General features: G+C 72.9%; 47 protein-coding genes (1 of these 47 only partly in view). 15 read left to right on the forward strand and 32 right to left on the reverse strand.

The window, feature by feature from the left end; translation table 11 throughout:
• Nucleotides 1–207: 207 nt before the first annotated feature.
• A complete protein-coding gene (locus ACZ3ZE_RS26275; protein WP_361177815.1) occupies nucleotides 208–834 on the forward strand; it encodes a hypothetical protein in 627 nt (208 codons plus the stop codon).
• 155 nt (nucleotides 835–989) lie between these two features.
• Here ACZ3ZE_RS26275 and ACZ3ZE_RS26280 read toward each other — a convergent pair whose 3' ends face one another.
• From ACZ3ZE_RS26280 to ACZ3ZE_RS26305, 6 genes are all read right to left on the reverse strand, one after another.
• Nucleotides 990–1,622: a hypothetical protein gene (locus tag ACZ3ZE_RS26280; protein WP_361177813.1), complete on the reverse strand. Its 633-nt coding sequence runs from the start codon at nucleotides 1,620–1,622 to the stop codon at nucleotides 990–992.
• Nucleotides 1,623–1,755: 133 nt separating this feature from the next.
• Nucleotides 1,756–2,466: a ribonuclease HII gene (locus ACZ3ZE_RS26285; RefSeq protein WP_361627710.1), complete on the reverse strand. Its 711-nt coding sequence runs from the start codon at nucleotides 2,464–2,466 to the stop codon at nucleotides 1,756–1,758.
• 404 nt (nucleotides 2,467–2,870) lie between these two features.
• Nucleotides 2,871–4,691, reverse strand: a complete 1,821-nt coding sequence (locus ACZ3ZE_RS26290) for a DUF4153 domain-containing protein (protein ID WP_467260930.1) — start codon at nucleotides 4,689–4,691, stop codon at nucleotides 2,871–2,873.
• Between the two features lie 215 nt (nucleotides 4,692–4,906).
• A complete protein-coding gene (locus tag ACZ3ZE_RS26295; RefSeq protein WP_361627716.1) occupies nucleotides 4,907–5,818 on the reverse strand; it encodes an ADP-ribosylglycohydrolase family protein in 912 nt (303 codons plus the stop codon).
• 12 nt (nucleotides 5,819–5,830) lie between these two features.
• Entirely contained in the window at nucleotides 5,831–6,490 is a 660-nt protein-coding gene (locus ACZ3ZE_RS26300) for a histidine phosphatase family protein (protein WP_361177803.1), read from the reverse strand.
• Between the two features lie 33 nt (nucleotides 6,491–6,523).
• On the reverse strand, nucleotides 6,524–8,134 hold the full coding sequence (locus ACZ3ZE_RS26305; protein ID WP_467260932.1) for an ABC-F family ATP-binding cassette domain-containing protein: 1,611 nt from the start codon (nucleotides 8,132–8,134) through the stop codon (nucleotides 6,524–6,526).
• A 103-nt stretch (nucleotides 8,135–8,237) separates the two neighbouring features.
• Between ACZ3ZE_RS26305 and ACZ3ZE_RS26310 the strand changes: the two genes are divergently transcribed.
• A complete protein-coding gene (locus ACZ3ZE_RS26310) occupies nucleotides 8,238–8,951 on the forward strand; it encodes a TetR/AcrR family transcriptional regulator (RefSeq protein ID WP_467260934.1) in 714 nt (237 codons plus the stop codon).
• Nucleotides 8,952–9,149: 198 nt separating this feature from the next.
• Here ACZ3ZE_RS26310 and ACZ3ZE_RS26315 read toward each other — a convergent pair whose 3' ends face one another.
• Entirely contained in the window at nucleotides 9,150–9,755 is a 606-nt protein-coding gene (locus tag ACZ3ZE_RS26315) for a YdbC family protein (protein WP_361177798.1), read from the reverse strand.
• Between the two features lie 32 nt (nucleotides 9,756–9,787).
• On the reverse strand, nucleotides 9,788–10,606 hold the full coding sequence (locus ACZ3ZE_RS26320; RefSeq protein ID WP_467260936.1) for an arylamine N-acetyltransferase family protein: 819 nt from the start codon (nucleotides 10,604–10,606) through the stop codon (nucleotides 9,788–9,790).
• 87 nt (nucleotides 10,607–10,693) lie between these two features.
• On the opposite strand from ACZ3ZE_RS26320, the gene ACZ3ZE_RS26325 reads away from it, so the two are divergent.
• On the forward strand, nucleotides 10,694–11,224 hold the full coding sequence (locus tag ACZ3ZE_RS26325) for a TerD family protein (protein ID WP_361177888.1): 531 nt from the start codon (nucleotides 10,694–10,696) through the stop codon (nucleotides 11,222–11,224).
• Between the two features lie 43 nt (nucleotides 11,225–11,267).
• On the opposite strand, the gene ACZ3ZE_RS26330 is transcribed toward ACZ3ZE_RS26325, so the two are convergent.
• The 3 genes from ACZ3ZE_RS26330 to nrdR all read right to left on the reverse strand — a co-directional run bounded on the left by ACZ3ZE_RS26330 (nucleotide 11,268) and on the right by nrdR (nucleotide 15,840).
• A complete protein-coding gene (locus ACZ3ZE_RS26330) occupies nucleotides 11,268–12,005 on the reverse strand; it encodes a DUF6215 domain-containing protein (protein ID WP_361177794.1) in 738 nt (245 codons plus the stop codon).
• Between the two features lie 261 nt (nucleotides 12,006–12,266).
• Nucleotides 12,267–15,155, reverse strand: coding sequence for a vitamin B12-dependent ribonucleotide reductase (locus ACZ3ZE_RS26335; RefSeq protein ID WP_361177792.1), 2,889 nt, complete (start codon nucleotides 15,153–15,155; stop codon nucleotides 12,267–12,269).
• Nucleotides 15,156–15,330: 175 nt separating this feature from the next.
• A complete protein-coding gene (gene nrdR / locus ACZ3ZE_RS26340; protein ID WP_361177790.1) occupies nucleotides 15,331–15,840 on the reverse strand; it encodes a transcriptional regulator NrdR in 510 nt (169 codons plus the stop codon).
• A gap of 509 nt (nucleotides 15,841–16,349) precedes the next feature.
• Here nrdR and lexA point away from each other — a divergent pair.
• Nucleotides 16,350–17,138: a transcriptional repressor LexA gene (lexA, locus tag ACZ3ZE_RS26345; protein ID WP_361177788.1), complete on the forward strand. Its 789-nt coding sequence runs from the start codon at nucleotides 16,350–16,352 to the stop codon at nucleotides 17,136–17,138.
• Nucleotides 17,139–17,234: 96 nt separating this feature from the next.
• On the opposite strand, the gene ACZ3ZE_RS26350 is transcribed toward lexA, so the two are convergent.
• The 5 genes from ACZ3ZE_RS26350 to ACZ3ZE_RS26370 form a co-directional block, all read right to left on the reverse strand.
• A complete protein-coding gene (locus ACZ3ZE_RS26350) occupies nucleotides 17,235–19,217 on the reverse strand; it encodes an ATP-dependent DNA helicase (RefSeq protein WP_467260938.1) in 1,983 nt (660 codons plus the stop codon).
• Between the two features lie 49 nt (nucleotides 19,218–19,266).
• Nucleotides 19,267–21,087, reverse strand: a complete 1,821-nt coding sequence (locus ACZ3ZE_RS26355; RefSeq protein WP_361627731.1) for an IucA/IucC family protein — start codon at nucleotides 21,085–21,087, stop codon at nucleotides 19,267–19,269.
• A 59-nt stretch (nucleotides 21,088–21,146) separates the two neighbouring features.
• Nucleotides 21,147–21,872 (reverse strand): GNAT family N-acetyltransferase, encoded by a 726-nt coding sequence (locus tag ACZ3ZE_RS26360; RefSeq protein ID WP_363292208.1) that lies wholly within the window; start codon nucleotides 21,870–21,872, stop codon nucleotides 21,147–21,149.
• Nucleotides 21,873–21,964: 92 nt separating this feature from the next.
• On the reverse strand, nucleotides 21,965–23,740 hold the full coding sequence (locus ACZ3ZE_RS26365; protein ID WP_467260940.1) for an IucA/IucC family protein: 1,776 nt from the start codon (nucleotides 23,738–23,740) through the stop codon (nucleotides 21,965–21,967).
• 491 nt (nucleotides 23,741–24,231) lie between these two features.
• Entirely contained in the window at nucleotides 24,232–25,554 is a 1,323-nt protein-coding gene (locus tag ACZ3ZE_RS26370; RefSeq protein WP_467260969.1) for a diaminobutyrate--2-oxoglutarate transaminase family protein, read from the reverse strand.
• Nucleotides 25,555–26,029: 475 nt separating this feature from the next.
• On the opposite strand from ACZ3ZE_RS26370, the gene ACZ3ZE_RS26375 reads away from it, so the two are divergent.
• Both ACZ3ZE_RS26375 and ACZ3ZE_RS26380 read left to right on the forward strand, forming a co-directional pair.
• Nucleotides 26,030–27,208 carry a trypsin-like serine peptidase gene (locus ACZ3ZE_RS26375; protein WP_361177778.1) on the forward strand — a complete coding sequence of 393 codons (1,179 nt, stop codon included), beginning with the start codon at nucleotides 26,030–26,032 and terminating at the stop codon, nucleotides 27,206–27,208.
• A gap of 196 nt (nucleotides 27,209–27,404) precedes the next feature.
• On the forward strand, nucleotides 27,405–28,577 hold the full coding sequence (locus tag ACZ3ZE_RS26380) for a trypsin-like serine peptidase (protein WP_361627734.1): 1,173 nt from the start codon (nucleotides 27,405–27,407) through the stop codon (nucleotides 28,575–28,577).
• A 165-nt stretch (nucleotides 28,578–28,742) separates the two neighbouring features.
• On the opposite strand, the gene hflX is transcribed toward ACZ3ZE_RS26380, so the two are convergent.
• From hflX to miaA, 6 genes are all read right to left on the reverse strand, one after another.
• On the reverse strand, nucleotides 28,743–30,236 hold the full coding sequence (gene hflX, locus ACZ3ZE_RS26385; protein WP_361177775.1) for a GTPase HflX: 1,494 nt from the start codon (nucleotides 30,234–30,236) through the stop codon (nucleotides 28,743–28,745).
• A 32-nt stretch (nucleotides 30,237–30,268) separates the two neighbouring features.
• A complete protein-coding gene (locus ACZ3ZE_RS26390; protein WP_467260942.1) occupies nucleotides 30,269–31,903 on the reverse strand; it encodes a M1 family metallopeptidase in 1,635 nt (544 codons plus the stop codon).
• A 65-nt stretch (nucleotides 31,904–31,968) separates the two neighbouring features.
• On the reverse strand, nucleotides 31,969–34,134 hold the full coding sequence (locus tag ACZ3ZE_RS26395) for a RelA/SpoT family protein (protein ID WP_361627737.1): 2,166 nt from the start codon (nucleotides 34,132–34,134) through the stop codon (nucleotides 31,969–31,971).
• 190 nt (nucleotides 34,135–34,324) lie between these two features.
• Complete coding sequence (gene dapF / locus ACZ3ZE_RS26400) at nucleotides 34,325–35,230, reverse strand: diaminopimelate epimerase (RefSeq protein WP_467260944.1); 906 nt, start codon at nucleotides 35,228–35,230, stop codon at nucleotides 34,325–34,327.
• A gap of 87 nt (nucleotides 35,231–35,317) precedes the next feature.
• Nucleotides 35,318–35,782, reverse strand: coding sequence for a hypothetical protein (locus tag ACZ3ZE_RS26405; RefSeq protein WP_467260971.1), 465 nt, complete (start codon nucleotides 35,780–35,782; stop codon nucleotides 35,318–35,320).
• A gap of 108 nt (nucleotides 35,783–35,890) precedes the next feature.
• Entirely contained in the window at nucleotides 35,891–36,829 is a 939-nt protein-coding gene (gene miaA, locus ACZ3ZE_RS26410; protein ID WP_361177767.1) for a tRNA (adenosine(37)-N6)-dimethylallyltransferase MiaA, read from the reverse strand.
• Nucleotides 36,830–36,941: 112 nt separating this feature from the next.
• Here miaA and ACZ3ZE_RS26415 point away from each other — a divergent pair, with 112 nt between their 5' ends.
• A complete protein-coding gene (locus ACZ3ZE_RS26415) occupies nucleotides 36,942–37,214 on the forward strand; it encodes a hypothetical protein (RefSeq protein WP_361177765.1) in 273 nt (90 codons plus the stop codon).
• Nucleotides 37,215–37,289: 75 nt separating this feature from the next.
• The gene (locus tag ACZ3ZE_RS26420) at nucleotides 37,290–37,550 is read left to right on the forward strand and encodes an antitoxin (RefSeq protein WP_361177763.1); all 261 of its coding nucleotides are present in this window, start codon (nucleotides 37,290–37,292) and stop codon (nucleotides 37,548–37,550) included.
• Nucleotides 37,551–37,672: 122 nt separating this feature from the next.
• On the opposite strand, the gene ACZ3ZE_RS26425 is transcribed toward ACZ3ZE_RS26420, so the two are convergent.
• The 5 genes from ACZ3ZE_RS26425 to ACZ3ZE_RS26445 all read right to left on the reverse strand — a co-directional run bounded on the left by ACZ3ZE_RS26425 (nucleotide 37,673) and on the right by ACZ3ZE_RS26445 (nucleotide 43,000).
• Nucleotides 37,673–38,380: a class III extradiol dioxygenase subunit B-like domain-containing protein gene (locus tag ACZ3ZE_RS26425; protein ID WP_363292203.1), complete on the reverse strand. Its 708-nt coding sequence runs from the start codon at nucleotides 38,378–38,380 to the stop codon at nucleotides 37,673–37,675.
• A 132-nt stretch (nucleotides 38,381–38,512) separates the two neighbouring features.
• On the reverse strand, nucleotides 38,513–40,045 hold the full coding sequence (miaB, locus tag ACZ3ZE_RS26430) for a tRNA (N6-isopentenyl adenosine(37)-C2)-methylthiotransferase MiaB (protein WP_361177759.1): 1,533 nt from the start codon (nucleotides 40,043–40,045) through the stop codon (nucleotides 38,513–38,515).
• A gap of 34 nt (nucleotides 40,046–40,079) precedes the next feature.
• Nucleotides 40,080–40,754 carry a HisA/HisF-related TIM barrel protein gene (locus ACZ3ZE_RS26435; protein ID WP_361177757.1) on the reverse strand — a complete coding sequence of 225 codons (675 nt, stop codon included), beginning with the start codon at nucleotides 40,752–40,754 and terminating at the stop codon, nucleotides 40,080–40,082.
• A 9-nt stretch (nucleotides 40,755–40,763) separates the two neighbouring features.
• Nucleotides 40,764–41,789, reverse strand: coding sequence for a 4-hydroxythreonine-4-phosphate dehydrogenase PdxA (gene pdxA / locus ACZ3ZE_RS26440; RefSeq protein ID WP_363292200.1), 1,026 nt, complete (start codon nucleotides 41,787–41,789; stop codon nucleotides 40,764–40,766).
• Nucleotides 41,786–43,000 carry a four-carbon acid sugar kinase family protein gene (locus ACZ3ZE_RS26445; RefSeq protein WP_361177753.1) on the reverse strand — a complete coding sequence of 405 codons (1,215 nt, stop codon included), beginning with the start codon at nucleotides 42,998–43,000 and terminating at the stop codon, nucleotides 41,786–41,788. Before ACZ3ZE_RS26445 ends, pdxA begins: the two co-directional genes overlap by 4 nt.
• 109 nt (nucleotides 43,001–43,109) lie before the next feature.
• Between ACZ3ZE_RS26445 and ACZ3ZE_RS26450 the strand changes: the two genes are divergently transcribed.
• Nucleotides 43,110–44,012: a LysR substrate-binding domain-containing protein gene (locus ACZ3ZE_RS26450; RefSeq protein WP_361177751.1), complete on the forward strand. Its 903-nt coding sequence runs from the start codon at nucleotides 43,110–43,112 to the stop codon at nucleotides 44,010–44,012.
• A 34-nt stretch (nucleotides 44,013–44,046) separates the two neighbouring features.
• Here the strand turns inward: ACZ3ZE_RS26450 and ACZ3ZE_RS26455 are convergent, their stop codons facing one another.
• The 3 genes from ACZ3ZE_RS26455 to ACZ3ZE_RS26465 form a co-directional block, all read right to left on the reverse strand.
• Nucleotides 44,047–45,441 carry a hypothetical protein gene (locus tag ACZ3ZE_RS26455; protein ID WP_361177749.1) on the reverse strand — a complete coding sequence of 465 codons (1,395 nt, stop codon included), beginning with the start codon at nucleotides 45,439–45,441 and terminating at the stop codon, nucleotides 44,047–44,049.
• Nucleotides 45,442–45,613: 172 nt separating this feature from the next.
• The gene (locus ACZ3ZE_RS26460; RefSeq protein WP_361630195.1) at nucleotides 45,614–46,561 is read right to left on the reverse strand and encodes a hypothetical protein; all 948 of its coding nucleotides are present in this window, start codon (nucleotides 46,559–46,561) and stop codon (nucleotides 45,614–45,616) included.
• Nucleotides 46,562–46,761: 200 nt separating this feature from the next.
• The gene (locus tag ACZ3ZE_RS26465; protein WP_361177745.1) at nucleotides 46,762–47,259 is read right to left on the reverse strand and encodes a hypothetical protein; all 498 of its coding nucleotides are present in this window, start codon (nucleotides 47,257–47,259) and stop codon (nucleotides 46,762–46,764) included.
• Between the two features lie 588 nt (nucleotides 47,260–47,847).
• Between ACZ3ZE_RS26465 and ACZ3ZE_RS26470 the strand changes: the two genes are divergently transcribed.
• From ACZ3ZE_RS26470 to ACZ3ZE_RS26485, 4 genes are all read left to right on the forward strand, one after another.
• Complete coding sequence (locus ACZ3ZE_RS26470; protein ID WP_467260946.1) at nucleotides 47,848–49,062, forward strand: RCC1-like domain-containing protein; 1,215 nt, start codon at nucleotides 47,848–47,850, stop codon at nucleotides 49,060–49,062.
• Nucleotides 49,063–49,078: 16 nt separating this feature from the next.
• A complete protein-coding gene (locus tag ACZ3ZE_RS26475) occupies nucleotides 49,079–50,245 on the forward strand; it encodes an RCC1 domain-containing protein (protein WP_467260948.1) in 1,167 nt (388 codons plus the stop codon).
• Nucleotides 50,246–50,284: 39 nt separating this feature from the next.
• Entirely contained in the window at nucleotides 50,285–51,469 is a 1,185-nt protein-coding gene (locus ACZ3ZE_RS26480; protein ID WP_361177739.1) for an RCC1 domain-containing protein, read from the forward strand.
• Nucleotides 51,470–51,571: 102 nt separating this feature from the next.
• On the forward strand, nucleotides 51,572–52,570 hold the full coding sequence (locus ACZ3ZE_RS26485; protein WP_361177737.1) for a TAXI family TRAP transporter solute-binding subunit: 999 nt from the start codon (nucleotides 51,572–51,574) through the stop codon (nucleotides 52,568–52,570).
• Here the strand turns inward: ACZ3ZE_RS26485 and ACZ3ZE_RS26490 are convergent.
• Together ACZ3ZE_RS26490 and ACZ3ZE_RS26495 are read right to left on the reverse strand one after the other, a co-directional pair.
• Entirely contained in the window at nucleotides 52,549–54,009 is a 1,461-nt protein-coding gene (locus ACZ3ZE_RS26490; protein WP_467260950.1) for a sensor histidine kinase, read from the reverse strand. The two genes, ACZ3ZE_RS26485 and ACZ3ZE_RS26490, sit on opposite strands and share 22 nt — an antisense overlap.
• Nucleotides 54,010–54,027: 18 nt before the next feature.
• Nucleotides 54,028–54,732 (reverse strand): response regulator transcription factor, encoded by a 705-nt coding sequence (locus tag ACZ3ZE_RS26495; RefSeq protein WP_467260952.1) that lies wholly within the window; start codon nucleotides 54,730–54,732, stop codon nucleotides 54,028–54,030.
• A gap of 318 nt (nucleotides 54,733–55,050) precedes the next feature.
• Here ACZ3ZE_RS26495 and ACZ3ZE_RS26500 point away from each other — a divergent pair, with 318 nt between their 5' ends.
• Both ACZ3ZE_RS26500 and ACZ3ZE_RS26505 read left to right on the forward strand, forming a co-directional pair.
• Nucleotides 55,051–55,836, forward strand: coding sequence for an amino acid ABC transporter ATP-binding protein (locus tag ACZ3ZE_RS26500; protein ID WP_361630204.1), 786 nt, complete (start codon nucleotides 55,051–55,053; stop codon nucleotides 55,834–55,836).
• An 87-nt stretch (nucleotides 55,837–55,923) separates the two neighbouring features.
• Nucleotides 55,924–56,770: the 5' portion of a glutamate ABC transporter substrate-binding protein gene (locus ACZ3ZE_RS26505; RefSeq protein WP_361177729.1), read on the forward strand. 71 nt of this gene lie beyond the right edge of the window; only the first 847 of its 918 coding nucleotides appear in the window; the start codon lies at nucleotides 55,924–55,926; its stop codon lies off the right edge, out of view.

The raw sequence follows: 56,770 nt of genomic DNA on the forward strand, positions 1-56,770 counted from the left end.
AACAATGGGCAACTGGGCAGGGATATGAGAGGCATACCGGATCATTCCAGTCAGCGGCCTCAATTGCTCGTTGCCGCTCGCGCACGGGCCAGGAAGAATCGGAATCCACCCCGCACGGCCCGTACGCGGTCCGGTTGGACCGTGCCGTGGTGCGCCCTCACCACCCGACCCCGCCCGCGGAGCGGGCGCGTATCCGAAGGGAGGATCGTGACCCTCGGATTCGCTCCGGCCTCAGCTTCTTCCATCAGTTCGTCGTCCGGGTCGTCCAGCCGCCTCGCTCGGATGCTCGAACCGGCGGAGTGGGCCTCGGCCGGGATCCCGCTGCTGCGCAACCCCCGTGAGGTCGTCAGCGGCCTGCACTCCCGGCACCTGCCCACCCCCGCGACCGCGGTGGTCGCCGTCCTCGACCACGAGGAACGGCTCGCCGCCAGCGCCTCGTTCACCCGCCGGTCCAGCCCGGCGGACGGGTGGGAGTTCCGCAACGCGCTCCTCGCCCACCTGCGCCGCGTCCTCCCGCACGATCTGCGCCGCCGTACCCCCGTGCGCACCGCCGTCCTGCTCTACTGCCGCGAGGGCGACGAGCGCTGGACGGAGGAGGACGGGGCCTGGATGTGGGGACTGCGGGACGCCTGCACGCTCCACGGGCTGCGCTGCGGCGCGTACATCACGCTCACGCGAGGGGGCTGGCAGGTGCTCGGCGAGGGCCGGGGAGGCCGACGGCCCAGCTCCGACTCTCCCCCGGTGCCGCTGGGTGAGGAATCCGGTTTCGAGCGGCTCGTGCCCCGCATAGCGAGCGGGGCACCGGAGCCGCTGCGCCGGGCCGCCGCACGCTGAGGCGACGCCCACCGGAGAGCCGGCGGACTAACACCCTGGACGGCTCTCCGTACGAGCCGACCGGCCTCGGTACGAGCCGACCGCTCTCGGCCGGGGAACGCACCCACGCCCGGCCGCCCGCTCAGGGGCAGCCGGGTCGCGGGCAGAGGCGTCGGTCAGACGCCGGCGCCGAGCGCGGCGTTGACGCGCTCGGCGTCACCGCACACGATCAGCAGCGCGGTCGCCCGCGTCAGCGCCTCGGGCAGGGAGCGCGAGACGGCGTCGTCGGCACCGCCGTTGACCGCGACGACCACCACGGGACGGGCCGCGGCCCGCTCCACGGCGGCGGCGTCCGCGAAGAACACGTCCTCGCGGGCTTCCTGCTGCGCCCAGTAGGCGGTCTCACCGAAGGACAGCTCGTGCGCCGCCCAGGGGTGCTGCTCGCCGGTGGTGAGCACCAGCACGTCGCCGGGGGCGCGGCCGGACTCCAGCAGCAGATCCACGGCTTCCTCGGCGGCGTCGAGCGCGCCGTCGGCGGTGGCGGGGATCAGCTGGATCTGGGCACCGGACCGCAGGTCGGAACGATTCTCCGCAGCGGCGGGAGGGGTCGGTCCCGCAGCGGGCTGCGGGCGCGGCACCGGCGGCGTGGGCCGGGCCGGACCGGGGCCCGGGTGGCCGGGCCGCGGGGCGGCCGCGGTGCGCGGGCCGGGTACGGGTCGGGGGGTCGGCACGGGGCGGCCGGCGGCCGCGGTCGCGCGGGGACCCTGGGCACTCTCGTGAATCTGAGACTCCTCGGGGATGAGAGGCATGGGTGGATGTCTATCAAACGCCGTCGCGGGAAGCTCCGGCGGGTGGGCGCGCTGGGGCGCCCCGGCCACGGGAAGGGCTCCGCCGAGGGGATCCCGGCACGGGATCCCGCCGGAGGATTCCAGCGGCCGGAAGTCAGAAGTCGAAGCCGAGTTGGCCCCCGCTTTCCAAAGCGGCCGCCTCGGCGGAGACGCGGACCTTCTTCAGGTGCCGCCAGCGGGGCATCGCGTCGAGGTACGACCAGGAGAGCCGGTGGAACGGGGTGGGCCCCAGTTCCACCAGCGCGGCCTTGTGGACCGGCGAGGGGTACCCCGCGTTGGCCCCGAAGGCGTACGCGGCGTACTGCTCCGCCTCCGCCTCCAGCTCGCCCATCAGCGCGTCACGCCGCACCTTGGCGATCACGGAGGCAGCGGCGACGGCGATGCAGGACTGGTCGCCCTTGATCACCGTACGGACCTGCCAGGGGCTGCCGAGGTAGTCGTGCTTGCCGTCGAGGATCACCGCGTCGGGGCGTACCGGGAGGGCTTCCAGGGCGCGGACGGCGGCCAGCCGGAGCGCTGCGGTCATCCCGAGGGCGTCGATCTCCTCGGGCGAGGCGTCACCGAGCGCGTACGCCGTGACCCAGTCCTGGAGCTCGGCGGCGAGCGCGGTGCGTCGCTTGGGGGTGATCAACTTGGAGTCGGTGAGTCCGGCGGGGGCCCGGCGCAGGCCGGTGACGGCAGCGCACACGGTCACGGGACCGGCCCACGCCCCGCGTCCGACTTCGTCGACCCCGGCAACGATCTTGGCGCCGGTGGTGGCCCGGATCGATCGCTCGACACTGTGGGTGGGTGGTTCGTACGGCATGGCGCCAGACAGGTTACGCCGATCAATACCTCCACCGGTACCCGGATTCCATCTGGTGACCCGCACTCGACCGAATCCCGACCCGTTTCGGGTCCCGCTCAGGCCTCGTCCCAGCCCCGGCCGGCCCGCGCCCGGCCCCCTCCGGACCCGTTTCCTGTCCTCCGTCACGGCCCGGCCCCCGCCCCAGCTCCCCAGCAGCGGCACCATGACCCGGTCGATCATCTCGGCGATCCCGGCGACGCTCCATTCGCTGCCGCACACCTTGGCGCGGTACGTCATCATCGCCGGGATGACGGTCGTGGGCCAGGCCCCCGGGGGCGCCCGCGCGGGCCTCGGGTGGGCGGTTCGCTGGGCCTGTCGATCCTGGTCACGGTCTTCGGTACAGCGTGTGTCCGGGGTACCGGTCAGGGGGCGCCGTACGGGTCGGCGTCCGGGTCGTAGCCCTCCTCGCGGCTGGGTGGGTCGCATTCGTCGGCGGTACGGGTCAGGGGGCGCGCGTCCAGGATCTCCCGGGCCCTGGTCTCGGCCAGGCTGGTGGCGTACCAGCCTCCCTCGTCCTCGCGGAGCCGGGTGTCGATGTCGACGAGCGCGCAGGAGCGCAGGGGTTCGGGGAGCCGGTCGAGGGCGGGGACGGCGTCGGCCGAGAGCCCTTCGAGGTAGTCCACGTCGATCTTGCCGAGCCGCTCGTGGCGGTCGACGTTCTGCCGGGCGATGACGGCGTCCGGCTGGATCAGGCCGAAGACCAGGACGAACCCGGCCGCGCTGGCGGCCAGCGCGCGCGGCAGCAGGCGCGCTCCCCAGATCCCGGCGGCCATGATCAGCAGGAGGGCGACGCCCAGCCAGATCTCCATGGTGGCGACGGAGATCCGCAGCCGGGTCAGGCCGTACGCGTCCACGTACAGGTCCATCCTGCGCAGCGCGGAGGCGACGACGACGAGGGTGAGGACGCACAGGGTGCCGAGCACGCTGCGCACGAGCCGTCGGTCCCCCGCGTCGGTACGGGGTGCCCAGCGCATTGCCAGGCCGATCACCGCCAGGGTGAGGAGCGTCGCCGTGAGCAGTTGCCAGAAGCCCTGGCGCGCGTACTCCGCGTACGTCAGGCCGGTCTCGCTGAGCACCTTGTCGTAGCCGCCGAAGAGGACGGCGAGCTGTATCGCGTTGAAGGCGGCGAACAGCAGGTTCAGGACGACGAGCGGAAGGGCCCACTCCAGCCGGTTGCGGGGCTTGCCGGGGGTGAAGGCCAGGCGGTCCCAGCGGAGCGGGGCGGCGGCGGTGCGGGCGACGGCGATGGCGCCGAGCAGGCCGAGCAGGAAGCACAGGGTGCGCCAGGGGGCCTGTTCGATCGAGATGTCGGGCATGAGTGAGCCGAGCAGGTCGGCGAAGGCGGCGTCCGCGCCGGCGAACAGGGCGCCGAAGACGACCAGCAGGCCGAGGGCGATCAGGCCGGTGCGCAGGATGGGGCCCCATCGGCCGCGCGAGCCGTCCGCGCGGTCGCGGACCCCGTGCCAGACCCACATCAGGCCGCCGCCGACGGAGTCGAAGAGTCCGACGGGTCCGAGCAGCATGCTGGGCCAGCCGCGGCCGCCGTGCAGGGCGAAGCCGGTGAGGCCGATGGCGGCGACGACCGCGAGGAAGGTGGGCCAGCCGGCGTCGCTCAGTGCGGGGACGGCGAGCAGGGCCGCGCCGCCGAGGGCCCAGACGAGGGTCCAGGGGCGGAGTCGCCGGCCGGCGGCGCGGGCGGCGAAGGCCCCGGCGACGGTGGCGGGGACGGCCACGAGCAGCAGGTTCACCCCGGCCCCGTCGCCGAGGAGCAGGGCGGCGAGCAGGGCGGTGGCGACGATCGCCCAGAGCGTCGCCGCGGTCGCGGGCCCCGGTGCCGGGGGCCGCAGCTTGCTCACGGGGCGCGGCCTCCTCGGGGGCGCCCAGGGGTGCTGCGGCGGGTATCCGGGCGCGCCGCGCCACGGGGGCGGCGGTCCGCCGGGCCATCCCGGCGGCGGTCCGCCCGCGGGTGGCCCGCCGGGCTGCGTGGCCGCGACGGCCCGCGCGGGCGAGCCCGACGGACCGCCGGGGGTGGATCCGGCGGCCGGCGTGGCCGCGGGCGTCGGCCGCGCGGGCGGCGGAGCGTCCTGCGGTGTGCCGTCGCCCTTCCTCGGCGGGCCGTCCTGCGGCGGGCTGTCGTTCGGCCCGCTATCCTGCGGCGGCTGTGCGGACGGTGTGTCGGTCACGGGACCCCCTCCCGGCCCGGCGCCCGCCGGCGCGGCCGTGCGGCGGCGCCCGGTGGTTGCCGGGTGTCTCGTCGACGCGCTCTTGTCATGATCAGCGCTTCGGAGTGGCCGACTCTAACCGCGCCCCGCCCCCGCGAACCCGCTCGGTGGCCCCTGTGGCAGGACCGTGACACTCCGCCCCGGCGTGGGCCGTGGCGGTCGGGCGTCGGGGTCCGTTACGAGGAGACCTCGGTCGGCACCCAGGCGGGCAGCTGTTCGGTCTGGTCCAGCCATGCGGCCGGGGGCGCCCCAGCCGGGGTGGAGGCGACGACTCCGCCCGCGATGGCGCAGGTGGTGTCGACGTCGCCGCCCACGGCCGCCGTCGTCCAGAACATCCGCTCGAAGTCGCCGAGCGAGCGGGCCGCCGACCAGAGGGCGAACGGCACGGTGTCGTGCGCGCTGGTGCGCCGGCCGCTGCCCAGCACCGCCGCGACCGTCGCCGCGTCCCCGTAGTCGAGCATGTCGCGGGCCCGGCGCAGGCCGGCCCCCACGGCGCTGCGCGGGACCAGGGCGACGACGCCGTCGAGCAGCGCCTCGGGGGTGGGCGGCCCCGCGGGGTTCGCGGCGAGCGCGGCCGCCGCGGCGACGGCCATCGCTCCGACCACGGCCTCACGGTGCTGGTGTGTGGTGTAGGCGGAGATCTCGGCCTGGTGGGTCGCCTGTTCGGGGTCGTCGGCGTACCAGGCCCCGAGGGGGGCGATCCGCATGGCGGCGCCGTTACCCCAGGAGCCCTGGCCCTTGAAGAGGGCGGCTGCGAGTTCCCGCCAGTCGCCGCCTTCCCGGATCAGCCGGAGCATCCGGTTGACGGCGGGGCCGTAGCCGCGGTCGAAGTCGTGGTGGTGGGCGAAGGACGCGGCGAGGGCGTCCTGGTCGATCCGGTCGTGGGCGACGAGCACGGCGAGAACGGAGCAGGCCATCTCGGTGTCGTCGGTCCACTGCCAGGGACCGGCGGGCGGCTCGTGCCGCTTCAGCAGGGGATAGTGGGCGGGGACGAAGTACTGGGAGCCCAGTGCGTCCCCCACGGACAGCCCGCGCAGGCTGGCCAGGGCGCGGTCGAAGCGCCGGTCGGAAGAGGAATCAGCGGTCATCGCTCAGCCACTCTATCCGGTGGGGCCGTACGGTTCCGGGGTACGCCAGCGTGCGAAGGGCCGGTCCAGCCGGTACTTCCCGTCCTCGCCGAGCAGCAGCGTCCTGGTCTCCGCGTTTCCGGGGTTGGACAGCGACTCGAAGTCGGCGACCGTCCAGTGGAACCAGCGCATGCAGAACAGCCGCATGGTCAGCCCGTGGGTGACGAGCAGGACGTTGGGCGGATGATCGGGGGCCTCGAAGCTGCGGTAGAGGCTCTCCAGGAACGCCCCGACCCGGTCGTACACGTCGGCGCCCGACTCGCCCTGGGCGAAGCGGTAGAAGAAGTGTCCGTACGCGTCCCGGTAGGCCTTCTGGAGCCGTACGTCGTCCCGGTCCTGCCAGTTGCCCCAGTCCTGCTCGCGCAGGCGCGGCTCCTCCCTGACCCGCACGCTCCCCGGATCGAGCCGGAAGGCACGCAGGGTCTCGTGCGTCCGCCGGTACGGCGACACATAGACGCTGACCTGCTCCTCTCCGAAGAGTTCCCTCAGCCGTCCCCCTGTCTCCTCCGCCTGCCGCCATCCGGTCTCGGTGAGCCGGAGTGCGTGGTCGGGCTCCCGCTCGTACACCGTGTCATCGGCATTGCCCTCGGACTCTCCGTGCCGTACGAGGACGATGCGCCGCGGTCGTGCCATGGGTCGACCCTAGATCGCCCCGCCGTGGCGGGCTCAGTCGAGCAGGTGTCCGGAGTCCATCCGGCGTATCCGCCCGGTGAACCGGCGGCGCAGTTCGCGGTCGTGGGAGACGACGACCACGGCGCCGGGCCACTGCTCCAGCGCCTCCTCCAGTTCCTCGACGAGTCCGAGGGCCAGGTGGTTGGCCGGTTCGTCGAGCAGCAGGAGGTCGGCGGGACGGGCGAGCAGCCGGGCGAGTGCCAGGCGGCGGCGCTGCCCGGCGGAGAGGCTGCCGACCGGGACCCGCAGGTCGGCGGGGCGGAACAGCCCGTAGGAGAGGAGCAGTTCGGCCTGCTCGTCCTCGGTGAGCGGGAGTCCGCGGCCGAAGGCGGCGAGGACGCGCTCGGCCGGGCGGTGTGCCGGTATCTCCTGGGCCAGGAATCCGGTGCGTCCACGGCGGGTGACCCGGCCGGTGTCGGGCTCGACCAGGCCCGCCATGACGCGGAGCAGGGTGGACTTGCCCGCCCCGTTGTCCCCGTGGATGAGCAGCCGGTCGCCCGCGTCGACGGTCAGGGTGTCGATGCCGAGGCGGTCGGCGACCCGCACGCCGTCGAGGGCGAGCAGCTCGCCCTCGGCCCGGCCGGCGACCGGCCGTGCGGTGAACGCGAGAGGCTTCGGCGGCTCGGGGACGGGGTCCTGGTGGAGCCGGCGCAGGCGTTCCTGGGCGTTGCGCACGCGGCCGGAGACGGAGGCCTGGACGCGGCCGCCCGCGCGGTCGTAGGCCATCTTGTTGTTGTCCTTGATGGTCCGTCCGGGTGCCACGCCGAGCGCGGTCGTCGTCGTGTACGCGGCGAGTCGGGCGGTCTCGGCGCACCACTCGCTGTGGGCCTGCTCCCAGCGGCGTCTGGCGGCGGCCCGTTCGGCGCGGAAGCCCGCGTAGCCGTCGCCGTACCGCACGACGGTCCGGCGGTCGGCGTCGACCTCCAGGATCGCGGTGGTGACGCGCTCCAGGAAGACCCGGTCGTGGGAGACGGCCAGGACGGTGCCGCGGTGGGCGAGGAGGGAGTCCTCCAGCCAGTCGAGCGCCCCGGCGTCGAGGTGGTTGGTCGGCTCGTCGAGGAAGAGCACCTCGGGGGCGGCGGCGATCGCGCAGGCGATGCCGAGTCTGGCCTGCTCGCCGCCGGACAGGCTGCCGAGGCGGCGGTCCCGTCGGAGGCGGGCCAGGCCGAGGGCGTGCAGGGCCTTGTCGACGCGGGCGTCCGCCTCGTATCCGCCGCGCAGTTCGAAGGCGGTGAGCAGGTCGCCGTACTCGCCGAGGGTCCGTGTGTCGGCGGTGCCGAGTCCGGCCTCCAGGGTGCGCAGGCGGCGTTCCATGGCCCGCAGCTCGGCGAGGGCGGCGTCGATGGCCTCGCCGACGGTGGCTCCGGGCGGCAGCTCGGGGGTCTGGGCGAGCAGGCGGGTGCCGCCGTCGGCCGCGGTGACGGCTTCGCCGGAGTCGGGTGTGTCGAGCCCTCCGAGGATCCGCAGCAGGGTGGACTTGCCCGCGCCGTTCTCCCCCACGATCCCGATCCGCTCGCCGGGGCGCACGGTGAGCGAGACCTGGTCGAGCAGCAGCCGTTCGCCACGGGTCACGGTCACGTCGTGAAGGGAGATCTGAGTGGGCAAGGAGCACCTCCGTACGGGGCCACAGTGGATCGACAAACGCAACGGATGTCGCGTTATGGCGAGTGTGGCACACTCATAGCCACTAACGCAACGGGAGTAGCAATTGAACGAGCCGTCCGAGGACGAGAAGTCCCCCGCCCCCGGCAGCAGGCGGCCCGGCGGGCGTACCGCGCGGACCCGTGCAGCGGTCCGCGACGCCGTCCTGACCGGCCTGGCCGAGCATGGTTATCCGGCCCTCACCGTCGAGTACGTGGCCGAGCGTTCCGGGGTGCACAAGACGACGCTCTACCGGCGCTGGGGCGGCGTCGAGGGCATGGTCGCGGACGCGCTCGCGCTCGCCGGCGAGGACGCGTGGACGGCCCCGGACACCGGGAGCCTCGCCGGTGATCTGCGCGCGCTGGCCCGTGAGGTGGCCGACGCCTTCGCCGATCCCGCGGAGGCGGCCGCGCCGACGGCCTTCGTGGGCGCCGCGTTCCAGTCGGAGCGGGCCGCGGAGTCGCTGCGCGACTTCTACACGGAGCGCTTCCAGCGCTGCGAGCCCGTGGTGGACCGGGCCGTGGCGCGCGGCGAGGCTCCGGCCGGGACGGACGCGGGGGCGGTTGTCCGGGCGGTGTCGGCGCCCCTCTTCCTCCGCCTCTTCGTCACCCGCGAACCGGTGGACGCGCGCGTCGCCGACGGGGCCGCGCGGACGGTCCTCGCCGCGGTCGAGGCGGGCGCGTTCGTGCCTGAGGCGGGCGTCTTCGAGCGCGAGGCGGACGCGTTCGCCCACGAGGCCGACGCGCCGACACGGCAGACGCCCGACACCCCGGCCACCTGACTCCCGCGCGAACCCCCCGGGCGTCACACCGCCCGGCTCACACCGACGTCACACGGCCTGGCTCACACCGACGTCACACGGCCTGGCTCACACCGACGTCACACGGCCTGGCTCACACCGACGTCACACCGCCGGGCTCACACCGACGTCACACGGCCTGGCTCACACCGACGTCACACCGCCCGGAACACCCGCCCGTCACACCGCCCAAGTCGATTCGAGCTGCACCACATCGCCCGTCAGGGCCGCCACGTCGGCCGCGGTCTGCGCCCGCAGGCCGAGGCGCTCCACCCGCTCCACCCGGTACTTCCCGTGCTCGGCGGCCGAGTTCCACATCGAGAGCACCAGGAACTCGTGCCCCGGCGCCTCCCCGAACAGCCCCCGGAGCATGCCGGGGGACCCGGCCATCGCCGGGTTCCACACCTTCTCCTGCATGAGGGCGAAGTGCTCGGCCCGCTCCTCGTGGACGCGGCTGTGGGCCACCCGCGCCACGTCGGCGTCGGCGAAGCGCGGCTCGAAGCCGGTCTTCACGTCGAAGCGGTGGTCGAACAGCTTGACCTGCGCATTCTTGAAGGTGCCGGCCTGGGTGGCGGCGAGCCGATCGTGGGAGCGCGCCATGAACGAGTCGTAGAACGCCCGGCTCTCCCAGAACGCGAAGACATGGGCGACGTCGGGCCGTCGCCGGCTCCATCCGCCACCCTGCCCCCGGAAGCCCGGCTCACCGAGCAGCCCCGCCCATTTCCGCTGCCCCCGCTCGAACCCTCGACGGTCCACCACGGTGCAGCGAATCCACTTGACCAGCACCGCGCCATGGTACGGGGCGGAGCGACGCGCCGTCAGATCTCCGCGGACCGCAGTCGCACCAGACCCGCGGCCTCCTCGGCGTCCAGTTCGATTCCGAAGATCTCGGCCAGCGTCCCGGTCAACTCCTCCGGGGCGATCGTCCGTTCCTCAGTCGTGCCATCGACGCGCACGGACGTCATTCCGGACCGGACGAGGGACCTGCGCACCTCGGAGCCGGGCCGCAGGACCACCACCTGGCCGACGAAGCGCGACCGCGGATGACTGGAGCTGTAGTGGTTCATCAGCTCGAAGTCCACGGGGTACACGGAGTGCGGGGCGAACGCGTACAGGTCGGCCCACCCCTCCGGGCGAAGCGAGCGCAGCAGGTGGACGCCCTCGTCCTCCGCCACGATGCCGAAGACCCAGCCGTCCTGCTCGACCCGCGCGCCGTCGACCAGCGGGATCGGTTCCAGCGGGCCCTGCCAGCCGAACCCGGTGTCGGTGAGCCACTGTTCACCGTCGACCGTCACGACGAGCAGTGCGTGGGTGATCGGCGTCAGGGCGTCCCCGCGCGACCGGTTGCGGGCGCCGCGCCCCGCCACCTCGAAGCCGATCCTCTCCAGGGCGGCCGCGAAGAGCGAGTTCTGCTCGTAGCAGTAGCCGCCGCGCCGCCGGCCCACCAGCTTGGCCTGGACGCTCTTGAGATCGAGCGGGATCCGCCGCCCCAGCGCCACGTCGAGGTTCTCGAAGGGGATGGCCCGTACGTGCGCGCGGTGCAGGGCGCGCAGTGTCGGCAGGTCCGGCGCGGGCTCGCCCGCGTACCCGATCCGCGCCAGATATGCGTCCAGATCCAGCTCTTCCCCGCTCCACATGACGCATCCCCCGTCGACCGATGACATGTTGATCACATGACACCATGAACGAGTCGTCAGGATCCGTACAGGGAGAGGGGATTCATGGTGAGCGGACTCAACAAGGGGGTCGGCAAGGCCGAGGTGACGCTCAAGTGGGACCCGAGTCCGATGGGCACGCCTCCGCACGACCTGGACCTCGTCGCGGGGGTCTACACGGCGGACGCTCCCTACGGGCCGCCGGCCTATCTCGTGCACTTCGACAGCAGGTCCCCCGACGGCACGATCACCCTTCACCGCGACAGCCGTACGGGGCAGGGCTTCGGCTACGACGAGGCGATGACCCTGGAGCTGACCAGGCTCGCGCCGCGCTACGCGCGCGTGGTGGTGGGCGTGGCCCTGCAGCAGGGCGGCGGCCGGCTCACCTTCGGCCAGGTCGCGCACACGGGCGTCCTGGTGCGCGAGGGCTACACGGACCTGTTGGAGGACGATTTCGCGGCCGTGGCCGACGCGACCGCCGCGACGGTCGTCGAGTTCATCCGCGACGGCGCCGAGGTCTGGACCCTGCGGCCCCTGTCCGTCGGCTTCGACACCGATCCGCGCGACTTCGGCGCCCAGATGGGGGCGCGGCGCGCCTGACCCGGTGAGGGGGACCCGCCCGTAGGGCCGGTCCCCCGTTCCGTCACCGCGTGGTCCAGCCGGGAAGCGTGGGCAGCACCCGTTCGGCGACCCGCAGCAGCGCCGCGTCGTCGGGAACCGCCTCGTCCTGGCGCCAGATGACGATCTCGAAGGAGCCGCCGCCGTCCTTCGCGTCCTTGGCGACGAGCAGATGCCGGGCGATGCCTCCGGTGCCGGACTCGGCCTTGCTGCCGCCGCCGAGCGGGATCTTGAGCTCGATGGTCCGGTCCGAGTAGAAGACCGCCGTACGCCCCAGGACCCGCGTCGGCTCCGCCGTGCGCCCCAGCAGCTGTCCCAGTTGGGCGACCGGAAGGCGGTCGTAGGAGACCGAGAGGTTCACGGAGTACGTCGGGAAGCGGACGTCCCCCTCGGGCGACGCGATCTTGGGGCCCCGGGAGAGGCCGGTCCAGCCGTCGCTGCCCCAGGCGTTCTGCGCCTTCTCGCCGGGGGTGCCGAGGAGCGTCGGCAGGTCCGGCCGGTTCAGTGCCTCGCACAGCTTGTTCCCCGAGATGTACGCGGCCGGCCGCCGGCGCGGCGGAGGCGTCGGGTCGGCCGGGTCCGTCGCGGGCGTCACCGGCGCGCAGACGGCCGGCCCCTTCGCCGCTGCCTCCTCCATGCCGGTCTTGGCCATGTACCAGAAGCCGCCCGCCAGCACCGCCCCCAGGGCCAGCGCGGCGGCCACCTGTCCTCCCACGCTCGGCCCGTTCGCCGATCCGGCCGTGTTCCCGGTGTCCCCGCTCATGTTCCCCCCCGTGTCGTACGCGCGCGACGGCGCGGCGGCGAGCCTAACCGGTGATCGTTCCGAGGCGGACATGGATATCGGCGGTATCCACGGCCACGTGGGGGTGGATACGCGAAAGAGGGTGCCGACCGGTGGTCGGCACCCTCTCTCGGGCACTTCTCAAGCACTGCTCAAGCGGCTCAAGCACTGCTCAAGACTGCTCAAGCTGCTCAGCGACTGCTCACGCACGGCCCAGGCCTCGCCCGGGCACTCCGTGGACGGTCAGCTGCAGCCGCTGGTCGAGCCGCAGCCCTCGCAGATGTAGCACGAGCCGGCGCGCTGCATCTTCGTACCGCAGGAGAAGCAGAGCGGGGCGTCCGCGCTGATGCCCAGCTGCATCTCGACGAGCTCGGCGGAGGTGTGGACCTGCTTCGGCGCGGGCACCTCGGTGCGCACCGGGGCGACGACGGCCTGCGGCTCCAGGGCGCGGGGGGCGGACTGGGCCAGACCCTCGACGTCGACGTCGTCCTCGGACTGCTCGTACGAGCCGGTCTCCAGGTGACGCTGACGCTCCTCGGCGGAGTGGATGCCGAGCGCGGAGCGGGTCTCGAAGGGCAGGAAGTCCAGCGCCAGGCGGCGGAAGATGTAGTCGACGATCGACTGCGCCATCCGCACGTCCGGGTCGTCCGTCATGCCGGCCGGCTCGAAGCGCATGTTGGTGAACTTCGAGACGTACGTCTCCAGGGGGACGCCGTACTGCAGACCGACGGAGACGGCGATGGAGAAGGCGTCCATCATGCCGGCGAGCGTCGAGCCCTGCTTGGACATCTTCAGGAAGACCTCGCCGAGACCGTCGTCCGGGTAGGAGTTGGCGGTCATGTAGCCCTCGGCGCCACCCACGGTGAAGGAGGTGGTGATCCCCGGACGGCCCTTGGGGAGGCGCTTGCGCACCGGGCGGTACTCGACGACCTTCTCGACGGCCTCGCGGATCGTCGCCTCGGACTTCGCGGTGACCTCGGCCTTCTCCTCCTCCTTCTTCTTGGCGGAGAGGGGCTGGCCGACCTTGCAGTTGTCGCGGTAGATGGCGAGCGCCTTGACGCCCATCTTCCAGGCCTCGAAGTAGACCTCCTCGACGTCCTCGACCGTGGCCGTCTCCGGCAGGTTGACGGTCTTGGAGAGGGCGCCGGAGATCCACGGCTGGATGGCGGCCATCATGCGGACGTGGCCCATCGCGGAGATGGAACGCTCGCCCATGGCGCAGTCGAAGACCTCGTAGTGCTCGGTCTTCAGGCCGGGGGCGTCGATCACGTTGCCGTGCTCGGCGATGTGGGCGACGATCGCCTCGATCTGCTCCTCCTGGTAACCCAGGCGGCGCAGGGCCTGCGGGACGGTGCCGTTGACGATCTGCATCGAGCCGCCGCCGACCAGCTTCTTGAACTTGACCAGGGCGAGGTCGGGCTCGAGGCCGGTGGTGTCGCAGGACATCGCGAGACCGATGGTGCCGGTGGGGGCGATGACCGAGGCCTGCGCGTTGCGGAAGCCGTTCTTGGCGCCGAGGCGGATCACGTCCTGCCAGGCCTCCGTGGCGGCGGCCCAGATCGGCGAGTCGAGGTCGTCGAAGCGGACGGCCTTCGTGTTCTCGTCGGCGTGCTGCTGCATGACGCGCTGGTGCGGCTCGGCGTTGCGGGCGTAGCCGTCGTACGCGCCGACGACCGCGGCGAGCTCGGCGGAGCGCTTGTACGAGGTGCCGGTCATCAGCGAGCTGATGGCGCCGGCGAGGGCGCGGCCGCCGTCGGAGTCGTACGCGTGGCCGGTCGCCATCAGCAGGGCGCCGAGGTTGGCGTAGCCGATGCCGAGCTGGCGGAAGGCGCGGGTGTTCTCGCCGATCTTCTGGGTGGGGAAGTCGGCGAAGCAGATGGAGATGTCCATCGCGGTGATGACGAGCTCGACGACCTTGGCGAAGCGCTCGACGTCGAAGGACTGGCTGCCCTTGCCGTCGTCCTTGAGGAACTTCATGAGGTTCAGCGAGGCGAGGTTGCAGGACGTGTTGTCCAGGTGCATGTACTCGCTGCACGGGTTCGAGCCGTTGATGCGGCCGGACTCGGGGCAGGTGTGCCAGTGGTTGATCGTGTCGTCGTACTGGATGCCCGGGTCGGCACAGGCCCACGCGGCCTCGGCCATCTTGCGGAAGAGCGCCTTGGCGTCGACCTCCTCGATGACCTCGCCGGTCATCCGGGAGGTGAGGCCGAACTTCCCGCCGGACTCGACGGCCTTCATGAACGTGTCGTTCACGCGGACGGAGTTGTTGGCGTTCTGGTACTGGACGGACGTGATGTCGTCGCCGCCCAGGTCCATGTCGAAGCCCGCGTCACGGAGGGCGCGGATCTTCTCCTCCTCCTTGACCTTGGTCTCGATGAAGTTCTCGATGTCGGGGTGGTCGACATCGAGGATGACCATCTTGGCCGCGCGACGGGTCGCGCCGCCCGACTTGATCGTTCCCGCGGAGGCGTCGGCGCCGCGCATGAAGGAGACCGGGCCGGAGGCGTTGCCGCCGGAGGAGAGCAGCTCCTTGGAGGAGCGGATCCGGGAGAGGTTCAGGCCGGCGCCGGAGCCGCCCTTGAAGATCATGCCCTCTTCCTTGTACCAGTCGAGGATCGACTCCATGGAGTCGTCGACGGACAGGATGAAGCAGGCGGAGACCTGCTGGGGCTGCGGCGTGCCGACGTTGAACCACACCGGGGAGTTGAAGCTGAAGATCTGGTGCAGGAGGGCGTACGCCAGCTCGTGCTCGAAGATCTCGGCGTCGGCGGGCGAGGCGAAGTAGTCGTTCTCCTCGCCGGCCTTCGTGTAGGTCTTCACGATCCGGTCGATGAGCTGCTTGAGACCGGTCTCGCGCTGCGGGGTGCCGACGGCCCCGCGGAAGTACTTGCTGGTGACGATGTTGACCGCGTTCACCGACCAGAAGTCGGGGAACTCGACGCCACGCTGCTCGAAGTTGATCGAGCCGTCGCGCCAGTTGGTCATGACGACGTCACGGCGCTCCCAGCTCACCTCGTCGTACGGATGCACGCCGGGGGTGGTGTGGACGCGCTCGATACGCAGGCCCTTGCTCGCCGCCTTGGCTCCCTTGGTGCGGGAACCACGTGCCGGACCGCTCGCCGTCTCTGTCATGCCGCCTCCCATATACGGGCAAAACACGCTGGAGCGCCCGGAAAATTCCAGGGCTCCGCCTTCTGTACTCGTCTTGTGGTGCAGTTGCCACGAGCACCTGACGGTTCACTCGGGGCAGGTCTTTCCGGGCCGCGCGGCGGCCTCTCGCCGGACCGTCGCGGTCCGGCCCGCCGATCTAGTCGGCGGCGGTGGCGGGAACGGGGACCTCGGGGGTCGCTCCGGTCCCGCGCAGCTCAGCGGGAGGCCGCTCACGGAGTTCCGTGATGGCGGCCTCGAAGTCTTCGAGGCTGTTGAAGGCCTTGTAAACGGACGCGAAGCGCAGGTACGCGACGAGGTCGAGCTCCTGCAGCGGGCCGAGGATGGCCAGACCCACGTCGTGGGTGGTCAGCTCGGCGCTTCCGGTGGCGCGCACCGCCTCCTCGACCCGCTGGCCCAGCTTGGCGAGCGCGTCCTCGGTGACGGGCCGTCCCTGGCATGCCTTGCGGACGCCGGAGATGACCTTGGTGCGGCTGAAGGGTTCGGTGACTCCCGAACGCTTGACCACCATGAGCGAGCACGTCTCCACCGTCGTGAAACGGCGGGAGCAGTCGGGGCACTGGCGGCGGCGTCGGATCGACGTCCCGTCGTCGGTGGTGCGACTGTCGACGACTCGGCTGTCGGGGTGCCTGCAGAAGGGGCAGTGCATGTGTTTCCGACCCTCCCTCACGGCACGACTGAAAAGCCTCACCGGGCCGGTCAGGGCCCTCGAAGCGACCACCAGCATAGGTGATGTGGAGCCCCTCGGCAGACCGAGGACCACTAGCTATGGGTGGCTGATGGGATCCAACCACTAGATCTTGGGTTGGGCCGCGATTTCGACCCGATGCGCGTGTCGGCGTCCCCAACCGGCCACGAGGCTACGGGAAGGGCGCGGCTGCGCGGATTCCGGGGTCGCCGGTGCGACACTGGGAGGGCACCCCGCCGCTCGCGGCCCGGCGCTGAAGGTTACCGTAATGACCGAATTGAGACGTCGGTGACACCGGTGACACCGGTGACGGAGGGCCCCGGTCACGCCTGTGTGGACGCACATACACCCCCGTACGCGCACGCGTAAGGCGATCCGCGATTTTTCACTCGAACGTGTGTTTGGCGCAACCTTTCGAAAGCCACTACCGTTGTGCCAGCCAGGGAGACCATTCGAGAGGGGCCGCCGACGTGACCACCACCGCAGACAGTGCCACCATCACTGCCCAGGACCGCTCCCAGGGCCGACTCGAGCCGGTGCATGCGATGAATGACGCAGTCATGAACGGGGAGGAGCCCGGCCGACCCGCGCGCTCGCTCCCCGGACGACCTCCAGGCATCCGGGCCGACAGCTCCGGCCTCACCGACCGGCAGCGCCGGGTCATCGAGGTCATCCGCGACTCGGTCCAGCGTCGCGGCTACCCGCCGTCGATGCGCGAGATCGGACAGGCCGTGGGCCTGTCCAGCACCTCCTCCGTGGCACACCAGCTGATGGCCCTGGAGCGCAAGGGCTTCCTGCGCCGTGACCCGCACCGCCCCCGGGCGTACGAGGTGCGCGGCTCGGACCAGCCCAGCACGCAGCCGACGGACACCACCGGCAAGCCCGCCGCCTCCTACGTCCCCCTGGTCGGGCGTATCGCGGCGGGTGGCCCCATCCTGGCCGAGGAGTCCGTCGAGGACGTCTTCCCGCTCCCCCGGCAGCTCGTCGGCGACGGCGAGCTCTTCGTCCTCAAGGTCGTCGGTGACTCCATGATCGAGGCCGCCATCTGCGACGGGGACTGGGTCACGGTCCGCCGCCAGCCCGTCGCCGAGAACGGCGACATCGTGGCCGCCATGCTCGACGGCGAGGCCACGGTCAAGCGCTTCAAGCGCGAGGACGGGCACGTCTGGCTGCTCCCGCACAACGCGGCGTACCAGCCGATCCCCGGCGACGAGGCCACCATCCTCGGCAAGGTCGTCGCCGTGCTGCGACGGGTGTGACACCACCTCGTCGGCCCTGAACCGGGCCCCGGGACCTACTGCGCCGGTCCCGGGGCCCTGTCGTGTCTCCAGGGCCCGCCCCCTCCATGGGCGTGCCTACGCCTCCGCCGCGCCCGCCGCACTGGCCGCCGCGTCGATCGCCGCCAGCGACTTCCGCACCTGGTTGCGGTCGGTGGTGTACCAGAAGTCCGGCAGCGAGGCCTTCAGATAGCTGCCGTACCGGGCCGTCGCGAGGCGCGGGTCGAGGACCGCGACGACGCCCCGGTCCCCCGTGGCCCTGACCAGACGGCCGGCGCCCTGCGCCATGAGCAGCGCCGCGTGCGTCGCCGCGACCGCCATGAAGCCGTTGCCCCCGGCGTCCTCCACCGCCTTCTGCCGCGCGCTCATCAGCGGGTCGTCGGGGCGCGGGAAGGGGATCTTGTCCATCACGACGAGCTGGCAGCTCGCCCCCGGCACGTCGACGCCCTGCCACAGCGAGAGCGTGCCGAAGAGACAGGTCTTCGGGTCGGCCGCGAAGTTCTTGATCAGCTCGCCGAGGGTGTCCTCGCCCTGGAGCAGGATCGGCAGCTCGGGAATCCGGCTCCGCAGCTCCTCCGCCGCCTGCTGCGCGGCCCGCATCGAGGAGAAGAGGCCCAGCGTGCGCCCGCCTGCCGCCTGCATCAGCTCGGTCAGCTCGTCCAGCATGTCGCCGCGCTCGCCGTCCCGGGCGGGCCGGTTCAGGTGCTTGGCGACGTAGAGGATGCCCTGCTTCGGGTAGTCGAAGGGCGAGCCGACGTCGATGCCCTTCCAGACCGGCAGGTCGTCGCCTGTGGTGCCCTCGGGGGCGAGCCCGAGGGAGGCGCCGACCCCGTTGAAGTCGCCGCCCAGCTTGAGGGTGGCGGAGGTGAGGACCACCGACCGGTCGGCGAACAGCTTCTCCCGCAGCAGCCCCGAGACGGTGAGCGGGGCGACCCGCAGCGAGGCGCCGAAGCGGTCGTGCCGCTCGTACCAGACGACGTCGTACTCCGAGCCCTGCGTGATCCGCTCGGCGACCCCGTGGACGCTCTCCACGGACGCCATGGCCTGCTTGCGGACGGCGTCCTCGTCCTGCACCGCATGGTCGCGGGTGGTGCCGAGGGCCGTGATCACCGCGCGGGAGGCGTCGCGGAGCGCCATCAGCGCGTACGCCAGGTCCTCCGGGATCTCCTCGAGACGGCCCGGCAGGGCCAGCTCCATCACCCGCTCGAAGCCCTCGGCCGCGGTCTGCAGCTGGTCGGCGGTCTTCTCGTCGACCAGCTTCGCCGCCCGGCGCACCGCCCGGTTGACCTGACCGGGCGTGAGCTCGCCCGTGGCGACGCCGGTCACCCGGGAGACCAGCTCATGGGCCTCGTCCACGATCAGCACCTCGTGCTGCGGCAGCACCGGCGCGCCCTCGATGGCGTCGATGGCGAGCAGGGCGTGGTTGGTGACGACGACCTCGGCCAGCTTGGCCCGCTCACGGGCCGCCTCGGCGAAGCACTCCGGCCCGTACGCGCACTTGCTCGCGCCCAGGCACTCGCGCGAGGAGACCGAGACCTGTGCCCAGGCCCGGTCGGAGACGCCCGGCGTCAGGTCGTCCCGGTCACCGGACTCCGTCTCGTCGGACCAGTCCCGCAGCCGCAGCAGGTCCTGGCCCAGCTTGCTGGTGGGGGCGGCCGCCTCGAAGGGGTCGAAGAGGCCGTCCTCCTCGTCCTGCGGGACGCCCTCGTGCAGGCGGTGCAGGCACAGGTAGTTCGACCGGCCCTTGAGCATGGCGAACTCCGGGCGGCGGCGCAGCTGCGGGTGCAGGGCGTCGACGGTCCGCGGGAGGTCGCGCTCGACGAGCTGGCGCTGGAGGGCCAGCGTCGCCGTGGCGACGACCACCCGCTCCCCCTGCGCCAGGGCCGGTACGAGATAGCCGAGGGATTTACCGGTGCCGGTGCCGGCCTGCACGAGGAGGTGGGAACCGGTGTCGATGGCCTCGGTAACGGCCTCGGCCATGGTGACCTGGCCGGGGCGCTCCACACCGCCGACGGCGGCGACGGCGGCATGGAGGAGGTCGGGGAGGGATGGCTTCGTCATAGCGGTTCCAGCCTACGGGGCGGCACCGACAGCCGGTCCCTCCCCGTGATCACGCGAGGGGGTTCGGGACGGTGCCGTGGACGGCCGCGTGGGGGCGTTCGGGCCGGTCGCGGTAGCCGTCCAGGTGGAGCCGGTTGCGGTTGAGACAGAGGCGCTCGATCCGGGGGGCGAGGAGATCGAACAGCTCGAAGCGTTCCTTCAGCTCCGGGAAGCGCGCCTGGTAGCGCAGGATCTCGGCGCGCAGCAGGGTCCAGAACTCCTCCTCCGGCACGCCCAGTTGTTCCTCGTACAGGGGCGCGAGGTAGCGGAAGACGCCGACGAAGAGGCCCGAATGGATGAACTGGGTGAGGAAGTCGGGCTCCTCGGTGAGCAGGACGGCCCGTACGTCGTCCGGCATGGTGGCGTGCTCGGGCAGCGGGTGGGCACTGATGTTCACGTCGTCGACGAAGTCCTTGATCGCCAGGCGTACGGGCACGTCCTGGGCGTCGTAGACGACGATGGCGTTCTCGCCGTGCGGGGAGAAGACGGTGCCGTACCGGTAGAGGAAGTGCAGCAGCGGCGGCATCAGGGCGGCGAAGAGGCGCTGGAGCCAGGCGCGGGGGGCGAGCCCGGAGCGGTCGACGAGCTCGGCGACGAAGGCCCGGCCCTCGGGGTCGGTGTGCAGCAGCGCGGCCAGGGTGCGGGCGCGCTCGCCCGGCGGCAGGCGCAGGGGTTCGCGCCAGATCGCGCCCAGGAGCTCCTTGTACTGGTACGGCACTTCCGGCAGCCGGTCGTACAGCGGGTGCTCGACGGTGACGGAGGCGACCTCGCCGAGGAGGATCACGCCGCAGTCCTCGCGCAGGAAGGGGTCGGCGTCGCGCAGGCCGTGGACCCAGGAGGTGACGGCGGGGGCGGCGAGGGTGCGCTCGGTGGGCAGGCCGCGCCAGACCAGGGTGTTGAGGACGGACAGCGGCAGCTTGAGGGTGTGGCGGTCGGGGCGGCTGGTGTTGAGGAAGGTACGGATCGACTGCTGCGGCAGGCGCAGGTCGGCGTCCTCGGTGAGCGGCACCAGGGCCCCGGAGGCGATGGCCGGGGCGTACAGCGGGAGCAGGACCTCGTCCCACTGCCAGGGGTGGACCGGCAGGAGGAGGTAGCCGTCGGGGTCGAGGCCGCGGGCCCGCAGCGTGGCGTGGAAGCCCTCGCGGACCTCGGGGTCGAGCTCGCGGCTGTAGAGGAGCTCGGGGGTGTCGAGGCCGGCGACCCCCCGGTAGGCGGCGATCCGGCTGCTGACGGCGATCCACGGCAGGCGGGCCGCGCGGCGGGCCTCGGGGGCCCAGCGGGCGGCGTCGGTGGCGGAGAAACCGATGCGGCCCTTGTTGAGCACGAGCCAGGGGTGGCCGGTCTGGTGGCCTTCGAGTTCCGCGTAGCCGAGGTCGGCGAGGGCGGCGGCGGTGAGCGCGGTGTGGTCGAGCCGGACGTCGGCGGCGAGGGTGGTGGTGAGCTCGCGGATGAGGTGCCCGAGGGTGGCGCCGTCGAGGCCGAGCAGGCGCCGGGCGCGGACGAGGAAGTCCAGCGGGTCGGTGGCGGGCCTGCCGTCGACGGTGATCGAGCCGGGTGCGACGCGCCAGCCGCCGTAGGCGCCGCGGTGGGCGGTGAAGGCGAGTGTGCCGCCGTCGTCGAGGGTGAGGGTGTACGGGCTCGGCCGGCCGTCGTCCCCGCCTGGCCCGGCGGGCAGGGGTTCGATGATCTCCTCGTACGAGAACTCGGCGATGGCCTTGGCGAGCAGGCGGGCGGACGCCCGGCGCCAGGCGGCGGGGTTCAGTTCGGGCGGCCCGGAGAGGGCCGGCGGTGCGGGCTGTGCGGAGTCGTGAGGTGCAGGGGACGTCGACACGAGGACTCCTCGGGGTGGGCACCGCCGTGGGTGGGCGGTGGGTACGAGTCAGTGGCTGTTCACAGGAGATGGCGCAGAGCGCGGTCGCGGACCATGAGCGCGGCCTTCTTGTCGGAGAGTTCGACCTCGGCGGACAGGCGGAAGCCGGCGCCGAGGAAGGCCGCCACGGAGGGCGTGTTGCGCAGGTCTGGTTCGGCGAGGACCCGGGTGCACCGGGGCCGGTGGTCGAGGACGAGGTCGGCGACGGCGCGCAGCAGGGTGGTGCCGACCCCGCGGCCCCGGTCGGCGACGCCTCCGACGAGCAGGTGGATCCCGGTGTCGTGCGGGCGGGCCGGGTAGTACCGGGCGAGCGGGTCGAGGTCGGCCCGGTAGATCTCGAAGTAGCTCATCGGCGTGGCGTCGAGGACGCCGAGGCAGGGGACGCTGCGTCCGTCGCCGTCGAGTTGGGCGCGGATGTGGTCGGCGGTCACGTCCGGGGGGCCGGCGAGCTCCCAGAACGCGGCGACGGCGGGGTCGTTCATCCAGCGGGCGACGAGCGGCAGGTCGCGGTCGAGCCGTACGGGGACGAGCTGGAAGCGCCCCACGGGGGTGTCGGCCGGCCGCCAGTCGGCGAGCCCGTCGAGCAGGTCGCCGTCGGCGCTCCCGCGCGGCGGGTCGGCGGCGAGGAGCGCCACGAACTCCTCGGGCAGGTGCAGGTCCAGGGTGTCGTCGGCGCCCGGCTGGGTGCCGGTGCCGGGTGCGGGGCCTGCGGCCTCGGTGCCGGGGTGCGCTTCGGTGGGAGGCACGGGGCGCTCTCCTCTCGGCGGGACGGTGGAGGACGGGGTGGGACCGGTGGGACGGACGGGGCCCGGGGGTCCGGCGGGGCGGGCCGGGGGGGTCAGGCGCGCAGCGGGTTGGTGATGGCGACGTACACGGACTGGGTGTCGACCGGGCCGACCAGTTCGTCGAGGCCGTGCAGGCGGGTGAGGAGGTTGGCCTTGCAGCGCAAGGTCGCGGCCTCCAGGAGCCGGTGCGGGAGCGGGGAGCCGAGACTGGTCGCGCCGGTGAGGAACTGGCGCAGGGCGGCGAGCAGGACGCGCTCGTCGGCGAGCCGCTGCGCGCCGAAGGCGCCGATCAGGCCGAAGAGGTTGTTGATGCCGAGGTAGTACGCGAAGCGCTCGTCGGTGACCTGGTCGGAGACGAAGGTGTCGCTGGCCTTGCCGATGCCGGGGAGCCGGCTTTCGAGCTCGTCGCGGCGGGACTCGCGGAAGTAGTAGCCCTGGTTGTCGCGGTAGCGGCCGCCGACGGGCCAGCCCTCGGGGTCGAGGAGGACCAGGGTGTTCTGCTGGTGGGCCTCCAGGGCGACGCCGGCCTGGCCGTCGAGCCAGAGCAGGGGACGGACCACGAGGTCGAGGTAGCGCAGGAACCACTCGGCGGCGACAGCGGTGGTGGGGCGCCCGGTGCGGACGGCGAGCCGGCTCACGACCTCGGCGAGGCGCGAGCTCATACGGGCGGAGCCGGGCCGCGGTCGCGGTGAGGTGAGGGCGGCGAGGCAGACGGCGTCGTCGCCCGCGGCGAAGGGGTTGTGCCGGATCATGACGTCGAGTCCGGGGACGGCCTCGCCCTCGGGGCTGTCGACCCCGAGCCAGGCCGGGTCGCGGACGATGTCGAAGCCCGGGTGGGCGGACTGCCACTCGTCGACCAGGCCGGTGCGCAGCAGCCGGTGCACCTCGACACCACGGTGGAGTTCCTTGCGCAGGTTCTCGCGGCGGGAGTTGGTGATCCGCACGCCGAGGGAGAGCTTCAGCATGGCGCGGGCGCCGGGGCGGTGCACCGTACGGACGGAGGACGTCGGGTGCCAGGGGGCGCCGTGGGCGCCGAGGTCGTGGAGGAGGCCCGCGTCGAGGAGGGCGGCGACGGCGGGGCGGTGCCGGAGTTCGCGGGCCTGCCACGGGTGGAGCGGCAGGGCGGCGGTGCCGGGGGGCAGGTCGAGGCCCTCGGCGAGGGTGGCGGTGAGCTGGGCGGCGGCGACGGGGCGACCTTGTTCGGTCCAGGCCGAGTCGGTGGCGAGGAGGCGCTGGTCGACGCCCATCCAGTGGAGGGGGAAGGAGCCGTGCGACTCGGGTGAGTAGAGCCGGGCCTCGGCCTCGGAGAGCCCTTCCCGGCTCTTGGGGGTGGGGTGGAGCGGGTGGCCGAGCAGGAGGGACTGCTCGGCGGTGAGGAACAGGTCGGCCGCGGGGTGCGGCAGCGGGTCGCTGCGCCGTTCGGCGATGAAGTCGGCGGTGCGGCGGGCGGAGTCGGCGACACGGCCGACGAGTTCGGTGCCCTCGGGGCGGCCGGTCTCGCGGCTGAGCAGCGCGGCGACGGTGACGGCGTCGACGGGCGGCGCGGTGGCCGGGAGACCTTCGAGGGCGGGGGCACCGAAGCGGTGCCAGCCGGTGGGCGACCAGTAGCGGACGGGGACGAGGAGGGCGGTGCCGGAGGCGTCGAGGGGGATGCGGAGGGTGCCGGTGGCGGTGCCCGTGCCCGTGCCCGTGGCGGGGGCCGGGAGGTTCCTCTCACGGACCCAGCAGCGCAGCAGGTTCTCGACGGCGGCCTGGTCGGCGGCCCGCCGGGGGTCGGGGTCGTCCAGGGGGTCCGAAGTGTCGACGGACTCGACGGACTCGTCGGGCACGGCTGTTCCGGTGGCCCCGGCGGGCACGGCCGAACCGGCGAACCCGATGGATCCGGCAGACCCACCGGACCCACCGGACCCACCCGACCCACCGGACCCGGCGAACCCGGCGGACCCACCGGCCCCAGCGGGCACCGTGGACCCGGCGGACCACTCATCCACAGCGGCCCCGGAAGCCACGCACGGCGAGGAGGCAGCGGAAGCCACACAAGGAGAGGAGGCCGCGGAAGCCACGGACGGCGAGAAGCCCCAGCCCTGCGCCCCCACCGGTGCCCCGGCATGGGCGCCCCCGGTCGGGCCCGGGTACTGGCGCGGGACGGTGGGCTCGGCGGTGAGCGGGGCGCTCGGGACGCCGGCGGGCTCGGAGGCGAAGGTGGGATTCACGGAGGCTTCCTTGAGAGCGGGGCCGGGGGAGGCGGCAGGGCGGGTCGGTCCGGGGCCGGGGAAGGCCGCCGGGCCGGTCGGTCCGGGGCCTGTGGGGGTGCCCGGGTTCAGCGGGGCGGCCCGGACGGGCGGGCCCGGTGGGCCCGTTCGGCGGCGGCCAGGGCGTCGGCGAAGCGGTCGAGGACGGCGGCGGCCTGCTCGTCGGTGAGGGTGAGCGGGGGCAGCAGCCGGACGACCGCGTTGTGACGGCCGCCGAGTTCGACGATGAGGCCACGGTCGAGGCACTGGCGCTGGACCTCGGTGGCGAGCACCGGGTCCGGCGGCGGGGCGAGGTCGTCGGGGTGCTCGGTCTCGGGATCGACGAGCTCGACGCCGATCATCAGGCCGCGGCCCCGGACGTCGCCGATGCAGGGGTGGGCGGCGGCGAGGCCCTGGAGCTGTCCGAGCATGCGGGCGCCGAGGGTGCCGGCGCGGGTGGCGAGCCCGTTCTCGCGGACGTACGCGAGGGTGGCGGCGCCGGCGGCCATGGCGAGCTGGTTGCCGCGGAAGGTGCCGGCGTGGGCGCCGGGCTCCCAGGCGTCGAGCCCGGAGCGGTAGACGACGACGGCGAGCGGGAGGGAGCCGCCGATGGCCTTGGAGAGGACCATCACGTCGGGGACGACGCCGCTGTGCTCGACGGCCCAGAAGGTGCCGGTGCGGCCGACGCCCGTCTGGACCTCGTCGGCGATGAGCGGGATGGAGCGGGCGGCGGTGAGCTCTCGCATGCGGCGCAGCCAGCTGTCGGGGGCGGGGATGACGCCGCCCTCGCCCTGGACGGGTTCGAGGATCATCCCGGCGGGTGCGGGGATGCCGCTCTTGGGGTCGTCGAGCGCGGTCTCCGTCCAGCGGGCGGCGAGGTGGGCGCCGCGCTCGCCGCCGACGCCGAAGGGGCAGCGGTAGTCCTGCGGGTAGGGCAGCCGGGCGACGCGGACGTCGGTGGCGCCGCCGGAGACGGCGAGGGCGCCGGCGGTCATGCCGTGGTAGGCGCCGCTGAAGGCGAGCACGCCGTCGCGGCCGGTGGCGGTGCGGACGAGTTTGAGGGCGGCCTCGACGGCGTCGGTGCCGGCCGGCCCGCAGAACTGGATCCGGGCGTCGTCGGCGAGACCGGCCGGGAGCGTGGCGAAGAGCTCGGTGGTGAAGGCGTCCTTGACGGGCGTGGCCAGGTCCAGGACGTGCAGCGGGGCGCCCGAGTCGAGGACCTTGCGGATGGCTTCGAGGACGACGGGGTGGTTGTGGCCGAGCGCCAGGGTGCCGGCACCGGAGAGGCAGTCCAGGTAGCGGCGCCCGTCGGCGCCCTCGATGGTGAGTCCCCGGGCGCGCACGGGGACGATCGGCAGGGAGCGCGCGTAGGTGCGCGCCGCGGACTCGCGCTGTGCCTGGCGGCGCAGGATGCCCTCGTGGGCGCTCGCTTCACCGGGCGCGCGCGGCTCGCCCCGGGATGCGTCCGGGTGGTCGCAGCGGGCCCCGCCGCCGGTCGCGTCCCGGAGGGCGTCGCAGGTCCGCTCGGCCGGCGTCACGGCCGGAGCTGGTTCGGTCACGGCCACGGCTCGGAGTCCTCCCGCTGTAACAGTTACATTGCACATCGGTACGTTGCAGGGCTGCGCGAAGGGGCGTCCCGGACAGCGCCGTTGTGTCCCCCGTACGTACCAACGACGGGGCCTGCCGGGGATCACGGGCGGAGGCCAAGATCCTTGGCGTGTCCCGGATCACGGACCGGCAAAGGCTGTTGGGGTACGGAACCGCGGACCTGCGTCGTGCCGTCCCCTCCGGCACCGGCATAGTGGGGGCTTCACCTTTGGCGCGGCCCGTCCGTGCCGCCACTGTTCACTGATGCACAAGTAGACGTAGTCCCAGGGGGATCACGAGATGCGATCGATACGTCCGATGCTGGCCGCAGCCTCCGCCGTCGCGGCACTGACGCTGACGGCGACGGCCTGCGGTCCGACCGAGGACAACGCGGGGGGTGACAAGCCCAGCGTTTCCGCGAACCCGACCGCGGGCGGCAAGATCACGATTCCGGACGACCTGAAGCAGCGCCTGAAGGACCACGGGATCGACCTGGACAAGTGGCGGAACGGCGAGTGGAAGAACTGGGACAGGGACAAGTGGCTGCGTGAGGCCAAGGACTACGTCAACCCCATCATCGAGGACCTCTGGGACCCGGACCGGATGCGGGACGCCGAGCGCCCCGACAAGCCGGTCAGGGACGAGGACATCTCCGGTGACAAGGGCGTGACCGACCCGACGCCGGACCCGGTGAAGGCCAGGTCCGTGCAGGCGCCGTACCACTCGTCCGCGCCCGCCTCCGGCAAGGTCTTCTTCGACGGCCCCGAGGGCTCGATGGTCTGCTCGGCCACGGTCGTGCAGGACCCGGCGCACCCGGGCAAGTCCAACATGGTCTGGACGGCCGGTCACTGCGTGCACGCGGGCAAGAAGGGCGGCTGGTACCGCAACATCGCCTTCGTCCCCTCGTACAACAACGCCGGGAAGCCGACGGCCGAGCTGGAGAAGGCGACCCGCGAGGAGATCGCGCCGTACGGGGTGTGGTGGAGCGACTGGGCGCAGACCTCCGACCAGTGGATCGACCAGGGCGGGCAGACCGGCGGCCAGGGCGCGCCGTACGACTTCGCGGTGCTGCACGTGACGCCGGAGAAGGGTTCGACCGGCAAGTCCCTGGAGGAGACGGTCGGTTCGGCGCTGCCGGTGGAGTTCAACGCCCCGGCCGTGCCGAAGATCGCGGAGATGACCGCGACCGGCTTCCCGGCGGGTCCGCCCTACGACGGGCAGAAGATGTTCCAGTGCCAGGACAAGCCGGGCCGTCTGTCGGTGAAGACCGAGCAGCCGACGATGTACCGGATCGGCTGCACCATGACCGGCGGTTCCTCCGGCGGCGGTTGGGTGGCCAAGGGCCAGGACGGCAAGCCGGCGCTGGTGTCGAACACCTCGATCGGGCCGGTGACGGCGGGCTGGCTGGCCGGGCCGCGGCTCGGCGCCGAGGCCAAGACGGTCTACCAGGGCGTCAGCAAGAAGTACGCGAACCGCTGACCCGCTGACGGAGGAGGGCGGGACCCGTGGCGGGTCCCGCCCTTCCGTACGGGCATACTGTGCACCGCTAGTGACGCGTCCATGGCAATCCGGATCGGATTCTTCCGCTCCGGCGGCCGCCCGCGGGGCCCCGAGGGCCACGGCCGACGGCCGGACGAGACCGGACGCGCAGAACATCCCAGGGGGACATCACTTCATGCGTTCCATACGAATCCTGCCCGGCCTCACGGCCCTGGCCGCGGCGCTCGCGCTGACCGCCACGGCCTGCGGTCCGACCGAGACCCCGGCGGCCGACAAGCCCGCCGACAAGCCCGCCGCGTCCACTCCCGCCGAGGACGGCGCCGGTTCCGGCTCCGACCTCACCAAGGACATCGCCGGCAAGCTGAAGAAGCACGGCGTCGACCTCGACCAGTGGAAGAACGGCGACTGGAAGAACTGGGACCAGGACAAGTGGCTCCGTGAGGCGGAGGACTTCGTCAACCCGGTGATCGACGGTCTCTGGGACCCGGCCCGGATGCAGTCGGCCAAGAGCCCCGACCCGACGATCACCGCGCAGGCCGGCAGCTCCGGCAGCGACCCGGTGCCGCGGCCGGTCCAGGCGCAGCGCGAGAAGACGCCGTACCACCGCTTCGCGGCCCCGGTCGGCAAGATCTTCTTCGACTCGCCCGAGGGCTCGATGGTCTGCTCCGGCACGATCGTCAAGGACCCGCGCCACCCCGGCAAGTCCAACCTCGTCTGGACCGCGGGCCACTGCGTCCACGCCGGCAAGCGGGGCGGCTGGTACCGGAACATCACCTTCGTCCCGGCCTTCAACGACCTGGGCAAGTCGCCCGCCGCGCTGCGCAACGCCAAGCCCTACGAGGTGTACCCCTACGGCCAGTACTGGGCCGACTGGGCCGTGACCTCCGGCGAGTGGCTCCAGAACGGCGGCACCAACCAGGCCTGGCCGTACGACTACGCCGTGCTGCACGTCCAGCCGGAGCGGGGCCGCAAGTCCCTTGAGGAGACCGTGGGCGTGGCCCTGCCGGTCGACTTCTCCGCGCCGGCGCCCTCGCGGGCCGGCACGGTCGGCGCCTGGGGCTACCCGGCGGCGCCGCCGTACAACGGCATGATCATGCACAAGTGCCTGGACCGCGCCACCCGCCTGACCACCGCGCCGGCGACGCCGACGATGTACCGGATCGGCTGCACCATGACCGGTGGCTCCTCCGGCGGCGGCTGGTTCCGCGTCCTGCCCAACGGCACGACGGCGCTGGTGTCGAACACCTCGATCGGCCCCGCCGGCCGCAACGGCTGGCTGGCCGGACCGCAGCTGGGCCGCGGCGCGAAGGCGGCCCACGAGATGGTCAGCAAGAAGTTCGCCCGCTGACCGGGGGACGCTGACCCGGGAACGCTGACCCGAGGACGCTGACCCGCACGAAGGCCTGCAGAACGAGGCCGGCACCGGCCGATCCAGGCCGACACGGAAGAAGGCGCCGGCCGTCTCCCTCTCGGGAGGCGGCCGGCGCCTTCTGCGTCTGTCGACGCCGTCGCGTCAGTGCGCGGCGGGGACGTACGGCGCGAGGAGCGCCGCCAGTTCCTCGTGCACCCGCGCCTTGAGCAGGGTGCCCTCCGGGGTGTGCTCCTCGGAGAGGACCTCGCCCTCGGCGTGCACCCGGGAGACGAGACCGCCCTCGGTGTACGGCACCAGGACCTCGGTCTCGATCTGCGGGCGCGGCAGCTCGGACTCGAGGAGCGCGAGCAGCTGCTCCATGCCCTCGCCCGAGCGGGCGGAGACCGCGATGGAGTGCTTCTCCACCCGGAGCAGACGCTGGAGCACCATCGGGTCCGCCGCGTCCGCCTTGTTGATGACGACGATCTCCGGCACGTCGACCGCGCCGACGTCGCGGAACACCTCGCGCACGGCCGCCAGCTGCTCCTCCGGGGCCGGGTGCGAACCGTCCACCACGTGCAGGATGAGGTCGGAGTCGCCGACCTCCTCCATGGTGGAGCGGAAGGCCTCGACCAGGTGGTGGGGCAGGTGCCGGACGAAGCCGACCGTGTCGGCCAGGGTGTAGACCCGGCCGGTGGGCGTCTCGGCCCGGCGCACGGTCGGGTCGAGAGTGGCGAACAGCGCGTTCTCCACCAGCACGCCCGCGCCCGTGAGGCGGTTGAGCAGCGAGGACTTGCCGGCGTTGGTGTACCCGGCGATGGCGACCGACGGGATCTTGTTCCGGCGGCGCTCCTGCCGCTTGATGTCGCGGCCGGTCTTCATCTCCGCGATCTCCCGGCGCATCTTCGCCATCTTCTCGCGGATCCGACGCCGGTCGGTCTCGATCTTGGTCTCACCGGGACCACGGGTGGCCATGCCGCCACCGCCGCCGCCACCCATCTGACGGGAGAGCGACTGACCCCAGCCGCGCAGTCGCGGCAGCATGTACTGCATCTGCGCGAGCGCGACCTGCGCCTTGCCCTCTCGGGACTTGGCGTGCTGGGCGAAGATGTCGAGGATGAGGGCGGTCCGGTCGACCACCTTCACCTTGACGACGTCTTCGAGGGCGATGAGCTGGCCGGGGCTGAGCTCGCCGTCGCAGACGACGGTGTCGGCGCCGGTCTCGAGCACGATGTCCCGCAGCTCCCGGGCCTTGCCCGAGCCGATGAAGGTCGCGGGGTCGGGCTTGTCGCGGCGCTGGATGACGCCGTCGAGCACGTGGGCGCCCGCCGTCTCGGCGAGGGCCGCGAGCTCCGCGAGGGAGTTCTCCGCGTCCTGCACCGTCCCCGAGGTCCACACACCGACCAGCACGACGCGCTCCAGGCGCAGCTGGCGGTACTCGACCTCGGTGACGTCCTCGAGTTCGGTGGAGAGGCCGACGACACGGCGCAGGGCCGCGCGCTCGGAGCGGTCGAGCTGGTCGCCGTCCCGCTCCCCGTCGATCTCGTGGCTCCAGGCGACGTCCTCTTCCATCAGGGCATCGGCCCGAAGGCTCTCGGTGCGGTTCGTCTCCGCGAAGCTCTGCTTGTCCTGGGAAGGGGATGAAGAGGAGGTCATTTGATCCTTACGTCGAAGAAGAGTCCGTTACGTCAGTCACAACGCGTGACGTCCCGGAGGAATTCCCGGGGTCCGGCCGCGCCGCCGACCTGAAGATGGTGACACGGCCGGGCCGGGCCCGTCATCCCGGTTTCACCGCCGTGGCGCCCGGCTGTCCCCGTCGGGGCGCCCGGCTGTGCCAGTCGGGGTGCCCGGCTGTGCCAGTCGGGGTGCCCCGGCATGGGCGGGGTCTTCGCCGCGTACAGCCAGTCCGCGAAGAATCGCTTCAGGTCGCGGCCGGAGATCCGCTCGGCGAGTGCGATGAAGTCCTTCGTGCCGGGTGTCCCGTCCCGGTTCTCGCTCACCCAGTCGCGCTCCAGCTGCTCGAACGCCTCGGTGCCGATCTCGTGCCGCAGCGCGTACAGGGCGAGGGCGCTCCCGTCGTAGACGACGGGACGGAAGAGGCTGATCTTCTCCCCCGGCTTCGGCGGCTTGGGCGCGGCGGGCGGGCCGCCGTCGGCGCGCCACTGGTCGGAGGCGCCGTACGCGGCCTTCATGCGCCGCTCCAGGGTGGGCCCGCCCTTCTCCTGCGCGTAGATCGCCTCGTACCAGGTGGCGTGGCCCTCGTTGAGCCACAGGTCGGACCAGGTGCGGGGCGAGACGCTGTCGCCGAACCACTGGTGGGAGAGCTCGTGGACCATGATCGAGTCGACGTACCACTCGGGGTAGCCGGGCTCGGTGAACAGGCCGCGCTCGAAGAGGGAGAGGGTCTGGGTCTCCAGCTCGAAGCCGGTGTCGGCGTCGGCGATGAGCACCCCGTACGTCTCGAAGGGGTACCGGCCGATCCGGCTCTCCAGCCACTCCAGGTGGCCGGGGGTGCGGCGCAGCCAGGGCTCCAGGAGCTCGCGGTCGGCGGTGCGGACGACGTCCCGCAGCCGCAGGTCGTGGGGGCCCTGCCGGTGCACGACGGTCGAGTCGCCGATGGAGACCTGGGCGAGCTCGGTGGCCATGGGGTGGGCGGTGCGGTACGTCCAGGTGGTGGTCGCCCCGTTGTGGACGCGGCTCTCGGGGAGGCCGTTGGCGACGGCGGTGAGGGCGCTGGGGGCGGTGATCCGGAAGGTGAAGAACGCCTTGTCGGAGGGGTGGTCGTTGGAGGGGAAGACGCGGTGGGCGGCGTCGGCCTGGTTGGCCATGGCGAGGCCGTCCCCGGTGCGCACCCAGCCGCCGCTGTCGGCGGGGCCGGTGGGGTCGCTGGTGTGGGTGACGGCGATCTCGACGGCGTCGCCCCGGTCGACCGGGCGGGCGGGGGTGATGACCAGGTCCTCGCCGCTGCTCTCGTACGCGGCGGGTTCGCCCTCGACGGTGACGGCGGAGACGGTGCCGTGGGTGAAGTCGAGGTTGATGCGTTCCAGGTCGGCGGTGGCGAGCGCCTGGATCCGGGTGACGCCCGCCAGCGGTTCGGTGTTGCGGCCGGGGTAGGTGAGGTCGATGTCGTACGAGAGGACGTCGTAGCCGGGGTTGCCCAGCTGGGGGAAGAGCGGGTCCCCGATGCCGAGGGGCGCGGCCGGGGGCAGGGCCGCGGCGACGAGTCCCGCGGAGAGGGCGACGAGGACGGCGGAGCGCAGCACGCGCGCGCGGGCACGCGCGCGTGGCGACGGATTGCGGGGCGTACGGGTGGGGAGCGGCATGGGCTACCGCTACCAGGGACGGGACCGCTCCCCCGGGCGGCGCGCGCGCCGGCCACTCGAAGGGGTCAGGGCCGGGGCGAGGCGGGGTGCCGGGCGCGGCTCACGTCGTACACGCCGGGCACGTCCCGCATGGCCCGCATGAGGGCGGGGAGTCCGGCGGCGTCGGGGAGTTGGAGGGTGTACGTGTGGCGGACCCGCTGTTCGCTGGGGGGTTCGACGGTGGCGGCGACGACGGCGGCGCCCTCGGCGGCGATGGCCTCGGTGAGGTCGGCGAGCAGCCGGGGGCGGCCGAAGGACTCGGCGACCAGGGTGACCCGGCAGGCGTCGGTGTCGCCCCAGTGGACGGTGACGGGCGGGCGCCCGAGCCGCCGCATGGTGTCGGCGGAGGCGCAGGCGGTGCGGTGCACGGTGACGGAGCCGCCGCGCACGACGAAGCCGGTGATCTCGTCCGGCGGTACGGGGGTGCAGCAGCCCGCGGGGCGGACGGCGGGGGTGTCGGTGCCGGGCAGTTCGGCGCGCAGGCGCGTGCCGGAGCGCCGGTCGGTGGTGACGCCCGCGGCGGGACGGGGGGCCGCGGCGGGGATCTTGGCGGCCTCCGGGTGGGCCTGGAGCCAGCCGGTGATGGCGATCCGGGCGGCGGGCGTGCGGGCGTGGTCCAGCCACTGCGGCGAGGGCCCGGAGGTGCTGTCCTGGGCGAGCAGCGTCTGAACGGTGTCGCCGTCCTGGAGGACGGTGCTCAGGGGCGCGAGCCGGCCGTTGACCCGCGCCCCGAGACAGCTGTGGGCGGCCTCGCCGTGCTGGGCGTAGGCGGCGTCGACGCAGGTGGCGCCGGCGGGCAGGCTGAGGGCGCCGGGGGTGCCGCCGTCGGTGCGGAAGACGGTGATCTCCTGGTCCTGGGCGAGGTCGGCGCGCAGCGAGGTCCAGAAGGTGTCGGGGTCGGGCGCGGACTGCTGCCAGTCGAGGAGCCGGGAGAGCCAGCCGGGCCGCGTGGGGTCGACGCGCTCGCCGTCGTCGCCGGGGCCGCCCGGGCCGCCGGGTGTCTGGTCGGTGGCCTCCTGGCCGCTGTACGGGTTGCCGAGGGCGACGACGCCGGCCTCGGCGACCTTGTGCATCTGGTGGGTGCGGATGAGGACCTCGGCGACGGCCCCGTCGGGGGCGGCGACGGCGGTGTGGAGCGACTGGTAGAGGTTGAACTTGGGGGCGGCGATGAAGTCCTTGAACTCCGAGACGACCGGCGTGAAGCAGGTGTGCAGCTCGCCGAGGACCGCGTAGCAGTCGGCGTCCTCGGCGACCAGGACGAGCAGCCGGCCGAAGTCGCTGCCGCGCAGGTCGCCGCGCTTGAGGCGGACCCGGTGGACGGAGACGAAGTGGCGGGGCCGGACGAGGACTTCGGCGCCGACACCGGCCTCCCGCAGCAGGCCGGAGACCTGTTCGGCGATGGCGGAGAGGGCGTCGCCCGCGCCGGCGTTCCCGGCGATGAGGGCGCGGGTGGCCTCGTACTCCTCGGGGTGGAGGATGGCGAAGACCAGGTCCTCCAGCTCGGTCTTGAGCGCCTGGACGCCGAGGCGCTCGGCGAGCGGGATGAGGACGTCCCGGGTGACCTTGGCGATGCGGACCTGTTTCTCGGGGCGCATCACGCCCAGCGTGCGCATGTTGTGGAGGCGGTCGGCCAGCTTGATCGACATGACCCGGACGTCGTTGCCGGTGGCGACGAGCATCTTGCGGAAGGTCTCGGGCTCGGCCGCCGCGCCGTAGTCGACCTTCTCCAGCTTGGTGACGCCGTCCACGAGGTACGCGACCTCCTCGCCGAACTCGGTGTGCACCTGGTCGAGCGTCACCTCGGTGTCCTCGACGGTGTCGTGGAGCAGCGCGGCGGTCAACGTCGTCGTCTCGGCGCCGAGTTCGGCGAGGATCAGGGTGACCGCGAGCGGGTGCGTGATGTACGGCTCGCCGCTCTTGCGGAACTGGCCGCGGTGCGAGGACTCGGCGAGGACGTACGCCCGGCGCAGCACGGCCAGGTCGGCCTCGGGATGGTGGGCGCGGTGCGCCTCGGCGACGTGCCCGATGGCGTCGGGCAGCCGGTCGCGGATCGCGGGGCCCGCGGTCGCGCCGAGCAGGGCGGCGCGGCCGAGCCTGCGCAGGTCGATCCTGGGGCGGCCGCGTCTGCGGCCGGGAGCGTCGGGGCCGGTGGCCCCGGCCTCGCTCACGGGGTTGGTGGCCTCTGCGCTCATGGGGCACCTCCGGCGGCGTGGACCGGCGGAGGGCCGGGGCAGGCGTGCCCGGCGGGCCGGTGCTTGATGCTACCGACCCCACCACGTGGCGCAGTCCCGCTCTCGCCCAGCGTGAACCGGATCACCCATTCGAGGGACGAATCAGTCGTTGACAGTTTCGATTCGGGGCGATCGCGGGGTCCCGGGCGAGTCAGCCGCGCGCGTCGGCCCCGTCGCGGCCGGACGGCTCCGCGAGCCACGCCGGGTCGACGGTTCCCGCGGCGACGATCACGGCGGGACCGGTCATCTCGATCTCCCCGTCGGGGTGCTCGGTGATGACGAGCGTGCCGCCGAGGACGTCCACCGTGTACGTGACGGGGGCGCCGGACTCGGCCGGGTCGGCGCCGTCCCGGCGGGCGGTGGCGACGGCGACGGCGCAGGCGCCGGTGCCGCAGGAGCGGGTCTCGGACGCGCCGCGCTCGTGGACGCGCATGGCGACGTGGCGGGGGCCGCGGTCGGCGACGAACTCGATGTTGACGCCGTCCGGGTAGACCCCGGCCGGCTCGTACGGCGGCTCGGTGGAGAGGTCGCCGGCGTGGTCGAGGGAGTCGACGAAGGCGACCGCGTGCGGGTTGCCCATGTTGACGTTGCGGGCGGGCCAGCTGCGCTCGCCGACCGTGACGGTGACCCCGTCCTCGGGGAGCACGGCGCGGCCCATGCGGACGGTGACGGAGCCGTCCTTGGCGAGGTGGACGCGCTTGACGCCGCCGCGGGTGGCGACGGCGACCTCGCCGGCGGTGACGTGCCCGGCGTGCTCCAGGTAGCGGGCGAAGACCCGGACCCCGTTGCCGCACATCTCGGCGACCGAGCCGTCCGCGTTGCGGTAGTCCATGAACCACTCGGCCTCGCCGGCCAGGTGCCGCGCCTCGGGGTGCGCGGCGCTGCGCACCACGTGCAGCACGCCGTCGCCGCCGATCCCGGCCCGCCGGTCGCACAGCCGGGCGACGACCGCGGCGGGCAGGTCCACGGCGTTCTCCGCGTCGGGGACGATCACGAAGTCGTTCTCGGTGCCGTGGCCCTTGAGGAACGTGAGGGGCGAGGTCTGCGTGCTGGTCACGGGACCAACTGTACGGGGCGGGTCGGACACCGGGCGGGACGGTCCAGGGGACGGGACGCCCCGCGGCGCCCCGAGCGCGCCGCGGCCTCAGCGCAGGCGGGCCACGCGCCAGACCGCGAGGGCGACCAGGAGGGCGCTCAGGGAGAGGTACAGGGCGAGGGCGCGCCAGTTCGGGCGTTCGCCGGAGCCTCGGGCGGGCAGGCCCGGCCAGGTGTAGCCGACGCGGCGGGCGGCCATCATGCCCCAGCCGGCCGCGCAGGAGCTGATGAGCAGTCCGAGCATGGCGACGACGGCGCCGCCCTCGCCCGAGCCGAAGGCGAGCGGGAAGGCGAACATGAGGGAGCCGACGGCGGCGAGTCCGACGATCGGGGCGAGCTGCCAGATCCTCAGGCGGCGCTGCGGCCGCAGTTCCACCTCGACCTCCGCCGCGTCCACCTCGACGGCGCTGCCTTCGGCCTGGTCGGGTCCGTCCGGCGTCAGGCCGGGCGTCCCACCGGGACTTTCGTCCCGGACGGCGGCCTGCTGTTCCGTGTCACGAGGGCCGGCCTCCATCGCCACGCGCCCTCCCCACTCGGACTCCACTTGGTCGATCGATGCTCGATGATGGCACGCCACCACCCCCCGGAATGACGGGCATGACGTCCCGATGCCATCACGTGATCAGGCTGTAACCGCTCGTTCGACCAACGCCAGCGCCCGCCCCGGGAGTTCCCTCCGGTCCTCGACGGCGCCACTCAGCCAATGGACGCGCGGGTCGCGCCGGAACCAGGAGTCCTGGCGGCGGGCGAAGCGCTTGGTGGTGCGCACCGTGTCCGCGCGGGCCTCGTCCTCGGTGCACTCCCCCGCGAGCGCGGCGAGCACCTGCTGGTAGCCGAGCGCGCGGGCGGCCGTGCGGCCCTCGCGCAGGCCCCGCTCCTCCAGGGCGCGCACCTCGTCGACCAGCCCGGCCTCCCACATGCGGTCCACGCGGGTGGTGATCCGCTCGTCGAGTTCGGGGCGGCCGACGTCGACGCCGATCTGCACGGTGTCGTAGACGGAGTCGTGGCCGGGCAGGTTGGCCGTGAACGGCTTGCCGGTGATCTCGATGACCTCCAGGGCGCGCACGATGCGGCGTCCGTTTCCGGCCAGGATGGCGCGGGCGGCCTCGGGGTCGGCGGCGGCGAGCCGGGCGTGCAGGACGCCGGAGCCGCGTTCTTCCAGTTCGGATTCCAGGCGGGCCCGGACCTCCGGGTCGGTGCCGGGGAACTCCATCACGTCGAGGGCTCCGCGTACGTACAGGCCGGAGCCGCCGACGAGGACCGGGGTGCGGCCCTCGGCGAGCAGCCGGTCGATCTCGGCGCGGGCCAGCCGCTGGTACTCGGCGACGCTGGCGGCCTCGGTGACGTCCCAGATGTCGAGCAGGTGGTGCGGAACGCCGCCGCGTTCCTCCAGCGTCAGTTTGGCGGTGCCGATGTCCATCCCTCGGTAGAGCTGCATCGAGTCGGCGTTGACGACCTCGCCGCCCAGCTGCTGGGCGAGGAAGACGCCCAGATCGGACTTTCCGGCCGCTGTGGGACCGACGACGGCGATGACCCGCGGGGCGGGAGCTGCACTTCTCACCGGACCAGTCTCGCAAACCCGCGGGCGCGTCCCCGAATGAGCTACGTGACGGCCCTCATCCGGCTTCGTTGCTTTTGCGGGATTCCGACCCTGAGTACGCTAGGGAGCAGATATGGGCGTTTTCGCAATGTTTCGGCGCAAGAGCAGCACCACCACCGCCACGGACGTCACCGTCGACACCGCCGCCGAGGCGGCGGACGTGACGGAGGGACCGCAGGGCGCCACGGCGGACCCGGTGGACCCGGTGGAGGGGGCCGCGGAGGCCGGCGGCGAGGTCGCGGAGCCGGTGGCGGCCGAGGCGAAGGCCGAGGTCGTCGAGATCCCGAAGCAGCAGTCGGCCGAGGCGGCCGCGGACAACGGAGCCGGCGAAGGCGCCCGTAAGTAGGCACGGACGGCACGGACCGGTACGACCGGCACGGACACGGACCCCACGGGGGTCCGTCGGAGGGAGGGTGACCCCATGGGTCTCCTGGATTCACTGAAGGCGAAGCTGGCCCCGGCCAAGGACAAGGTCTCCGACCTCGCGCAGCAGCACGGCGACAAGGTGGAGCACGGCCTGGAGAAGGCCGCGAAGGTGGTCGACGAGAAGACCAAGGGCAAGTACAGCGACAAGATCGAATCCGGCACCGGGAAGGCCAAGGAGGCCATCGACCGGCTCGCCCACAAGAAGGACGGGACGGACGGCGGCACCGACGGCCCCACCCCGCCGCCGGCCGTCTGAGGCACCCCGCCCGCGCACCCGGGGCCGGCGCCCGCCCGGCGTCACCCACGGTCCCTCCGTACGGCGGACGGCCGCGGAGCACCACGCTCCGCGGCCGTCCGCCGTCGTGTGCGGGCCCGCGCTCAGCTCCAGGCGGCGACGAAGTACCCGACGCCGTAGGGGGCGTCCTCGTAGAGCAGCCGGCCCTCCAGGCCCGCGCCCTCGGCGGCGCCCGCGAGGACCTGCCAGGGGGCCCGGCCCGCCGCCTGCAGCGCGTGCGCGAGCTCCGCGTCCAGGGCGAGCAGCGCGGCCGCGTCGGCCGAGCCCAGCGCGTGCCCGACGGCGGCGTCGAAGCCCTCGGCGCGCTCGTCGAGGTAGCCGGGGGCCTTCACGGTGCGGCAGGCGCTGCCGTCGCCCATCACGAGGAGGGCGACCCGGTCCGCCGAGGCGCCGATCTCCCGGCCCGCCTCCGCGCACCGGGCGGGCTCCAGTTCCGTCCCGACCCCGAGTCCCTCGACGGGCGCGTCGGCCCAGTCGGTGTGCTCCAGGAGCCAGGCCGCGACCGCGAGCGACGCGGGCAGCGCCCGTTCCCCGCCGCGCCCGCTGCCGAGCCGTACGGTCAGGTCGACACCGAACCCGGCGAACGATCCGGCGGAACCGGCGGGGTGGACGCCCCGGGCGCCCTCCCCGGCGGGGCCGATGACGACGAGCCTGTCGGGACGGGAGGCGGCGAGCACGGAGAGCGCGTCGGAGCAGGCCGTCCGCGCGTCGGCGAGTTCGGACGCCGCACCGGCCGCGACGGCGGGCACGAGCAGCGGGGGGCAGGGGCACACGGCGGCGGCGACAAGCATGATCCGCAGCCTACTGCGCCCCGCCCCGGCGCTCGGGAAGCCGGACCGCCCCGGCCGCCTTTCGGGCGGCCGGGGCGGCGGAGTCGTACAGGAGCCCGGTGGGGGGGGCCGTGGCGGGGGAGCCCGCTGGGGTCAGTGGCTTCCGCAGGCCGGTGCGTCCGCCACCGGCAGGGGTTCCGGGACGCCGATCTTCGGCAGGCCGAGGAGCACGCCGGCCGGCTTCGCGGCGGCCGCGGCGGTGCGCTTCTCCCAGGCGTCGCCCGCGCGGGTGCGGCGGACGGCGGTGGTCGGGCCCTCGGCGAGGAGGTGGTGCGGGGCGGCGTAGGTGATCTCGACGGTCACCACGTCGCCCGGGCGCACGTCCTCGTCCGGCTTGGTGAAGTGGACGAGCCGGTTGTCGGGGGCGCGGCCGGAGAGGCGGTGGGTCTCGCCGTCCTTGCGGCCCTCGCCCTCCGCGACCATGACCTCCAGGGTGCGGCCGACCTGCTTCTTGTTCTCCTCCCAGGAGATCTCCTCCTGGAGGGCGACGAGGCGCTCGTAGCGCGCCTGCACGACCTCCTTGGGGATCTGGCCCTCCATGGTGGCGGCGGGGGTGCCGGGGCGCTTGGAGTACTGGAAGGTGAAGGCGTTCGCGAAGCGGGCCTCGCGGACGGCGTGCATGGTCTGCTCGAAGTCCTCCTCGGTCTCGCCGGGGAAGCCCACGATGATGTCGGTGGAGATGGCGGCGTGCGGGATGGCGGCGCGCACCTTCTCGATGATGCCGAGGAAGCGCTCCTGCCGGTACGAGCGGCGCATCGCCTTCAGGACGGTGTCCGAACCGGACTGCATCGGCATGTGCAGCTGCGGCATCACGTTCGGCGTCTCGGCCATGGCGGCGATGACGTCGTCGGTGAAGTCACGCGGGTGCGGCGAGGTGAAGCGGACGCGCTCCAGGCCCTCGATCTCCCCGCAGGCGCGCAGCAGCTTGCTGAAGGCCTCGCGGTCGCCCAGGTCGGAACCGTACGCGTTGACGTTCTGGCCGAGCAGGGTGATCTCGGAGACGCCCTCGGCGACCAGCGCCTCGATCTCGGCGAGGATGTCGCCGGGACGGCGGTCCTCCTCCTTGCCGCGCAGCGCCGGGACGATACAGAAGGTGCAGGTGTTGTTGCAGCCGACGGAGATGGAGACCCACGCGGCGTACGCGGACTCGCGGCGGGTCGGCAGCGTGGAGGGGAAGGCCTCCAGCGACTCGGCGATCTCGACCTGCGCCTCCTCCTGGACGCGGGCGCGCTCCAGGAGGACCGGCAGCTTGCCGATGTTGTGCGTGCCGAAGACCACGTCGACCCAGGGGGCCTTCTTGACGATGGTGTCGCGGTCCTTCTGCGCCAGGCAGCCGCCGACGGCGATCTGCATGCCGGGACGGCTCACCTTGCGCGGGGCGAGCCGGCCGAGGTTGCCGTACAGCTTGTTGTCGGCGTTCTCACGGACGGCGCAGGTGTTGAAGACCACGACGTCGGCGTCGCCGTCGGCGTCCGCCGGCGCCTTGACGTAACCCGCCTCCTCCAGGAGGCCGGAGAGCCGCTCGGAGTCGTGGACGTTCATCTGGCACCCGTAGGTGCGTACTTCGTAGGTGCGCGTCACGCCCGCCTCGGCCACTGCCCCGGTCCCGTCTTTGCTGCTGGTCACCTCACAAGGGTAAGGGGGCCCCGGGACTGTCCCGCTACCTCGGGCCGCCGCTCGCCTCGACCAGGGCCGTGAGCTGCGCGGCAAGGGTTCCGGCGTCGGGGCGGACGGCGCCCGCGAAGGCCGCCGAGCCGACGGTGAAGGCGTCGGCGCCCGCCTCGGCGAGCTCGTGGATCTGGGCCGGCCGGGACAGGGAGCCGGCGACGACGAGCCGGCCCGCCGTGGCGGCGCGGGCGGCCCGGACCAGGTCGAGCGGGTCGGCCTCGGTGGCCCGGTGGGCGAGCAGGTCGACGCCGGCGCACCCGGCGGCCTCGGCCCGGCGGCAGTCCTCGGCGATACGGGCGGGGGAACCGGCCAGGCGGGTCGGATGCCCCTGGGGCTCGCCCGCGAAGGGCAGGTAGCGGACGGGGCCGCCGTCGAGCAGGGCCAGGGTCTCCTCGATCCACACGCCGCCCATCAGCCAGTCGACGCCGAGGTCGACCGCCGTCCGCACGGAGTCGAGCGCCTGCTCGCGCCCGGTGGAGACGACCTCCAGGTGGCTGGTGGCGCCGAGCTCCTTGATCTGCTCGTGGAGGCGGCGCAGGGTCGCGGGGTCGACGCCGACGTCCTTGAAGCCGATGTGGGTGATGCCGAGGTCGCGGACGGAGTCCAGGACGTGGAGGCAGTCGGTGACGGTCCGGTCGTCGCGGGTGAGCATGAAGATGAAGTCCATGGGTGTCCCTCAGACGTGAGCGGCGAGCTCGGCGGCGTGGTGCAGGGCGGTGAGCAGGCTCGTGTGGTCGGCGGTGCCGGTGCCCGCGAGGTCGAAGGCGGTGCCGTGGTCGACGCTGGTGCGGACGAACGGCAGGCCGAGGGTGATGTTGACGCCGTGCTCCAGGCCCAGGTACTTGACCGGGATCAGCCCCTGGTCGTGGTACTGCGCCACGACGGCGTCGAACTCCCCCGCGCGGGCCCGCATGAACACGGTGTCCGCGGGGTGCGGGCCGCTGGCGTCGATGCCCTCGGCGCGGGCGGCGCGTACGGCGGGCGCGATGACGTCGAGGTCCTCCCGGCCGAAGAGGCCGTTCTCCCCCGCGTGCGGGTTGAGTCCCGCGACGGCGATACGGGCCCCGGGCCCGAGGGCCTGGTGGGTGAGCCGGATGATGTCCAGCTCGCGCTCGGGGGTGAGGGCGTCGATCGCGGTGCGCAGCGACTGGTGGACGGTGACGAGGACGGTCCGCAGCTCGTCGTTGGCCATCATCATGGCGTAGCGCTCGGTCCCGGAGAGCTCCGCCAGGATCTCGGTGTGGCCCGGGTAGGGCAGTCCGGCGAGCCGCAGGGCCTCCTTGTTGATCGGCGCGGTCGTGATCGCCCGCACCTCTCCGGCGAGCGCCAGCTCGATCCCCCTGCGCACGTACGCGAAGGAGGCCGCGCCCGCACGGGCGTCCACGGTGCCGAGCGCGGGCTCCTCGGGGAGCGCGGGGCCCTCGGGGAGCACGTGGAGGACGCCGGGATCGCCGGGCCGCCCGTCGGCTGCCGCTGCTTCGGCGGCGGTGGCGACCGTCCGGACGGTCAGCGGGATGCCGGTGGCGCGGCAGGCGCGGGCGAGGGCGCCGGGGTCGCCGATGACGAGGACCGGGACGCGGCGGCGGGGGTCGGCGCAGACCTTGACGGTGATCTCGGGGCCGATGCCGTGCGGGTCGCCCATGGTGAGGGCGAAGGGACGGGGGTCGGGGTGGGGGCCGGGGTGGGGCGCCGGGCGGCTCATCGCTGCTCCCCTGCCGTCAGCAGCGCGCAGAGGCGGACCAGGGTGCCGTCGTCGCCGAAGCCGCCCGCCTTGACGAGGACGGGGAGGCGGGGGGCGGTCGGGCCGTGGAGGGTGCCGCGGGCGATGCCCGGTTCCGGTTCGTCGTGGAGGTCGAGGCCCGTGGCGCCCAGGACGTTCAGGACGGCCGCCGCGGTCTCGCCGCCGGTGAGGACGAGCCCGTCGGCGAGGCCCTTGCCGACCGTCTCCGCCGCCGTCTCGGCGAGGCGGCGGGTCAGCGCGGCCGGGTCGGCGCCCCGGGCGTCGGGGGTGTGCAGCGCGAGCAGCGGCGCCCCCGACGCGCTCAGGGCCGCGAGGGCCGCCGCCGGGTCGTCGGCGACCGCGCCCTCCGCTCCCGACCGCTCGTACAGCGCGGCGAGTTGACGCCTGCTGGCGGGGTTGGCGCTGCCGACGACGGCCAACGGGCGCCGTACGGGCGGCAGTCCGGGGTGGCCGGCGGCCTGGGCGCGCCCGTACCGGCGGGCCAGCGCGGCGGCCAGGCCCGGGGAGCCGACCCAGAGGACCTCCCCGGCGCGCGGCACGGCGGCGACGACCGCGTCCAGCTCCTCGTCCGTCGCCGCCGAGCAGACGAACACGCCGCCCCGCGCGAGGAGTTCGGGGAGATCGGCGAGCCGGTCGGGTTCGACGCCCGTGGACTCCGGCAGCAGCCGGGTGAGGTCGGCGGTGCGGACCGGGTGGGCCGGGTCGCGGGCGAACTCGCTCTCGTCGACCCGGACACCCCGGACGTACTGCACGCCCCGGACCGTCGTGCGTCCCTCCGCCGGGAAGGCGGGGGCGACGACGGCCGCGCGGCGGCCCGAACCGGCGAGCGCGGCCCGCACCTCGGCCGCCACATGCCCCCGGAGGGTCGAGTCGACCGTCTTGAGCAGCAGGCCCGCGCCCGCGTACGCCCCGGCCGCCGCCCCCATCCGGGCGGCCGCCTCGGTCGCGTCGAGGAGCCGGGTGCCGAGGTCCACGGACGTGACACCGGGGGGCGTGACGTCGGCGGGAGTGGATCCGGGGGACGTGACACCGGCGGCCGTAACGCCGACACCCCGAGTCTCCGGCGGTTCGAACAGCACCAGGGCGCGGTGCCCCGACCTGCGGAAGGGGACGGCGCCGTCGGCGGCGCTGGTGAGGTCGTCGGCGAGGACGACGACGCTGGACGGCTGCATCGTGTGGGTGCCCCTCGGGTCGGGTTTCCGTGACGAGATCAACAGTGACCCGCATGAACCCGCAGGACAAGCGATTCCTTCTCACCCCACCTGTGAGTAGATTTCACACATGAGCCGCCCGGACCTCCCCCCGCTGAACACCCTGCTCCCCTTCGAGGCGACCGTGCGGCACGCGAGCATGACCCGGGCCGCGCGGGAGCTCCACGTCACCCACGGAGCGGTCAGCCGCCAGGTGCAGAACCTGGAGAAGGCCCTCGGTACGCCCCTCTTCGAGCGCGGCGCGCGCTCCCTGCGCCCCACCCCGCAGGCCCGCCGCCTCGCGGCCGCGGTCCGGGACGCGCTGGACCTGATCGAGTCGGCCGCCCGGGAGGTGTCCGGGCGGGACCGGGACGCCGGCCCGCTCGCCCTGTCCTGCGAACCGACCCTGCTGATGCGGTGGCTCATCCCGCGCCTGCCCGACCTCGCCGCCCGGCACCCCGAGTTGACCGTGCACCTGTCGGCGGGCGGCGGCCCCGTGGCCTTCGCGCGGGACACGGTGGACGCGGCTGTGCGCCGGGACGACTTCCCGGTGCCGGACGGGGTGACCCGGGTGCCGCTCTTCGACGAGTGGATCGGCCCGGTCTGCCGGCCGGAACTGGCCGAGCGCCTGAGGCTCGGCGAGCCCGTCGCCCTGCTGCACACCAGCACCCGGCCGGCCGCCTGGGACGACTGGCGCCGCCTCTCGGGCCGGGGACCCGCGCGCGCCGCCGAGCAGACCTTCGAGCACTTCTACCTGGCGCTCCAGGCCGCCGCCGCGGGCGTGGGCGTCGCCATCGGGCCGTACGCACTCGTCCACGACGACCTCGTACGGGGGCAGTTGGCGGCCCCGTACGGGTTCGTCGCGGACGGCACCGGCTACGGCCTGCTCACCCCTGGCCCGCCGGAGCGGGACGCGCGGACCGCCGCGCTGCTCGGCTGGCTGCGCGAGCAGGCGACGGCCCTGGTCCCGCCGCCCACGGAGCGGTCGGTGTGAGCGGTTGGCGTGAGCGGTCGAAAGGGAGGAGCCGTCAGCCGAGCGGGACGGTGCGGGTCGCCCGTACCGACCGGTTCGCGGCGGGCGCGGACACCTTCAGGAGGCCCTTGTCGGAGGAGTAGGCGGCCGCCCCGGCGTCGACCGGGGTGGTGGTCATGGGCCGGGCCGCGGTGCAGCGCTGCTTCTCCGCCTCGGCCATCGGCCCGGTGCGCTGGAGCAGGCGGTCGGGCACTCCGCGCGAGGGCCCGTCGATGACGGCGTGCAGCCGGTAGTCGTCCTTCTTGCTGAGGAACCAGCCCTCGACGCGCTCCCGGCTGGGCTGGAGCTCGATCCAGCTGACCTCGCCCGGCTGGATGCGCTCGACGACGGTACGCTCCTCGCCGCCGAACCACTGCCAGGCGCGCTGCCAGCCCTTCTCGTACGCGAGCGAGAACTGGCCGGCCATCGGCCGCTCCTTGATCCGCTTCTCGTCCTCCGTGCGGTCGCCCGAAGTGGGGAGCTTGGCCACGTCGTTGAGCGGCAGACCAGCGGCGGCGTAGGTCTGGGAGATGCTGTCGTAGGCGCGCTCAGAGAAGGAGACGACCCGGGTGTGTTCGAGGGTGTTGCGGGTGCAGTTGACGAAGGCCTCGCCCACCACCCGGGCGCGGTCGTAGTAGCGGAAGGACATCCGCATGTCGGGCCGGAAGACGCAGGCGCTCTCGCCGTTGCAGGCGGCGGCAGCGTTGTGCAGCGTCGTCTGGCGCTCGTTGCCCTTGTACGCCTCCGCCGTGCCGAGAGCGGTCTTGTCGACGGTCCGGTCGAGCGGGACCGGTACCTCGACGGCGCGGATGCGGGCGATCATCGGGGTGCAGGTGACATGGGTCTTGGAGTCGGTGACCTTGGAGGCGAAGGTGAGCAGGGGCTCGTTCTCGCCGGCCACGAAGGTGTAGGTGCGCTTGGACCAACGCCCGGGCCCCGGTGTGCCCTTGACCCTGTCCGGGTCGCCGGCGGTGGTCACCGCCTGGACGGAGCCGCCGGAGCCCTCGACGGTGTAGGGCTGGCCGTCGACGACGTCCGAGCCGTTGCACTCCTTCGAGACGGCCGGGCTGTCCTCGTAACTGACCGTCACCTCCGCTCCGGTACGGACCCCGCGCAGGCGCTGCGAGAGGGAGTTGCCCTGTTTCTCCAGGCCGACGCCGTGGGCGGTGTCGGTGCGGCCGGACGCGGACGGGGAGTAGCGCTGGTTCCGGCCGTCCCAGGAGTCGAGGGCGACGGTGGTGGGGCCGTCGCCCTTCATGACGGGGTCGGCGAAGTCGCCGTTGAGGACGGTGACGGTCTGGGGGGCCGGGGCTTCGGCCGCCGCGTACGGGGCGGCGAGGGCGGCCGGGAACAGGAGACCGGCGGCCGCGAGCGTGCGGACCGCGACGGCCGAAGCGGAAGAGGAAGACATGGGGGACGGACTCCTCGTGCGGGGGTGGTGCGTGCCAGGGGCGGGACGGGGACCGAAAGGGGACCGGGAAGGGGACCCGGGAGGGAACCGGGAAGCGACCCGAGAAGGGACCCGGAAGCGGATCGGAGGCGGGGCCGGACGCGTACCGAAGGGGCGTCTGTGGCCCCGCCGCTCAGGAGCCGCTGCGGGCGGGGTGCAGGACGTCGACCCGCTTCGGTACGGCCCCGGGGACGAGGGCGTCGTGGGCTTCGCGTACCGGCATCACGCGCGGCGACGGCGGCGGGCCGGGCTGCGGGTTGTTACCGCCCGCGGTGGTGCCGGTGGGGCGGGTGCGGCCGCAGAGGTTGGCCGGGGCGGCGTAGGTCTGGGCGACGAAGCTGCTGGAGTTGACCATGGAGGGGCTGTCGACGGCGATCCCGGAGATCTGGGCGCCCGAACCGGCGATGAGGCTGCCGACGACCCGGCGCATGGCCGCGCTCGCCCCGAAGACCAGCATGTCGTAGGGCAGGACGGTGGTCTTGTAGGTCGTCGCCTCGGTGTTGTCGACCGTCCACGACTTGGAGTAGGTGGCCTTGAAGGCGGCCTCGAAGGCGAGTTTGGCGCTCAGGGAACCGGCGACCTTGCCGCCGGCGGCGACGCTGGTCTTGGTGCCGTTGGTGGAGGTCGGCCCGTCCTTGAGGTTGGGCGTCTTGTGCTCGCTGGTGATGTCGTTGGTGAGGTTGGTCGTGACCTCGCCGGACGCCGTGACGGTGCCCTCCGCGGTGATCTTGCCGGAGATCTCGCCGCCGATGTTGTCGGTGCTGGACGTGCGCAGGGTGACCGTGCGGTCGACGCTCATGTCGCTCTCGGTGCAGTTGACGACCGAGTTGCCGAGGGACCGGACGGCGGTCGCGAACTCACGCCCCTGCTTGGGGTCGATGACGAAGCGGCAGGCGTCGGCCTTGGTGTCGCAGGACTTGAGGACATCGGCGATCTTCGCCGGGCGCCCGTCGGCGGTGAAGGCACGCGGGGCGGGCGGCTCGCCGGGCCCCTCGTCCGCGCGCGCGGGCGGCGCGAGGGGCAGGGCGAGACCGAGAGCCAGGGCGGGAAGGAGGAGCAGCGCGGGACGGCGCGGGGACATGGGAGATCCCTTCGGGACGGGGCGAGACGGGAGGGGACGGGACGGGCGGACGGGCGGACGGCCGGTCGGTCGGTCGGTCGGTCGGTCGGTCGGTCGGTCGGTCGGTCGGTCAGACGGTCGGCCGCGGGCAGGCAGTCAGGCAGTCGGGCAGTCGGGCAGTCGGTCGGGAGCCGGCTTACGCGGAGCGGGACGGCAGCACGTCAGGAGCCGAGCAGCGAGCACAGCTGGGAGGCCGGGAACGGCGATACGCCCGGGTCGGTGGATCCGGCGGGCAGCGAGGCCGGGAAGTCCGCGCAGGTACTGGTGACGGCGGTCTGGGCGTTGTCCTTCGGGTCGGGCTTGAAGCCGTCGACGACGGTCTTCATGTCCTTGAGGCCCTCCTTCTCGCCGTTGCCCTTGGCCAGTTCGCCCATGCAGGCCTCGGAGCCCGGCTTGCACTTCTCCAGGTCCTTGCCGACCTTCTCGATGTCCTTGTCGGCCTTGGCCGCCGACTCCTTGGTCTTCTTCTTCTGCTCGTCGATCTCCTTCGCCTCGTTGGCGTTCGCCTGCGCGTCGAGGCATGCCTGGTCGTCGGGCTTGCACTCCTCCGCGAGGGCGGCGGGCGGGGCCGCGAGGGCGGCCGGTGCGGCGGCCAGCGCGAGGGCCGAGGCGAGGACGGCCGCGCCGAGGGCACGCCGTACGAGGAGAGCGGAAGGCATGGCACAACTCCCTGGGGACGGGGGTGAATTGCGGATCACGGGAACAGCGCGCGGGTCGCGGCAGGGACTGCCGTCAAGATCGCCAAGCGCCTCTCGACGCTAACCGGACGCGCCTCGGGGCAGCCGCAGGACACACGGCGCGGCGGCGGGCCCGTGCACCGCTCACCGCTTCGGCGGAGTGCGGGAGAGGACCGCCGGACGGACGGTCCCGAGGCAGCTCCGAGGCCCGCCGCCGGGGCGGTCCGCGCACTCGTCCGGATGGAATTCCGAGCCGGCCCGAGAGGGGGGCCGACCGCCTCGGACGGGGTGTCTCACTCTCCCGGGTGCCGCCGGTCGGCCGTCCGCCGCGCCCGGCCTCCCCGAAGAGGCGTACGGCGCCCCTAACCGGTGAAATCGCCGCCCGGAAGGCGACCCCGAACGGGCGTCCGACAGACGGGTGTTTCAGCGCTCCCGGCTCGCGCCCATGATCACCGTCGGCAAGGCTGCTGCTGTGTCCGACGGCCCGTCCCGGCCGTCCGACCGGCCCTGGGCACGCCATGCCCGCGGGCCGTCAGCTCCCCCGTACGTCCCCCGAAGGAGAGCAGACCCATGTCCCGATCATCCCGATCACGACGTCGGCCCTGGCACGCCCTGGGCGGCCTGACCGTCGTGGCCGCGCTCGCCGCCGTCCCGGTCCTCGCCCCCACTGCGACCGCCAACGAGGGCAATCCGACCGTGCTGAGCTGGGGCGCCGGCCGCACCGGGCAGCTCGGCAACGGCACCCTGTCGGACAGCCTGTCGCCCACCTCGGTCACCAGCCTCTTCCGCGGCGACGTCGACCAGATGTCGGCGGGTGGCACCTCGTCGGCCGACTCGTTCGCGCTCGCCCGCACCGACAAGACGGTGAAGTCCTGGGGGCACAACTCCTCGGGTCAGCTCGGCAACGGCGGCAACGACAACCAGACCGTGCCCGCGACCGTCCCGCGCCTGACCAACATCAAGGACATCGCGGCGGGCGGCAAGCACGCCCTCGCCCTGGACACCAGCGGCCAGGTCTACTCCTGGGGCGACAACTCCTACGGCCAGCTCGGCAACAACCGCACCGGCGACAGCCGTACCGTCCCCGACCGGGTCCAGGGCATGCCGAAGGTCAAGCAGATCTCGGCCGGCTGCGACTTCAGCCTCGCGCTCCTGGAGAACGGGAAGGTGTACGCGTGGGGCCGCGGCATCCACGGCCAGCTCGGCACCGGCAGCCGCGCGACCAGCTCCGTCCCCCGGCAGGTGACGGGCCTGGAGAACATCGTGTCCATCGACGCGGGCTGCTACCACGCCCTCGCACTGACCGCCGACGACACCGTGAAGTCCTGGGGCTACAACCTCTACGGCCAGCTGGGCAACTCCAGCACCAAGTCCTCCACCGTCCCGGTCGACGTCGACTGGCTGGAGGGCGTCTCCGAGATCGGGGCGGGCGCCCACCACAACTACGTCAAGACCAGCGACAGCCACGTCTACGGCTGGGGCAACAACCAGTACGGCCAGCTCCTGGAGGGCGACGAGTCCTTCGGCGACAACGTCTCGCGCACCAACCGCACGGCCCCCGTGGAGATCCCGCGCCTGGAGGGCGTCCAGCACCTCGCGGCCGGGCTGCGCCACGGCGTCGCGGTGACCGCGGACGATGTCTTCACCTGGGGCAACAACAGCGAGGGCCAGCTCGGCAACGGCACGACCGTGTCCCGCTTCGAGTCGGTGAAGATCCTCAACGAGGGCTCGAAGGTGAAGGACGTCGCGGTGTCCTTGGGCGGCAACACGACGTACGCGTACTGAGCGGGGTGCGTACGTGATGACGTACCGCACCCTCGTACGCGCTGCCGTCGCCCTCGCCGCCGTCCTCACCCTGGGCACCCCGGCACACGCCGAGCCCACCGACCCGTGGGTGCGGGCCTGGGGCCTGAACGCCGCCGGTCAGCTCGGCAACGGCACCACCCTCGACCAGCAGACGCCGTCCTCCGTGCGGGGCGTCCGGCGCGACGACGTGCGTGAGCTGGAGGCCAACGGCGGCAGTGCCGCGAGCCGGGCCTTCGCCGTCGCCCTCCTCAAGGACGGCACCGTCGAGGCCTGGGGCGGCAACGGGAGCGGCCAGCTCGGCGACGGCACCACGACCGACCGGACCGTGCCCGTGACCGTGGCCGGGCTCTCCGGCGTCTCGAAGATCGCGGCCGGAAACGGCTTCGCCGCCGCCGTACGCGGCGGGCGGGTGTGGGCCTGGGGCGTGAACAACGTCGGCCAGCTCGGCAACGGCGTGACGTCGGACGCCGCCACCCCGCGTCCGGTGCTCGCCCAGAGCCTGCGCAAGGTGACGGACATCGCGCTGGGCTGCGCCTTCACCCTCGCCCTGCGCGAAGACGGCACGGTCTGGTCCTGGGGTGAGAACACCTACGGCCAGCTGGGCATCGGAACCGTGACCCATCAGAACACCCCGAAGCGGGTGCCGGGTCTCACGGACGTCGTCGCCGTCTCCACCGGCTGCCACCATTCCGTGGCCCTCATGGCTGACGGCACGGTCAAGACCTGGGGGTACAACCTCAACGGGCAGTTGGGCAACGACACCGTCGAGCCCAGCTCGTCCCCCGTGGACGTGAAGCTCCTGGACGAGGTCAAGGCGGTCTACGCCGGCTGGTACCACAGCTTCGCCGTGCTGGCCGACGGCAGCGTCCGGGCCTGGGGCTGGAACGGGGGCGGTCAGCTCGGCGACGGCAGCACCGTCCAGCGCACCACCCCCGTGCCCGTCCCCGGCCTCACGGGGGTCCAGGCCCTGTCCGCGGGCTACCAGTACAGCGTGGCCCTCCTCGACGACGAGTCCGTCGTCGCCTGGGGCGACAACTCCTCCGGCCAGCTCGGCGACGGCACCACCACCGCCTCGTCGACCCCCGTCACCGCCCTGCCCCCGGGCAGCGGCACCACCCGAGTACCCGCCTCCGTCCCCTGGCGGACCAGTTACGCCTACTGACCCGACGGTCCGTCCCCCACGAAACCGAAAGGCACGCAGATGACCCCACCCCTACGTCTCCCCCTCGTCGCCGCCCTGTCCCTGGCGGCGCTCACCCTCCCCACCCTCCCCGCACACGCCGCCGGCACCGACCCCTGGGTCCGCGGCTGGGGCGAGAACGCCCAGGGCCAGCTCGGCAACGGCTCGGTGCTCACCCAGCAGACGCCCGCCGCCGTCACCGGCATCACCCGTGACGACGTGCGCAAGGTCTCGGGCGGCGGTGGCGGCGCCGCCGCTGCCGCCAACCCCTTCGCCGTGGCCCTCCTCAAGGACGGCACCGTGAAGTCCTGGGGCGCCAACACCACCGGACAGCTCGGCAACGGCACCACCACCGCCCAGAGCTTCCCGGGCACCGTCACCGGGCTCTCCGGGGTCAGCGCGGTCTCGGCCGGCCTCAACCACGCCCTCGCCGTCAAGGGCGGCCGGGTACTCGCCTGGGGCAGCAACGCCGCCAAGCAGCTGGGCACCGGCCAGGACACCACCAACCCGTACAAGGCCCCGATCCCGGTACAGAGCCTGGACAAGGTGAAGGACGTCGGCGCGGGCTGCGACTTCAGTGTGGCGCTGCGCCAGGACGGCACCGTCTGGACCTGGGGCAAGGGCGACAACGGGCGGCTCGGCACGGGGAACAACACCACGCGCGAGACCCCGCAGAAGGTCCCGGACGTCGAGAACGTCGAGGCCATCGCCGTGGGCTGCGAGTACGTCCTCGCGCTCACCGCCGACAACACGGTGAAGGCCTGGGGCAAGGGCGCCGAGGGCCAGCTCGGCAACGACTCGACCGCCGACAGCAACAAGGCGGTGGACGTGGCGTACCTCGACTCGGTGGCCTCGGTCTTCGCCACCAACGCGACCGCCTTCGCGGTCCTCGACGACGGCAGCGTGGCCGCCTGGGGCAAGAACACCGACCGGCAGCTCGGCGACGGCACCAACGCAAACCGCACCACCCCCGTCGTGCTCGACCAGCTCAAGGGCGTGCAGGACATCGCGGGCGGCCTCAACTACACCCTCGCCGCGCTCGACGACGGCTCGGTGGTCGGCTGGGGCACGAACGACGTCGGCCAGCTCGGCGACGGCACCACCACGGCCACCACCGGGACGGCGACGACGACCGCGCTCCCGCCGGGCAGCCAGATCACGCACGTGACGACGACGATGACCGGGAAGTCCGGCTTCGCCTACTGAGCGAACAGCGACGCGGACGTTGAGCGACACCGCGCGCCCGCTCCCCGTCCCCGGCCGGGACCGCCCTGGCCAGGACGGGGAGCGAGCTGGCAGGATCGCGCCATGCTCCCCGCGCTCACCCGTACCGCCCGCCGCCGTGTCCTGAAGGTCTCGGCGGCGCTCCTGGTGCTGGTGGGCGCCCTGGTGTGGTGGCTGGTCCCGTTCGGCGCGAAGACGCCGAGCGGGCACGTCACCTTCAGTACGGGCGTGCCGACGGGCGTGTACCAGCGGTACGGGGCGCTGCTCCAGCAGGCCCTCGGCCGCGATCTGCCGGACGTCTCGATAACGCTGAGGAACAGCGAGGGCTCCCAGCAGAACCTGGCCCGGCTCGCGTCCGGCGAGGCGGACTTCACCATCGCGACGGCGGACGCCGTGGCCCAGTACCAGCGGGACCGCAAGCCCGGCTTCGAGCGGTTGCGCGGCTGCGCCCGGCTCTACGACGACTACGTCCAGCTGGTCGTGCCGAAGGGCTCGGCCGTGCAGTCGGTGGCCGATCTGCGCGGGCTGCGGGTCGGCGTCGGGCAGCCGGGCTCGGGCGTGCGGCTGATCGCCGACCGGGTGCTGGCGGCGGCCGGGCTCACCCCGGACGTCGACATCCGTCCGGTCTCGGCCGGCATCGACACCATGCCCGGCCTCCTGGAGCACAAGCGGCTGGACGCGTTCTTCTGGTCGGGCGGGCTGCCCACCCAGGCCGTGCAGGCCCTGTCGGAGCGCTCCCCGGTCCGGCTGGTGCCGCTGGACGCGACGCTGGTGGAGAGCCTGCACGACGTGGGCGAGTCCACCCGCTACTACCGCTCGGCGGTGATCCCGGCCGACGCGTACGGGCTGGCCCAGGACGGCAACCCGGTGGACACGCTGGCGGTGGCGAACATCCTGGTCACCACGGACGCCGCCGACCCGGACCTGGTGGAGGGCATCACCCGGACCGTGATCGGGAGCCGGGACCGGATCGGCGGCCAGGTGCACCCGGCGCAGCTGGTGGACCTGCGGACCGCGATCTACACCGATCCGCTCACCCTGCACGAGGGCGCCCGGCGGTACTACCGCTCCGTGAAGCCCTGACCGCCGGGACCGCTCCGGGTGGTCAGGTTCCGCGTCGCCTGCCGGCGCGGCTCGTCGCGGGGGACGGTGACGGTCACCTTGAGGCCGTGGGGCTCGTTGCAGGTGAAGGCGACGGCGCCGTCGCCGGCCGCGAGGAGGACCCGGGCGATGGAGAGGCCGAGGCCGGAGCCCTTGACGTTCTGGTGCAGGGTGGAGCGCCAGAAGCGGTCGCCGACCCGCTCCAGCTCCTCGTCGGTGAGGCCGGGCCCGTGGTCGGCGATCTCCACGGCGACGGTCCGCCCGCCGGGGCTCAGCGCGACGCCCACGGTGACGTCCTCGCCGGCCGGGGTGAACTTCAGCGCGTTGTCGATCACCGCGTCGAGGGCGCTCGACAGCGCCACCGGGTCCGCCCAGGCGGTGACCGGGGCGGTGTCGGCGACGATCGTCACGCCCTTCTCGTCGGCGACCGGCCGCCAGGAGGCGACCCGCTCGGCGGTGAGCGCCCCGATGTCGGTGAGCCGCAGATCGGCGTCGACGTGCTCGGCGAGCGCGAGGTCGAGCAGGTCGTCGAGGACCTGGGCGAGCCGCTTGCCCTCGGTGCGTACGGAGGCGATCTCCTCGTTGCCCTCGGGCAGTTCGAGGGCGAGCAGCTCGATGCGGAGCAGCAGTGCGGCGAGCGGGTTGCGCAGTTGGTGGGAGGCGTCGGCGACGAAGGCCCGCTGCTGTTCGAGGACGTCCTCGACGTTGTCGGCCATCTCGTTGAACGCGCGGGCCAGGCGGCGTAGTTCGGGCGGCCCGCCGGCGGCGGCGACCCGGGACTTCATGCGTCCGGTGGCGATGTCGTGGGTGACGGCGTCGAGGACCCGGACGGGTCGCAGCACCCAGCCGGTGAGCCGGAAGGCCGCGCCGACGGCGAGCAGCATGGCCGCCGCCTCGCCGGCGAAGATCAGCAGCCAGCCGTGCAGGATGCGGGTGCGCAGCTGCCCGGTGGGCGAGTCGGTGACGACGACGGCGACGACGTCCCCGTCCCGTACGACCGGGGAGGCGATGGTGAGCCGGGCGTCGCCCTGCCAGGGCCAGACCTGTGGCGGGTCGTGGCTGCGGCGGCCGAGGAGGGCCTCGTTGAACGCGCGCCTGCCCTCCCCCTCGTACGGTACGACCCAGTCCTCGGGGGCGGCGGCCATCGCACGGTTGTTGCGGTAGAAGATGCCGGCACGGATGCCGTAGACGTCGTGGTAGCTGGCGAGTTCGCCGCTGAGGGTGGTGCGACGCTCGTCGGGGCCGATGACCGTCTCGCCGACGAACTGCGCGAGCGCGGCGAACCGGGCCGCGTCGTCCAGCCGGTCGACGACGACCCGCTGTTGTTCGGAGGCGGCGAGGCTGGCGGCGAGCGGGAAGCCGAGGGCCAGCAGGACGCCGGCCATCAGGACGATGAGGAGCGGGAGGAGTCGGGTGCGCACGTGCCGGCGGGTCCGGGGTTACGCGGCGGGCGCGACCAGGCGGTAGCCGACGCCCCGCACGGTCTCGATGAGGGCGGGCATGCGCAGCTTGGAGCGCAGCGAGGCGACGTGCACCTCCAGGGTGCGGCCGGTGCCCTCCCAGTTGGTGCGCCAGACCTCGCTGATGATCTGCTCGCGGCGGAAGACCACGCCGGGCCGCTGGGCGAGGAGGGCGAGCAGGTCGAACTCCTTGCGGGTGAGGGCGACGGCGTCGCCGTCGACGCTGACCCGGCGGGTGGGGAGCTCGACGGTGACCTGCCCGAGGCGCAGGGTGCTGTCCTCGGCCGCTCCGGCGCCGTCCTCGCCGGCGGAGGTGCGCCGGCTGACCGCGTGGATGCGGGCGAGCAGCTCGCCGGTGTCGTAGGGCTTCACCACGTAGTCGTCGGCGCCGAGGTTGAGGCCGTGTATCCGGGACCGTACGTCGGCGCGCGCGGTCACCATGATCACGGGGGTGGTGGTGAGCTTCCGGATCCGTCCGCAGACCTGGTAGCCGTCCTGGTCGGGCAGGCCGAGGTCGAGCAGGATCACCCCGAACGAGGGGCGCTCGCCGTGGGCGGCGGGCAGGACGGCCTGCAGCGCCTCCTCGCCGTTGCGGGCGTGGGTGATCTGGAAGCCGTGCCGGGCGAGGATCGCGGAGAGCGCGGCGGCGACGTGGTCGTCGTCCTCGACGAGCAGCAGTCTCATGGCCCTCCTCCGTGATCTCTTCGATCGGTTCCGGTCGCTTCGCGGGGCTCCTCGTGAGCTCGTTCCGGGTCCCCCGGCGCCGCGTGATGACTATCTGTGTACCAGGGCATGAACGCCGATGGCCACGGCCACAGTCAAGTTCCTCCCCGTTAAGAGCGCGTTTCCGTTATGCACCCGGTACGACCCCGGGCGTCCCCTTCACGCAGGGTGTCCGCTTGCGACCGGATCGTTATCCTCAAACTTCGCTCAGATGTGATGACGGTCCTCACACCCGGTCTCTAGTGTCCTCCCCAACCGAGCAGGACGGAGCCAGAGCCGATGAGCGGAGTGTCAGTGACCAAGGGTTCCCAGGACGCCGTACCGGCCGTGGACGACCTGGTCGTGCTGTCCGACGTGAACAAGCACTTCGGCGCGCTGCACGTGCTGCAGGACATCGACCTGACCATCGCCCGCGGCGAGGTCGTGGTGGTGATCGGGCCTTCCGGGTCCGGCAAGTCCACGCTGTGCCGCACCATCAACCGCCTGGAGACGATCGACTCCGGCAGCATCACCATCGACGGGAAGCCGCTGCCCCAGGAGGGCAGGGAGCTGGCGCGGCTGCGGGCCGATGTCGGCATGGTCTTCCAGTCGTTCAACCTCTTCGCGCACAAGACGGTGCTCGAGAACGTGATGCTGGGTCAGATCAAGGTCCGCAAGACGGAGAAGAAGGCCGCGGAGACCAAGGCCCGCGACCTCCTCGACCGGGTCGGTGTCGGCGCCCAGGCCGACAAGTACCCGGCGCAGCTCTCCGGCGGCCAGCAGCAGCGCGTGGCGATCGCCCGCGCCCTCGCGATGGACCCGAAGGTCATCCTGTTCGACGAGCCGACCTCGGCGCTCGACCCGGAGATGATCAACGAGGTCCTGGAGGTCATGCAGCAGCTGGCCCGCGACGGCATGACGATGGTGGTCGTCACCCACGAGATGGGCTTCGCGCGCTCCGCCGCCAACCGCGTGGTCTTCATGGCCGACGGGAAGATCGTCGAACAGGCCACCCCCGAAGCGTTCTTCAGCAACCCGCGCAGCGACCGGGCCAAGGACTTCCTCTCGAAGATCCTTCACCACTGACGGCGCACGGCCGCGACTCCTTGGTCGCCCCCGGGCGATGTGCTGCACACTGACGATCAACTACCCACGACCTGAGGGATGTTCACGATGAAGCTCCGCAAGACCGCGGCCGTGGCCGTTGCCGTACTCGCGCTGACCGCGACCGCCTGTGGCGGCAAGGAGGGCTCGGCCGGCGACAAGCCCGCCACGAAGCCCGGCGACGCCGCCGCCCCCAAGCTGCCCACGTACGCCGTCGCGAGCGGTGTGGACCTGAACTCCCCGACCTTCAAGAAGGCCAAGGAGCGCGGCAAGCTGATCATCGGCTCCAAGGCCGACCAGCCGTACCTCGGCTTCGAGGACCAGGCCACCAAGGAGCGCTCCGGCTTCGACATCGAGATCGCGAAGATGATCGCGGCCGAGCTCGGCTTCTCCCCCGACAAGATCGAGTGGAAGACCGTCAACTCCAAGCTGCGCGAGACCGCGATCTCGACGGGCCAGGTCGACTACTACGTCGGCACCTACACGATCAACGACAAGCGCAAGGCGCAGGTCGGCTTCGCGGGCCCGTACTACAAGGCCGGCGCCGACCTCCTGGTCCGCAAGGACGAGACCACGATCACCGGTCCGGAGAGCGTGAAGGGCAAGAAGGTCTGCTCGATCACGGGCTCGACCCCGCTCCAGGAGATCAAGAAGCCGCAGTACGGCGCGGAGACCGTCGAGCTCGGCAAGTACTCCGACTGCGTCCAGCAGCTGCTCACCAAGCAGGTCGACGCCGTCACCACCGACGACTCGATCCTCAAGGGCTACGCCGCCGCCAACAAGGGCAAGCTCAAGGTCATCGGCAAGCCGTTCACCGAGGAGCCCTACGGCATCGGCATCAGCAAGGAGGACAAGGTCCTCCGCGACAAGGTGAACGACGTCCTGGAGAAGTTCGAGAAGGACGGCACCTACAAGA

This window comes from Streptomyces sp. NPDC023157 (assembly GCF_055560575.1).

Coding starts and splice junctions, on each gene's coding strand:
- ACZ3ZE_RS26350 (WP_467260938.1), bottom strand. CDS start 19,217: ATGACGAAGCCATCCCTCCCCGACCTCCTCCATGCCGCCGTCGCCGCC.
- ACZ3ZE_RS26335 (WP_361177792.1), bottom strand. CDS start 15,155: ATGACAGAGACGGCGAGCGGTCCGGCACGTGGTTCCCGCACCAAGGGA.
- ACZ3ZE_RS26320 (WP_467260936.1), bottom strand. CDS start 10,606: ATGTGGAGCGGGGAAGAGCTGGATCTGGACGCATATCTGGCGCGGATC.
- ACZ3ZE_RS26395 (WP_361627737.1), bottom strand. CDS start 34,134: ATGAGCGCAGAGGCCACCAACCCCGTGAGCGAGGCCGGGGCCACCGGC.
- ACZ3ZE_RS26375 (WP_361177778.1), top strand. CDS start 26,030: ATGCGATCGATACGTCCGATGCTGGCCGCAGCCTCCGCCGTCGCGGCA.
- ACZ3ZE_RS26435 (WP_361177757.1), bottom strand. CDS start 40,754: ATGGACTTCATCTTCATGCTCACCCGCGACGACCGGACCGTCACCGAC.
- ACZ3ZE_RS26465 (WP_361177745.1), bottom strand. CDS start 47,259: ATGCCTTCCGCTCTCCTCGTACGGCGTGCCCTCGGCGCGGCCGTCCTC.
- ACZ3ZE_RS26380 (WP_361627734.1), top strand. CDS start 27,405: ATGCGTTCCATACGAATCCTGCCCGGCCTCACGGCCCTGGCCGCGGCG.
- ACZ3ZE_RS26475 (WP_467260948.1), top strand. CDS start 49,079: ATGACGTACCGCACCCTCGTACGCGCTGCCGTCGCCCTCGCCGCCGTC.
- ACZ3ZE_RS26330 (WP_361177794.1), bottom strand. CDS start 12,005: ATGAGCGGGGACACCGGGAACACGGCCGGATCGGCGAACGGGCCGAGC.
- ACZ3ZE_RS26445 (WP_361177753.1), bottom strand. CDS start 43,000: ATGCAGCCGTCCAGCGTCGTCGTCCTCGCCGACGACCTCACCAGCGCC.
- ACZ3ZE_RS26280 (WP_361177813.1), bottom strand. CDS start 1,622: ATGCCTCTCATCCCCGAGGAGTCTCAGATTCACGAGAGTGCCCAGGGT.
- ACZ3ZE_RS26405 (WP_467260971.1), bottom strand. CDS start 35,782: ATGGAGGCCGGCCCTCGTGACACGGAACAGCAGGCCGCCGTCCGGGAC.
- ACZ3ZE_RS26390 (WP_467260942.1), bottom strand. CDS start 31,903: ATGCCGCTCCCCACCCGTACGCCCCGCAATCCGTCGCCACGCGCGCGT.
- ACZ3ZE_RS26460 (WP_361630195.1), bottom strand. CDS start 46,561: ATGTCCCCGCGCCGTCCCGCGCTGCTCCTCCTTCCCGCCCTGGCTCTC.
- hflX (WP_361177775.1), bottom strand. CDS start 30,236: ATGACCTCCTCTTCATCCCCTTCCCAGGACAAGCAGAGCTTCGCGGAG.
- ACZ3ZE_RS26285 (WP_361627710.1), bottom strand. CDS start 2,466: ATGCCGTACGAACCACCCACCCACAGTGTCGAGCGATCGATCCGGGCC.
- ACZ3ZE_RS26500 (WP_361630204.1), top strand. CDS start 55,051: ATGAGCGGAGTGTCAGTGACCAAGGGTTCCCAGGACGCCGTACCGGCC.
- ACZ3ZE_RS26450 (WP_361177751.1), top strand. CDS start 43,110: ATGAGCCGCCCGGACCTCCCCCCGCTGAACACCCTGCTCCCCTTCGAG.
- ACZ3ZE_RS26470 (WP_467260946.1), top strand. CDS start 47,848: ATGTCCCGATCATCCCGATCACGACGTCGGCCCTGGCACGCCCTGGGC.
- ACZ3ZE_RS26480 (WP_361177739.1), top strand. CDS start 50,285: ATGACCCCACCCCTACGTCTCCCCCTCGTCGCCGCCCTGTCCCTGGCG.
- ACZ3ZE_RS26420 (WP_361177763.1), top strand. CDS start 37,290: ATGGGTCTCCTGGATTCACTGAAGGCGAAGCTGGCCCCGGCCAAGGAC.
- ACZ3ZE_RS26495 (WP_467260952.1), bottom strand. CDS start 54,732: ATGAGACTGCTGCTCGTCGAGGACGACGACCACGTCGCCGCCGCGCTC.
- ACZ3ZE_RS26415 (WP_361177765.1), top strand. CDS start 36,942: ATGGGCGTTTTCGCAATGTTTCGGCGCAAGAGCAGCACCACCACCGCC.
- pdxA (WP_363292200.1), bottom strand. CDS start 41,789: ATGAGCCGCCCGGCGCCCCACCCCGGCCCCCACCCCGACCCCCGTCCC.
- ACZ3ZE_RS26425 (WP_363292203.1), bottom strand. CDS start 38,380: ATGCTTGTCGCCGCCGCCGTGTGCCCCTGCCCCCCGCTGCTCGTGCCC.
- ACZ3ZE_RS26295 (WP_361627716.1), bottom strand. CDS start 5,818: ATGACCGCTGATTCCTCTTCCGACCGGCGCTTCGACCGCGCCCTGGCC.
- nrdR (WP_361177790.1), bottom strand. CDS start 15,840: ATGCACTGCCCCTTCTGCAGGCACCCCGACAGCCGAGTCGTCGACAGT.
- ACZ3ZE_RS26300 (WP_361177803.1), bottom strand. CDS start 6,490: ATGGCACGACCGCGGCGCATCGTCCTCGTACGGCACGGAGAGTCCGAG.
- ACZ3ZE_RS26485 (WP_361177737.1), top strand. CDS start 51,572: ATGCTCCCCGCGCTCACCCGTACCGCCCGCCGCCGTGTCCTGAAGGTC.
- ACZ3ZE_RS26455 (WP_361177749.1), bottom strand. CDS start 45,441: ATGTCTTCCTCTTCCGCTTCGGCCGTCGCGGTCCGCACGCTCGCGGCC.